Below are 57,415 nucleotides of genomic sequence, written 5' to 3' on the forward strand. Positions count from 1 at the left end.
ATCCCTGTGTGAAAGTAGGTCATCGTCAGGCTCTTATGCTGGAAACCCCCTCTCTGTGAATTCGCAGAGACGGGGTTTGCCTTTTGCCACCAAGCGGCGCTTGTTCACAAGCCCCAGGACGCAAGAGGCCTTGCCCCAGCGGTCTGAAGAAAAAATCTTCAGTCCCCTGGGTCAAGGCGCAGGAAACTGTGTCATAATTGGTTGATTGCGGGATTAGCTCAGTTGGTAGAGCGATACCTTGCCAAGGTATAGGTCGAGAGTTCGAGTCTCTTATCCCGCTCCATATTCAAGAAATGCCCCGATTTATCGGGGCATTTTTGTTTTGAGCGTCAGGATCCTGCCCGTCATGAATCGCACGCCTGTCCCCAGTCAAATCCCTACTCACATTCCCTCGTTCCCTTTGCTTGAAGCGGATGTGTTGATCGTCGGTGGGGGACCTGCTGGCTTGATGGCGGCACAATCGCTGCACGAGGCTGGCCACGCCGTTCACCTGTTCGATGCCATGCCCACGGTGGGTCGAAAATTTCTGCTGGCCGGCATTGGTGGACTCAATCTCACGCATGCCGAGCCATTCGACAATTTTGTCGCCCGCTATGGCGCCCGTTCATTGGCCTGTCGAGGCTGGCTTGAGCGTTTCGGACCGCAGGCGGTGCGTGACTGGGCCCAGGGTCTGGGAATCGAAACCTTTGTCGGTTCATCGCAGCGGGTATTTCCCACCGACATGAAGGCCGCGCCCTTGTTGCGCGCCTGGTTGCATCGTTTGCGTCAGACGGCTGCCGGTCCTGCCGTGATCTTTCACATGCGCCAGCGCTGGACTGGCGATTGTTTTCGTGTCGGGGACCGTTGGCAGCTCACTTTCTTGTCCACCGAGGGACTGAACTCCGTGCGAGCTCGCGCGGTGGTCTTTGCGCTGGGCGGTGGCAGTTGGGCGCGTCTGGGCTCGGACGGTGCCTGGACCAGTTGGTTTGAATCTCTGGGTGGTCGCGTGCAGCCCTTGCAGCCTGCCAACTGTGGCTTCGAAGTGGCAGTCGACGGGCGCAAGGGCTGGAGCGAATTTCTCGCCTTGCGTCATGCGGGCAAGCCGCTCAAGAACCTGGCCCTGTCCTTCACCGACAGCCTGGGCCATTCGTTCTGTCGCAAAGGCGAGTTCGTGCTGACCGAGACCGGGGTCGAGGGCAGTCTGATCTATGCGGTGTCCGCGCTGTTGCGCGACGAAATCGGACGCCGTGGTGCCGCCACCTTCGAGCTCGATCTGCGACCCGATCTGAGCCAGGAAAAATTGTGCGCCGAGTTGTCGCGCCCACGCGGTGGCAAATCGCTGTCTAATTTGCTGAAGGCCCGGCTTGGCCTGTGTCCCACGGCGATCGCCTTGCTGCATGAACTGCTGGGGCGCGACGAGCTGGCCGATCCCACGCGGCTGGCCGAGCGCATCAAGTGCCTGCCCGTGACCGCGATCGCTGCGCGCCCCATCGACGAGGCGATCAGCACGGCAGGTGGGCTGGCCCTGGAATCCCTGACGCCCGGACTGATGCTGCGGGAGCAGCCGGGCCTGTTCTGCGCGGGAGAGATGCTGGACTGGGAGGCGCCCACCGGGGGCTACCTGTTGACTGCCTGCCTGGCGAGCGGCAAGGTGGCTGGGGAAAGCGCCAGTGACTATCTGAAGCAGCCGTGATCCCCGCTTGGGGCCATCGGGATGGAGTTCCCGATGGCGGCCCGCTTCACTTGCCCCAGCTGTCCTTCAGCCCGACGGCGCGGTTGAATACCGGCTGGCCTGGCGCGTGGTCAAGGCGGTCGGCGACGAAGTAGCCGTGGCGCTCGAACTGGAACTTCTGGTCCGGCTTGGCCTGTGCCAGCGAGGGCTCGACAAAGCCGCTCACGACCTTCAGGCTGTTCGGGTTCAGGCTGGCCAGGAAGTCCTTGCCGCCGGCGTCCGGCTGCGCGTCGCTGAACAGGCGGTCGTAGAGCCGGATCTCGGCCGATACGCCGTCCGCCACGCCGACCCAGGTGATGGCGGCCTTGGCCTTGACGCTGTCAGCGCCTGGGGTGCCGCTCTTGGTGTCGGGGATCAGTTGCGCCTGGACCTCGGTCACGCGGCCTTCGGCGTCGCGCAGGCAGCCGGTGCATTCGATCACATAGGCGCCCTTGAGGCGCACCTTGTTGCCTGGGAACAGGCGCTTGTAGCCCTTCGGGGGCACTTCCTCGAAGTCCTCGCGTTCGATCCAGACTTCCCTGCCGATCGAGAACTGGCGCGCGGCCGGTTCGGGCTGGCCTTCAGGCACATGGGGCAGGGCGGGCAGGGTGCAAGGCTCCAGGTGGCCGGCACCCATGACTTCGTCCCAGTTTGTCAGCACCAGCTTGACCGGATCGAGCACGGCCATGCCGCGATATGCCTTGGCTTCGAGGTCCTCGCGCAGGCAGCCTTCGAGCGTGCTGTAGTCGATCCAGCTGTCGCTCTTGGTCACGCCGATGCGCTCGGCGAACAGCTGGATGGAGGCGGGCGTATAGCCGCGCCGGCGCAGGCCGACGATGGTCGGCATGCGCGGGTCATCCCAGCCGCTGACCTTGCCTTCGTTGACCAGTTGCGCGAGCTTGCGCTTGCTGGTGATGACGTAGCTCAGGTTCAGGCGCGCGAACTCGTACTGGTGCGGAGCCGGAGCGGCCAGCAGGCCGGCTTCGATCAGGCGCTCCAGCAGCCAGTCGTAGAAGGGGCGCTGGTCCTCGAACTCGAGCGTGCAGATGCTGTGCGTGATGTTTTCCAGCGCGTCCTCGATCGGGTGTGCGAAGGTGTACATCGGGTAGATGCACCACTTGTCTCCGGTGTTGTGGTGGGTGGCTCGGCGGATGCGGTAGATCGCCGGATCACGCAGGTTGATGTTGGGCGAGTCCATGGCTATCCTGGCGCGCAGCACGGCGGCGCCATCGGCGAGTTCGCCGTCGCGCATCTGGCGGAAACGCGTCAGGTTCTCGGCCGGCGTACGGCTGCGATAGGGGCTGTCGACGCCGGGCCTGGAGAAGTCGCCACGGTTGGCGCGCATCTGCTCGGGCGTCTGCTCATCGACATAGGCATGACCGCGCTCGATCAGCGCCTCGGCGGCGCGGTACATGAAGTCGAAGTAGTCGCTGGCCTGGTAGGGCGCGGCATCGGGCGCGCCGTTCCAGTCGAAGCCCAGCCACTTGACCGCGTCGATGATGCTGTCGACGTACTCGGTGTCTTCCTTCTCGGGGTTGGTGTCGTCGAAGCGCAGGTGGCAGACGCCGCCGTAATCGCGCGCGAGGCCGAAGTTCAGGCAGATCGACTTGGCATGGCCGACATGCAGATAGCCGTTGGGCTCGGGCGGAAAACGCGTGCGGATCCTGGCGGGGTCGTGCGGTGCGCTGGCGTGATGGGCGGCATCGCCTGGGCTGCCAGCCCAGCGACGGCTGGCGTAGCTGCCCTTGGCCAGGTCATGCTCGATGATCTGGCGCAGGAAGTTGCTGGGCTTGGTCGCGCCTTCTTCGGGCGCTGCGGGGGTATGGGACGCGGAACTCATGACTTGGATTTTAGAGGCGACGGGTTTACCATTGCGGGTTTTTTTCTGATTAATAGTGCCTGTCGCCCGTCATGGGTGGTCGGTCGGAGTCGCACAGATGTCGGTCACAGGAGTTTCAAGCGTTGGGCGGATGGCCCTGGTCGATGCCCTGAAGGCGCTGGGGTCGCAGTTCATCGTGCTGCACCACCTCGCTTTCTACGGGCCCATGTCGGACTGGACCCAGGTCTTGTGGCCTGAGCTGATCGATTGGTTGAGCCGGGATGCCCGCATGGCGGTGCAGGTCTTCCTGGTCGTGGGCGGCTTCCTGGCGGCGCGCAGTCTGGCGCCGCGCGGTGTGCTGCTGACGCAGCAGCCGCTGATGCTGCTCAGGAAGCGCTATCTGCGCACGGCCGCGCCCTATCTGGCCGCCTTGCTGCTGAGCCTGTTGTGCACCGAGTTCGCGCGCCACTGGATGGAGCACGACTCGCTGCCTGAACGGGCCGAGCTGGGGCAGTTCCTGGCCCATGCGCTGCTGCTGCATGGCGTGCTGGGTTTCGATTCGATCTCGGCCGGCGTCTGGTATGTGGCGATCGACTTCCAGTTGTTCGCCTTGCTGCTGGGCTTGCTCTGGGTGGCGCGCGCGCTCAATGGGCGGCTGGCCTTGAGCGCCACGCTGCTGCTGCTGGGCGTGATCTTGTCGCTCTATGGTTTCAACCTCGATTCGGACTGGGACAATTGGGCGCTCTATTTCCTGGGCTCCTATGGGCTGGGGGCGCTGGCCTACTGGGCGGCACAGCCGCGCCATGGTCTCAAGGGCCTGGGCTGGCTGTTGCTGTTCACCCTGTTGGTGGTGGGGGCCTTGGCGGTGGAGTTCCGCGAACGGATCGCGCTGGCGCTGGTGGTCGCGCTCTTGCTTGGCGTCGCCCAGCAGGGGCAATGGCTGCATCGGTGGCCGCGGGGGCGCGCCTGGGCCTACTTCGGACAGATCTCCTATTCGGTGTTCCTGCTCAATTTTCCGGTGGCCTTGGTGGTCAACGCGCTCTTTACCCGCTTTGCCCCGGCCGATTCCTGGGTGCAGACCGGTGGCGTGCTGTTGGCCTGGGCGGCCTGCAACCTGGCCGGAGCCGCCTTCTTTCACCTGGTCGAGCAGCCGCTGGGCCGCTGGGGCAGCAGTCCCCGTTTACCCGTTGATACATCTGTCACAAGTCGTGGCAGCTTGTAAGCGGGCTTTGACGCTTTAATCACCCCAAGTGCGTGAGTACGCGCACAAGGAGTGGAATATGAAGCAAGTCGAAACTCGTGCGCAGCTGGAGCGCAGCCCCCGGATCCTCTCGTCCAGCTTCTCCGGTCTGGTGCTGGGCCTGGGGCTGGCACTGGGCGCAGCCGGGGCGCAGGCGGGGGATGTGTACTGGTCGCTCGGGATGCAGAGTCCCGGCGTGGTGATCGGAGCCAGCAATGCCGCTCCGGTCTATGTCGCGCCGGCACCGGTGGTCGTCTATCCGGCACCGCGGGTCATGGCCCCGCCGGTCTATGGCGCGGCCTGGGCTCCGCCCGGTCATTACCAGCGCAAGCATCACAAGCACCACTGGAAACATGACCATCATGGCTGGGAGGGCCGGGGGGGCTGGGATGACGATGGGCGTCGTGGCCATGGACGGTACTGAGCGGGTCACCCGGCGGGATTACACTGGGAGGTTTTAATCAATCTGCCAGTCTGATGGATACTTTGCTGCTACTGAAGGCCGCCCTGATGGGCGTTGTCGAGGGCCTGACCGAATTCCTGCCGATCTCGTCGACCGGCCACCTGATCCTGGCGGGCTCCCTGCTCCAAATGCATGATGACAAGGGCAAGGTGTTCGAGATCGCGATCCAGACCGGTGCCATCTTTGCCGTGATCCTGGTCTACTGGCAGCGCCTGCGCGACACGGTCGTGCAGTTGCCGAGCCAGGTCAAGGCGCAGCGCTTCGCCGCCAATGTCCTGACCGCTTTCTTTCCGGCTGTGCTGCTGGGCCTGCTGTTTGGCAAGACGATCAAGGCGCACCTGTTCACGCCCACGGTGGTGGCGAGCACCTTCATCGTCGGCGGCCTGATCATTCTCTGGGCCGAGCGGCGCCAGGCACGCGCCGAGACCGCGCCGCGCATCCTGTCGGTGGACCAGATGAGTGGCCTGGACGCGCTCAAGGTCGGCCTGGTGCAATGTCTGGCGCTGGTGCCGGGCACCAGCCGCAGCGGCGCCACCATCATTGGCGGCATGTTCCTGGGCCTGTCGCGCCAGGTGGCCACCGAGTTCTCCTTCTACCTCGCGATCCCGACCCTGATCGGCGCCGGCTGCTACAGCCTGTACAAGGAACGCGCGCTGCTGAGCCTGGCCGATCTGCCCCAGTTCGGCGTCGGGCTGCTGTTTGCCTTCATCAGCGCCTGGCTCTGCATCCGCTGGCTGCTGCGTTTCGTCGCCAGCCACAGCTTCACGGGCTTTGCCTGGTATCGCATCGCCTTCGGCCTGCTGATCCTGCTGACCGCCCAGCAGGGCTGGGTGGTCTGGGCTGATTGAGTCGTCCTGGCCAGTCAGATCAGGCGCTCGCCGGCATTGGCGATCTTCCTGAGCGGCTGGTTGCGCTTGCTCGGGTGCAGCAGAGGTACCTCGGTCGCGTGGCCATCCCAGGCCGGGTGCTCGATCGCGTCGAAGACCTCGCGCAGTTTCTCGCCCCAGGTGGTGCGCACCATCTGGAAGTAGGGGTTGTTCTCGTCGATGCAGACGATCTTGTCGCTCTCGAGCCGGTTCACCTCGTAGACCGCCAGGTCCAGCGGCAGTCCGACCGAGAGGTTGGACTTGAGCGTCGAGTCCATCGAGACCAGCACGCATTTGGCGGCCTCGTCGAGCGGGGTGGTCGGCGTGATCACGCGGTCGAGCACGGGCTTGCCGTACTTGGATTCGCCGACCTGGAAGAACGGCGTCTCGGGCGTGGCCTCGATGAAGTTGCCGGCCGAGTAGACCTGGAACAGGCGCATGGCTTCGCCGGCGATCTGGCCGCCGAAGATCATGCTGACGTTGAAATCGACGCCGGCGCGGCGCAGCGCCTCGCCGTCCCGTTCATGCACATGGCGCACGGCCTGGCCCAGCACGCGCGCGGCATCGAACATGCTCCTGGCGTTCCAGATCGTGATCGGCTCGTCGCTGCCGGGGTCCTTGAGGTGCTCGGACTGCAGGATCTCGCGGATCGACTGCGAGATGCTCAGGTTGCCGGCCGACAGCAGGCACATGAAGCGGTCGCCCGGCTTCTCGTAGACGATCATCTTGCGGAAGGTGCTGATCTGGTCCAGCCCGGCGTTGGTGCGGGAGTCGGACAGGAAGACCAGTCCGGCGTTGAGTTTGACGGCGACGCAGTAAGTCATGCTTGGGTTTGGAGTTTCTTGAGCAAATAGAGTTGTTCGAGCGCCTCGCGCGGGCTCAGCAGATCGGGGTCCACGGCGGCCAGGGCCTGCTCGACCCGGCTGGGCTCGGGCGTGGCGGCGGCCGGCGGCGGGGCGAACAGGTCGACCTGGGCCGTGGCGCTGGCGCTGTGTGCTTCGAGCGCCTCCAGCGCGTGGCGAGCCTGTTGCACCACCGCGCCTGGCACCCCGGCCAGACGCGCGACCTGCACGCCATAGCTGCGGCTGGCCGGTCCGGGTTCGATCTGGTGCAGGAAGACGATGTCGCGCCCCTGGCTCTCGGCCGCGCTGACATGCACGTTGAGCGCGGCATAGTGGGTGGCGGGAAATTCAGTCAATTCAAAGTAATGGGTGGCGAACAGGGTGAAGGCCTTGACCTTGTCGTGCAGGTGGGTCGCGATGGCCGAGGCCAGCGCGAGGCCGTCGAAGGTCGAGGTGCCGCGCCCGATCTCGTCCATCAGCACCAGGCTGTGTGGTGTGGCTGTATGCAAGATCTGTGCCGCCTCGGTCATCTCCAGCATGAAGGTCGACTGCGCGTTCGCGAGGTCGTCGGCCGCGCCGATGCGGGTGTGGATGGCGTCCAGCGGCCCCAGGCGGCAGCTCTCGGCTGGCACATAGCTGCCCATGCTCGCGAGCAACGCGATCACCGCCACCTGGCGCATGTAGGTCGATTTGCCGCCCATGTTGGGGCCGGTGATGACCTGCAGGCGGGCCTTTTGACCCAGCACCGTGTCGTTCGGGATGAAGTTGCCGGAGCCGGTTTCGGCCATCCTGGCCTCGACCACCGGATGACGGCCGGCGCGGATCTCGATGCAGGGCTCGAATACGAACTGCGGCTCGCACCAATTCAGTGTGAGCGAGCGCTCGGCCAGCGCGCACAGCGCATCCAGGCTGGCCAGTGCGCGCGTCAGCGCGCCAAGCGCTTGTACATGGGCTTGCAGCTGGTCGAGCAGGCCCTCGTAGAGCCATTTCTCGCGTGCCAGCGCGCGCTCCTGGGCGCTGAGCGCCTTGTCCTCGAAGGCCTTCAGCTCGGGCGTGATGAAGCGTTCGGCGTTCTTGAGCGTCTGGCGCCGGCGGTAGTTGTCGGGCACCCGGTCGAGACCGCTGGCGGTGACCTCGATGTAGAAGCCATGCACCTTGTTGTACTGCACGCGCAGGTTGGCGATGCCGGTGCGTTCGCGCTCGCGCGCTTCCAGCGCCAGCAGGAAGCTGTCGCAGTTGTTCTGGATCGCGCGCAGCTCGTCGAGATCCGGATCGAAGTCATGGTTGATCACGCCGCCGTCGCGCACCAGCGCCGCCGGCTCGGGCAGCAGGGCGCGCTGCAGCAGGCTGGCGCAGTCCTCGGGCGGTTCGAGTTCGCGTGCGAGCTCGGCCAGCAAGGATGCCTGGTCTTGGCCTTGATGTACCGCGGCATCCCGCAGCACCTGCTGCAAGCCCCGCGACACGCTGACCGCCTTCTCCAGCGTGTGGACCAGGCCGACCAGCTCGCGCGGGCGCACCTGGCGCAGCGCGATGCGCGCGGTGATGCGCTCGACGTCCGATGCGCCCTTCAACGCCAGCCGCAGCGGCTCGTGCGGGCCGGCACGCAATTGGCCGATGGCCCGCAGCCGCCTGCGCGCTGGCGCGCGGTCGCGTGTCGGCTCAAGCAGCCAGCGCTTGAGCTGACGGCTGCCCATGCCGGTCTGGCAGCTGTCGAGCAGCGAGAACAGGGTCGGCGCCGCCTCGCCGCGCAGGGTCTGGGTCAGTTCAAGGTTGCGCCGGGTCGTGGCGGGCAGGTCGATCAGTTCCTGTGGCCGTGCCACCTGCAGCTGGCGCAGATGTGCCAGCGCCCGGCCCTGGGTGTGCTCGGCGTAGTCGAGCAGGGCCGAGGCGGCGGCATGTGCCAGCGGCAGCTCCTGCGCGCCCCAGCCGGCCAGGCTGGCCGCCTGCAGCTGGGCGCAGAGCTTGCGCTCGCCCAGGGCGGGGTCGAAGGACCAGGCCGGGCGCAAGGCCAGGCTCAGGCGCGCACCAGCGCCAGCCTGTGCCAGCGCTGGCCATTGGCGCTGCAGCTCCTGCAAGGCCTGCTCGAACGCGGGCGTGACCTCGGCGCTGTGCAGCAGTTCGCTCGGGGCGATGCGCACGATCCAGGCGCGCAATTCGTCGGCCGGGCATTGCGCCAGGTACAGCACGCCCTGGGTCACGCTGAGCCAGGCCAGGCCGCAGCTTGCGCGCGGCCCGGCATGGACCGCGAGCAGCACCGACTCGCTCTTGTCGCTCAGCAACTCGCTGTCGGTCAAGGTGCCGGGCGTGACCACGCGCATCACCTTGCGCTCGACCGGGCCCTTGGAGGTGGCCGGGTCGCCGATCTGCTCGCAGATGGCGACCGACTCGCCAAGCCGGATCAGGCGCGCGAGATAGGTCTCCAGCGAATGGAAGGGCACGCCCGCCATCACCACCGGCTCGCCGGCCGACTGGCCGCGCTTGGTCAGCGTGATGTCGAGCAGGCGCGCGGCCTTCTCGGCGTCGTCCCAGAACAGCTCGTAGAAGTCGCCCATGCGGTAGAACAGCAGGGTGCCTGGGTGGTCGGCCTTCAGGCGCAGGTATTGCGCCATCATCGGGGTGTGCTTGTCGAGATCGGGAACGGCTCGGGTCTGGACTTTTTCTGTAGGCATCATGACGGTGTGGATTGTCGCAGGCCTTGGGAAGTGCACTTTTTCTTTCATCGTCCTATACTGAATCCACAAGGGGGGTTCGGGATATGTTGGCCTTCGACGCTTCTGCGGGATCTTGAGCCATGGCTGAGCCCAGCTGCTCCGACCGCTTGCAGCCTTCGCTGCTCGACCGCCTGACCGATGACAACCCGCAGCATCAGAACGAGCCGGTCGAGGCGCGCGTGCTGAGCAAGGGCCAGTTGCGCGCCGCGGTGCTGCGCGACTTGACTTGGCTGATGAATTCGACCCGGCTGGGTGCTTCCGAGTCGCTCGAAGCCTGGCCCGAGGTCGAGCGCTCGGTGCTGAACTACGGGCTGCCGGCCTTCTCCGGCGAGACGGCATCCACGCTGGACGTGAAGGGGCTTGAGCGCGCGATCCGCGAGGCCATCCTGCGCTTCGAGCCGCGCATACTGGCCGACCGGCTGGAGGTCCAGGCGATCGTGCAGGACAGCGTGCTGGGCTGGCACAATGTGGTCAGCGTCAGGATCAGTGGCCAGATCTGGGCCCAGCCGGTGCCGCTCGAGATGATGCTGCGCACCGAGGTGGACCTGGAGACCGGGCAGGTCTCGCTCTCCGAGCTCAAGGCCTAGGGGGCCGCCGCATGGACCGCCGCCTGCTGGACCACTACAACCGCGAGCTCGGTCACCTGCGTGAGCTCGGCGCCGAGTTCGCTGCCGAATTTCCCAAGATCGCCTCCCGCCTGGGCATGCGCGGCAGCGAGGTCGTGCTCGACCCCTATGTCGAGCGCCTGCTCGAAGGGACGGCCTTCCTCGCGGCGCGGGTGCAGCTCAAGCTCGACGCCGAGTTTCCGCGTTTCACCCAGCATCTGCTGGAGATGCTGTATCCGCATTACCTGGCGCCCACGCCGGCGATGCTGATCGCGCAATGCCAGCCGATACTGGGTGATGCCAATCTGGCGGCTGGCAGCTTGCTGCCGCGTGGCACGGCGATCCGCAACGGGCCGGAGCGGGCCGATGGCGTGGCGTGCGAGTTCCGCACCGGGCGCGACCTGGCGCTGTGGCCGCTGGAGTTGCTGCAGGCGCGCTATTTCAGCTTCGCGTCCGATCTGCCGCTGGGCGAACTGGCCCTGCCGGCCCGCTGCCAGGGCGGGGTCAGGCTCAAGCTGCGCGCGACCGCCGGGCTGCAATTCGCTGGCCTCAAGCTCGATGCGCTGCGCTTTTTCCTGGGCGGCGCACAGGATGTCGCGCACAAGCTGCACGAGCTGATCGGGTCCTCGGCCCTGGGGGTGCTGGTCCGGGGCGGCGCGGGCGGCGATCGTGGCTGGAAGTTCCTGCCGGGCAGCCGCGTCAGCCTGGTCGGTTTCGAGCAGGATGAGGCGCTGCTGCCGACGAGCGCGCGCGGCTTCGACGGCTATCGGCTGCTGCAGGAGTATTTCTCCTTTCCCGCGCGCTTCCTGTTCTTCGAGGTCGACGGGCTGGCGCCGCTGCTGGCAGCTCAGAGCTGTGCCGAGATCGAGCTGGTGTTGCTGTTCGACCGCGGTGACGCCGGGCTGGAGGCGCAGGTCGATGCCTCCAATTTCCTGCTGCATTGCGTGCCGGCCATCAACCTGTTCGAGCGCCGCCTGGACCGGATCCAGGTCCAGCCCGGCGAGCCGGAGTTCCACGTCGTGGCCGACCGGACCCGGCCGACCGACTACGAGATCTATGACCTGCTCGAAGTCTCCGGCCACGGCAGCACCCAGGGCGAGCAGCGCTTTGACGCCTTCTATTCGACTCGGCGCGGGGCTGGGCACAAGCCCGACGGCTACTTCACGTTGCGGCGCGAGCCCAGGCTGCTGAGCGAGAGCCAGCGCCGTGGCCGCCGCCTGACCGGCTATGTCGGCAGCGAGGTCTTTCTGGCGCTGGTCGACCCGAGCGAGGCGCCTTATCCGGCCGCCTTGCGTCAGCTGTCGCTGCGCGCGCGCTGCACCAACCGCGACTTGCCGCTGCTGCTGGCGCTGGGTGCCGGTCGCGGCGATTTCGTGCTCGAGGTGGCGGCGCCGGTGGAAAGCATACGCTGCATCAAGGGGCCTTCGCGGCCCTATTCGGCACTGGCGCAGGATGCCGAGGCCTGGAAGTTCATCAGCCAGCTGTCGCTCAACTACCTGTCGCTGCTCGACAGCAGTGCTGCGGACGAGGGGGCGGCCGCGCTGCGGGAACTGCTCGGGCTGCACGCCCGCACGGCCGATCCCGGCCTGCGCCGCCATGTCGAGGGGCTGCGCTCGGTGCGCTGTGCGCCGGTGGTCGCGCGCCTGCCGATGCCGGGGCCGCTGTGCTTCGGACGCGGCGTCGAGATCACGCTTGAATTCGACGAACTGGCCTTCGAGGGCGGCAGCGCCTTCCTGTTCGGCTGCGTGCTCGAGCGCTTTTTCGCGCGCCATGTCTCGCTCAACGGCTTCACCGAGACGGTGCTGCGCACGCTCACGCGCGGCGAGATCATGCGCTGGGGGGCCCGGTGCGGGACGCGGCCGATACTGTGAGCGGCGGCTTGCCGGTGCAGGGCACCGGCCGTCCGACCCGTCGCGAGGATCTGTTCGCGGCGCTCGCTGCCGAGCCCTGGAAATGGAGCTATTTCCAGGCCCTGCGCCTGCTCGAATGCCTGGCTTCCGACCTGCCGCGCCTGGGCATGGCCAGCCGGCCCGCTGATGAGATCGTGCGCCTGGGCCAGCAGCCTTCGCTGTCCTTCGCGCCGGCCAGCCTGGCCGGACTGACTCCGGGCCACGCGGGTGTGCCGCCCCGGATCGAGGTCAGCTTCCTGGGGCTGTTCGGGCCCAACGGGCCGCTGCCGCTGCACCTGACCGAATACGCCCGCAACCGCCTGTTGCACGCTGGCGATGCGAGTTTCGCGCGCTTCGCCGACCTGATCCACCACCGCTTTCTCAGCTTGTTCTACCGGGCCTGGGCCCAGGCCCAGCCCTGCGTCAGCCTGGACCGGCCCGGGCAGGACCGTTTCGGCCGCTATGTCGGCTCGCTGTGCGGCCTGGGCCTGGACAGTCTGCGCGAGCGCGATGCGATGCCCGATCACGCCAAGCTGCACCATGCCGGCCTGCTGGGACGTCAGGTCCGCAACGCCGAGGGCCTGGCCACCATGCTGTCCGGTTTTCTCGGGCTGCCGGTGGCGGTCGAGCAGTTCGTCGGTCACTGGATGACCTTGCGCGAGCGCGACCGCACCTGGCTGGGCAGTGGCCGCGGCGGCCTGGGACGTGAGGCCGTGCTGGGCGCAAGAGTCTGGGACCGGCAGCACAAGTTCAGGCTGCGGATCGGGCCGCTCTCGCTGCCGGATTACGAGGGCCTGTTACCGGGCGCAGGCGGCATCGAGACGCTGGTCGACGCCGTGCGCAATTACGTCGGTATCGAACAGGAATGGGATGTGCGCCTGATGCTGCGGGCCGATGGCGTGCCGCGCCTGCTGCTGGACGGCGGCGCGCGGCTGGGCTACAGCAGCTGGCTGGGGCGGTGTCGCAGCGACCGGCCGGCCGATGACCTGGTGCTCGATGCGCCACATCGCATCGCACCGCACCGCACCGGGCTGGGGCGCGGGGCAGCGGGTTTCACGAAACCGCCTGGCGATCAGGCCGTTCAGGGAGGCAGCAATGGAGGCATGGTCGGGTGATCGGCGCGTCAGGATCGCCTGCGCGCTTGACGACGCATTCTGGTTCGAGCGGCTCGATGGCAGCGACGGGCTGTCGCGCAACGGCGAATACCAGCTCGTGCTGCTGTGCCGACGCGGCGACCTGTCGGCGGCGGAGCTGCTGGGCAAGCCGTTTTCGGTCGAGGTGGAGCTGCCGTCGGGCGGCGTGCGGCAGTTCAACGGCTTGGCTGCCAGTTTTTCCTTGCTTGGCAGCCGGGGCCGGCTGCACCGTTACCAGGTCGTGCTGCGGCCCTGGACCTGGATGCTGACGCGGCGCAGCGACAGCCGCATCTTCCAGGACCAGACCACGCAGCAGATCCTGCAGGCGGTGTTTGCCGGCCACCCCTATGCGGATTTCCGCTTCGAGCTCGCTGGTGACTACGCCCCCCGGTCCTATTGCGTGCAGTACCGCGAGACCGACTACCAGTTCATGGCCCGGCTGATGGAGCAGGAGGGCATGCATGGCTTCTTCGAGCATGCGGGCGGACGGCATACCCTGGTGCTGGCCGACAGCGGCAGGCCGCATGCGCCAGTGCCAGGCTACGAGTGGGTGGATTTTCTGGAGCCAGAACCCGGAGCTGGCCTGCAGCGCGAAGGCCTGCATGCCTGGACCGGCACGGCCGAGATTCAGCCCACGCGTCAGGTGCTGCGCGATCACGATTTCGAGAAGCCGCGCGCCGACCTGCAGGCCAAGGGCGAGCCGGCGCGGCCCGTCGGGCATGACCACGCGCGCGACCTGGAAAGCTACGACCATCCCGGTGGCTACCGTGAGCGCGCCCAGGGCGAGCGCCTGGCCCGCATCCGGGCCGAGGCGTTCCGCCAGCAGCACGAGCTCTTCCAGGGCGAGGGCAATGCCGCCGGGCTCGCGCCGGGTGCGCTGTTCCGGCTGCAGTCGCATCCCCGGCCAGACCAGAATCGAGACTACCTGGTCACAGCCGCCGAATACCGCCTGCGGGAGAGTGGCCGCGAGGCCGGCGAACTGTCCGATGAAGCGGCCAGCGCGGCGGAGGAACCCTGGTTCAGTGTTCGCCTGGCCGCGATTCCCGCTGAGCAGGAGTATCGCCCGCCGCTGCTGACGCCCAGGCCGGTGGTCCAGGGGCCGCAGACCGCCGTGGTCACGGGGCCGCAAGGCGACGAGATCCACACCGACCGCTATGGCCGCGTCAAGGTCCGGTTCCACTGGGATCGACTCGGTCGCGGCGACCAGGACAGCTCCTGCTGGATCCGGGTCGCCCATCCCTGGGCCGGTCAGAACTGGGGCATGGTCGCGATCCCGCGCATTGGCCAGGAGGTGGTGGTCGAGTTTCTCGAAGGCGACCCGGACCGCCCCATCATCACCGGCAGCGTCTACAACGCCGACCAGATGCCGCCCTACGAACTGCCCCGGCACATGACGCAAAGCGGCATCAAGTCGCGCTCGACTCCCGGCGGCAATGGCTCCCACTACAACGAGATCCGCTTCGAGGACAAGCGCGGCGCAGAGGAGTTGCGCCTGCACGCCGAGCGCGATCAGCTGCTGCACACGCGCCACGACCGGATCGAATCGGTCGATCACGAGAGCCACCTGACCGTGGGCCGGGACCTGCTGGAACGCATCGACGGCGAGCATCACCTGAAGGTTGGCGGCGACCAGAATGTCGAGCTCGGTGGCAGCCATTCGTTCAGCGTCGGCCAGGACTGGCAGGGGCGGGTAGGCCTGCGGATGACCGCCGAGGCGGGCCAGGAGATTCACCTGAAGGCCGGCCTGAAACTGGTGCTGGAGGCGGGGGCCCAGCTCACGCTCAAGGTGGGCGGCAGCTTCATCCAGCTCGGGCCGGACGGGGTCACCCTGGCCGGTGCCTCGGTCAGCATCAATGGCGGCGGCGTCCCCGGCAGCGGATCGGGAGCCAGTCCGGAGCCGCCCAGGCCACCGCGCGCCGCTGTCTCGTCGCAAGGGGGCGGCAAGCGCCCGGTGGCGGCACCGCCTGATTCCGCTTCACCCTCCCGGCAGGCACAGGCGCTCAGGCGCGCGCGCGACGGCGCGAGTGCCTTCGTCGAGCCATGTCCGGATTGAGGAGGCCTGGTGGATCACGCCCATTCCCTGCACAGCCGGCTCTGGCGCGAGCCGGGGCTCAAGCCCTGGGTGGCGCTCGATGGCGCCGGCGTCGCGGACTTGCTGCCGCGTTTGCACCATCCTGCGGCACCGCGCTGGGCCTGCCTGTTCCACGGCCGGCTCGAACCCGGTGTCGCCGCGCTCGCGCCCTATCTGCTGGAGGTCCCGCGTCAGGGGCCTTGGCGCGACTGGCTGCTGTCGGGCTGGGGCAGCCACTGGGGGGTCTATCTGCAGGCCCCCGAGGCCATGGACCTGGCCTCAGTGCGCCGCCACCTGCGCAAGCTGGCCATCGCCTACGGACCGGCCGGCGAATCGCTGCTGTTTCGCTGGTACGACCCGCGCGTGCTGCGGCTGGCGGCGCCTGGGCTGGAAGCCCGTCAGCTGCAGGCCCTGTTCGGGCCGCTGCGCGGCTTCCTGTTCGAGGGCGCCGCACCCGGGCAGGGGCTGGCGCTGGAGTTGGCGGGTGGCGCACTGACCATGAGCCGGTTCTGATTGGCTCAGGGCTGGCGGTCACTGTCGCCCTCGATTTCACGCAGCGTCAGCGCCATGGCGCCATAGTCGACCTTGCAGTCGGACGCTGGCGCGCAGTCAGGCACGCCGGCCAGGGCGGGGCGGCCGAGGTCGGAATCCGCCAGGGTCTGCTCGACCTTGACAGCGCTGGCCGACAGCATGACGCCGTCCGGTGTCAGTCCCAGCGCGGAGAAGTCGCGCCGCGACTCCGATGCCAGCAACAGCAGTTCCCATTCACCCGCTGGAGCGTCGGCTTCGTAGTGCCATCTGGGCCGGGGCAGGCGCAGCGCCTGGCCGGCTTCCAGCCGGTGCTCCCGGTCGACTTCATTCGGGAAGATCAGGCTGATCTGGCCATTGGCCTTGTCCCACAGCAGCAGGTAGAGCCAGCCACCGCGGGCGCTGTTGAGTTCCAGGCCCAGGCTGTCGCGTCCCACCCGGAGCGGGTTCTTGACGCCCGAAACAGTCAGCCTGAAGCCGGGGGACGCCGCCATCAGGGTGGCCTGCCAGGCGGCTTGCAGCTGGGCGTCCGCGGCCTTGGCGGAAGGTGGCGTGGGCGGCGTGTCAGCCACCGCTGGCATGCCGGCGGCCACATCCTGCCGAGGCGGAGTCTGGGCTTGATGTGAGGGCTGTGTTCCGTCGGCATACAACAGCCAGCCTCCCGTGACGGCCGCGATGGCCGCTCCGGTCCAGGCCTTGCGCCGGAGCCAGGTGAAATCGCGCGGCTTCGGTGGGTTGGCGCCGACTCCCGGATTGTCTGGCGCGGCTGCAGCCGTCTGTTGGAGTTGATTTGGCTGCGTGCCGAGCAGCGCGCGCATCTGAGTGACCGACTGGGGTCTGTCCTCGCCTTTCACGGCCAGGCAGCGATCCACTGCCTTGAGCAAGGCGGCCGAATAACGCCCGTTGGCCTGGACTTCGAGTGTCGCGAGCGAGTCCTGCACCAGCCGTCCGATCGCGAGCGGCGGCGTCTGCCCCGTGACCATGAAGCGCACCACGGCGCCCAGCGCGTAGAGATCGGTCCAGGGGCCTTGCCGCACGCTGCCAGGCATTTCGGCGTACTGTTCGATCGGCGCGTAGCCGGGCTTGAGGATCACGGTCAGCGCCTGTGTCACGTCGGCGATCACGAGGCGGGCAGCGCCGAAGTCCAGCAGTACAGGTCTGCCATCGGACTGCAGCAGGATGTTGTCGGGCGAGATGTCGCGGTGCAGGCAGCCCTGGCCGTGGACCAGTTCGAGCGCGTCCAGCAGCGGGTCCAGGATGCGGCGTATCCAAGCCTCGTCGGGCGGACCGGACATGGCCTGCCGCGCGGTCTTGAGCGTCGGCCCCTCATAGTAGGGCATGATCAGATACGCGGTCTCGTTGGCTTCCCAGAAGCGGTGCACCTTGACCAGCGCCGGGTGGTCGAAGCGTGCCAGCAGCCTGGCCTCGTTGATGAAGCTTTGCAGCCCTTTTTCATAGACCTCGGCATGGCGACGCGATCGCAGCGTCACCGCATGCCCGCTGCCGCGCGTGGCGAGCGAGGCCGGCAGGTACTCCTTGAGCGCGACCTGGCGCTGCAGCAGGTGGTCATGGGCCAGGTAGACGACGCCGAAGCCGCCCTCGCCGATCAGTCCGGTGATCTCGAACTCATGGAGTCTGGTGCCGACTGGCAGGAAGTCGGGTGGCGTGCTATCGGGCATCAAGGCGCCAGCGCCACCGCCGATGACCAGGGTCTGCTCGCTGCTGGAAGGAAGGGATGAAGCGCTCATGGCATCTCCTCGGTCTTGCGGGTTGGCTGGCCTTCCAGGGTGGAGAAGAGCAGCAAGGTGAAGTCTCTCAGCGCCTGGGCCTTGCGGCCTGGCGAGAGTTCGTCCGAATTCAGGATCTGGGCCAGCGCGGGTATGCGGTGATCGAAGCCCCGTCCCAGCAGCCAGGCGGTCAGCGCGAAGGTGGCCGCCGATTGCTCGTCCTCCAGACCGTAACTGCGAGCCAGTTCGGTCTCTTCCCACAGCGCCTGTGCCAGTGCCTCGTCGTCCATGGCCTCGGCCGGCCGTGGAAAACGGCTTCGTATCAATGCGACCAGCCGATCCAGATAGCTGCTGCGGCCGAGCGCCTCGTACTGGACTGGGCTGAATCCGAGCACCATGATGTTCATCCTTTCCTTGACTGGAGGAGTCGATGCGCTATGCCGTTGTGGCAGCCTGTTGGCTTGGCCTGCCGCTCAGCATCTCCGCGAACCGGGACGGTGAAGGCAGGCCTGGCTGGACAAAGCCGATGCAGCCTCCGTCCAGGTCGCATTGCCACCAGAAGCCGTTGCCGGCCAGCGCCCGCGGCAGGATGCGCGCGCCCAGCCCGTCGAGAAAACCCGCCGCTGGGCGGTTCGGTCCTGCCGGGTCAGGATCGACCGCTCCCGGACAGGCCGGCAGCTCTTGCAATGCCACCTCCATGCGATCCAGCCCCCGTTCGGCATCCAGTGCGAGCAGGGCGCAGGTCTCCAGGCCGGCGAGCCAGCTGTCGAGTCCGGTGAGCGAAGGGCCCAGTGGCGCGTCTTCCTTCAGGCTGGTGCAAAGCGTCAGCGGAAAATAGCGCCCGACCCGGTCGACCGAGGGCATCAGCACGCCGGCCCAGGCGTCCGGCTCGATGACGCCCGGCAGCAGCACGAAGCGCCAGACCGGGGCACCGAGGTAGTGCTCCAGCCAGGCCTCGCCCAGGGCCGCGCGGCTGGACTGCAGGCCTTGCTGCAGCCAGTCGTCCCATGGTCCGATGAATTCGGACGGCAGGCGCCGGCGTGCGAAATCGCCCAGCTGCGGCAGCTTGCCGTACCAGCCAGGGGCTTGTCCAATTTGCGGCACTCAGAGACCTTGCGGGCAGCGGAATTCGGTCAGCTCGCGCAGGCGCAGCGGATTCTGCACGCTGCCGGCCGTGACCTCGAAGCTGGCGCGTCGGCCACCGGCTTCGAAGCTGGCCCGGAGCTTCTCGGGGGCTGCGAGCGGCTCGGTGCGGGCCCGGTCCATCAGGCGGAACAAGGCCCAGGGGCCTTCTGCGGCGATGGCTTCCGCGTTGCCGAGCTTGAGCTGTGCCGTCAAGCCGCCTTTGGGACCCGGCCACTGGACCGATTGCGGGCAAGCCTGGCCGGGACCGAATTGCAGCAGCTGGCCGTCCACGTCCAGCGTCAACGGCGCGAGTCCGGCGTCGGCCTCCAGCAGCTTGAAGTCGAAGCGCAGCGTACCGGAGCGGAAGAAGACGTCGCGTATCGTCGCCGCCCGCTGGAACTGCGCCAGGTTGCCAGGGCTGCCGAAGGACTGTTCCTGCACCTTCCTGAAGCTCCAGGGTCGGGTGCTGGTATCGACATAAGCGGCCAGGTTTTTCTGGAAGAATTCGTCCATCAGGCCGCCGGGGGCAAACAGGCGGGCGAAGTCCTCGCGCGTCACGTCGCGCTGGCTGGCGCGCGCGAAGGGGTAGCGGCCTTGTGTCGCCAGGCTGCAGAACTGCCCCACCTGGCTGCCGAGTGCCGCTGACAGGTTCTGTCGTGTCGCTGCCAGCGTCTGGCCCGCGCCGGCGGCCGAGAGCTGCTGCAGCATCGAGCGCAGCGGCTCGGGCAGGCGGGCGCTCTCGGCCTTGATGCGGGCCGCCGCATCGCCGGCAGGCGGCGCCAGCTTGTCGCGCACCGCGGTCTCGGTGGCCGAGAGCTGGACGTAGAGATCGTCGAGCAGCTTGAGCACCGCGTTGATCGGTGCCGTCTTGGGGTCGCCCGCCACGAGCTGGTGCAGCGCGGCGAAGCGGTCGTCGACCAGGCGCTCCGGAAAATCGGCGGGCGTCGCGGTCACCCCGGGCCCAGCCTCCTGGCCGAACAGCTTGCCGAGCTGCTGGCGCGCGTCGGCCAGCTTGTCGCCCGCCTTGTCGGTGAGGCTCCTGGCTTCCTGAGGCGGCGCCAGCGTGGTTTCGCGCGCGATGGCCGCCATCAGCCTGGGCAGTGGCGAGTCATTGCCCGACAGGATGCGGGCGGCCTGCACGCTCTGGTTCAGGCTGGTGGAGGGACGCAAGCTCAGGTCGGCCAGCAGCGCTTCCCAGGTCCGGGCGTAGTCTTCCAGATACAGCCGGCGCACCTGTGTCGCGACCTCGCCGGCCTGCGCTGCGGTTGTTGTCGCGCGGGTCCCCAGCACCCAGCCTTCTTCCGCGGCGAGTTGGCGGCTGGCGCGTTCGACCTCGCGCGCGAAGCCCTGCTGGTAGCCGTCGCGCGTGTAGAGACCCGGTAGCGTTTCGCTCAGTGGCTTGCCGCTGCGGCGCGCGAACACCAGTGCCGCCGCCGGCCCGGCGGCACGCTCGACGCTGAAGCCCTGGAACCCGGAACCCACTCCCTCGCGCCGCAGCCGGCTGTAGATGCGCCGGGGCAGGGGATAGCGCAGCAGCATGTCCCGCACGCGCGCGACCAGAGCCTGGTCCTGCGCCAGGGGCGGACTGAGCGGACCGGAGGCGAACAGTTCGTCGAGCTGTCGCTCCAGCGCCCCGCGTCGCGCGGCATCCAGCCCGCCGGCTTGCTGGCGTTCCCAGTCCAGCTGGATCCAGGCCTTGAGCGCGGCGGCATCGAAATGCGCGGGCTCGTGGAGCATCAGGTAGACCTTGAGCGCCTCATAGGCGAATTCGAGGTCGCTGTCGTCGAGCTCGCGCAACTGTTGGGCGATGCGCCGCGTGACCAGCGGCAGCAGCAGCTCGCGCAGCAGCGCGCGATCGGCCTGGCGTGCGGCGGCGTCCAGCTTGTTGCCCTGGAACAGGCCCAGTCCCATGCCGGATGGCTCCTGGCCCAGCGCTCGCTCGGGCGTGGCCGAGATGTTGTAGACGGTTTCGAGCACGGGCAGCAGGCTGGTCAGATGCTGCGCCTGCGCGCTGCCGGCGCGCGCGACCAGGGGCTGGGCCGCCGCGACGGCCTGGTCAACCTGCTCGACGTAGCGGGCGTTGCGCGTGTAGCTGACGGCCCAGCCGGCCAGCAGCGCCAGGCTTGACAGGCCGAGTCCCGCCAGCAGCCCGACATGAATCAGGTCGCGGCGCCTTTCCCAGGCCAGCTGGCTGCCGCCGACGCGCTGCTCGGCGAACACGACCTCCCTGAGCAGCCGGCTCAGGAAGTAGCTCCGGCCGCCGCCGGGCAAGGGGGGCAGCACGCGGCGCTCAAGGCCGAAGGCGCCGCCCAGGCTGGACATCAGCCGGTCGATCGGGCTGCCCTCCTGCGTGCCGCTCGCGAAGTAGCAGCCGCGCACCATCAGCTCATGGTCATAGCCCGATGGTGCCAGCACCTCGCCGAGGAAGCTCTGCAGGATGCGGCTGACCGCGGCGAACTGCTGGTCGAAACCCGCGATGGCGCCGCGCCGGGCCAGGTCGGGCTCCTCCTGCAGCCGGGCCAGCAGTTGGCCCTGCAGTCGCTCGCGCAGCGCGTCCAGCATCGGTGCCAGCGCCTGGGCCGGGTCGGACTCTGGCTGGCCGCCCAGCGGCAGCGTGCAGCCCCAGACCTGGTCGCGCCCGGCCTGGTCCAGGTTGCCGAAGAATTCGTCGAAGCCAGCGATCAGGTCAGACTTGGTCACCAGCACGTAGACCGGCAGTCGCACGCCGAGCTGGCTGTAGAGCTCCTGCAGCCGGGCCCGCAGCGCCTGCGCATGCCGGGTCGCGGCACCGCTGCCGGACTGGCCCAGCAGGTCGGCCACGCTGATCGTCAGGATCACGCCGTTGAGCGGCTGGCGCGGCCGGTGCTTGCGCAGCAGCGCCAGGAAGCCCAGCCAGCTTTCGCGGTCGCTTGCCTGGTCCGAGTCCTGGGTCGTGTAGCGGCCCGCCGTGTCGATCAGCACCGCCTCGTCGGCGAACCACCAGTCGCAGTGGCGCGTACCGCCCACACCCTGGACCTGGTGGCTGCCCAGCTTCTCGGCCAGCGGGAAGCGCAGGCCGGAATGGACCAGCGCCGTGGTCTTGCCCGAGCCCGGCGCGCCGATGAACATGTACCAGGGCAGCTGGTAGAGGTGGCGCTGCTGGCCCAGGCCGAGCAAGCGGGTCAGTCCCTTGCCGCCCTGGGCGAGCTGGCTCTCGCGCAGCAGCTGGACCGCCTGTTCGAGCCGCTGGCGCAGCACTTGGACCTCGGCCGGCTCGGCCTTGGCCGCCGGGTGGCCGAACAGGCCGCGCAAGAAGCTCGCGTCGGCGGCCCTTGCCTTGAGCCGCAGGTAGCCGATGCGCAGCAGGATGGCGGCCAGCAGCAAGCCGATCGCCAGCCTGCGCGCGGTGGCCGATTCGAGCGGCGCATGGCCCGCGATTGTGACCAGCGGACCGACGAACCAGATCAGCAGGGCAAGGGCCAGGAGGCCGAGCACGCCGAGCGTGGCCGGGTGGAGCAAGGCGCTGAAGATTCTTTTCATGCTCAGGGTCCTGTGTGCAGGCGCTGCGGCCTGTGCGTTGTTTCAGTTGGCCCGCGCGGATGGATAGACGACGATCTCGACTCGCCGGTTGCTGGCGCGGCCTTGCGGCGTCTGGTTGCTCGCGACCGGCTCGCTGTCTGCCTGGCCCTCGGTGCGCAGGCGGCTCGGGTCGCCGATGGCTGGCAGCAGCAGGCGGGCGGTGGCCTCGGCGCGTGCCTGTGACAGGTGCCAGTTGGACGGGAAGCGCACCGAGCGGATCGGGCGGTCGTCGGTGTGGCCGCGTACCAGCACGCTGCCGCCGGTCTGGGCCAGCGCCGCCCCGATGCGCGCGAGCAGGCTTTCGAAGCCGGGCGAGACCGTCGCGCTGCCGGGCTCGAACAGCTGGTCGCCACGCGCCACCACGATGCTGCGGTCGGGCAAGTCGCGCACCAGCAGCGCGCCTGATTGGATCTCGGCGGCCAGCAGGTGCGCGAGCCGGTCGGGCGTCTTGGCGGCCGGGGTCGGCTCGGGTGGCGCCTGGGTGCGCAGCGCCAGGATGGCCGAGAAGCTGGGGTCGGACTGGCGGTTGAGCGCAAAGCTCAGGCCGGCGTAGATCAAGGCCAGCAGCAGCGCCATCACCGAGGCGATGACCCACAGCGGCAGCCGCTCGCGCAGGGCGGTCGAGCCGCCGGCGTCGCTGCGCCACTGCGGCGAGAGCTCGCGCTCGAACGTGTCGCGCTCCTTGGCCAGCAGCTGGGCCAGCCGCGCGCGCAAGTCCGTGAGCTGGATGCGGCCGTTCTGCAGCACCCGGTAGCGGCCCTCGAAGCCCAGCGCCAGGATCAGGTAGAACAGTTCAAGCAGCTGGCGGTGCTCGCTCGGGCGCTCGGCCAGTTTGCCCAGCAGCAGGAAGAACTTCTCGCCGCCCCAGGCCTCGTTGTGGAACTGGACCAGCAGGCTGCGCTGGGCCCAGACTTGCTCGCCCCAGGGGGTATTGGCCGCCGCCTCGTCGAGAAAGGTGCAGAGTGCGTAGCGCGCCGCCACCAGCTGATCATGCGGCAGGCCGGTCGCCGCGGCCCTGGATTCGAACTGCGTCACGGCCTGGGCCAGCGTCTCGCGCAGGCCGGTCGGGTCGGGGTGCTGCGCCTGGCGCAGCCGGGGCACTAGACCCAGCAGGGGATTGGCGACCGCCACCAGCGGGTTGATCCCGGTCCGCCAGTCCAGCGCATCGAGTCCCAGTCGTTCCAGCGGCGGGCTCGCGGGCTGTGCCGCGCTCGCCGCGCTCGTCGAAACTGGACCGGGCGGCCGTTTGCCCGGCGAGGGAATCACTATGGTCTGGTCCATGCCAGCGGCGGGGTTGGGGTCTTGCTGGGCCATGGTGTCTCGCTTCGCTAGGGTCGGCTGGGAGGGCGGTTCAGGACCTGATGGCCCACAGCGCGAGCTCCAGCCCGGGGTAGTCGCCCGTGACATAGAGGCCCAGTCCGCCCGAATGTTCGAGCTGCTGCCAGAGCTCGCCCGATTTGTCGAGCTCGAAGTAGCTGAAGCCGGCGTGGTAGGGCAGCTGGCGCGGCGCCACCGGCAGCGGCGTCAGCCCCACCCCGGGGAGCTGCAGGTTGACGATCTCGCGGATGCGCTCGACCGGCCCGAGCTTGGCCTGGGCCGGGAAGCGGGTCCTCACCGTCTCGCCCGGCAGCTGGGCCTTGACCGCGAGCACGAAGCCGGCCTGGCGCAGCAGGCTGCGGTCGGCGATCAGGCCGACATAGCGGCCTTGCTTGTGGTCCTTGAGCTCGATCTGGATCGCGTTCTGCTCCAGCACGGTCGCCAGCGCGAGCCGGATCTCGCGCAGCAGCGGCGCGAAGCAGGTCTCCAGCGCATCGTGCTGGTAGGCCGGCATGGGCGCCGGTCGGCGCTCGGCCTTGGCGAGGGTGGCGAGCTCGCCGTGGAGCTCAAGCAGCCGGCTGAAAGCCCGCTCGGGATGAAGCTGCGACAGGCTGACCAGGTGATCCAGCACGGGCTGGTGCCGGTTGACCGTCAGCAGGAAGACGAAGTCGGCGATCTCGCCCAGGCCGCCCGCGCCGGGCTGGCCCAGCCGGGCCGCCAGCGCCTGGCCGCGCTGCGCCAGCAGGCCCTGGACCTCGCGCAGCCAGCTCGCCAGCACGGGCGAGGCGTTGCAGGACAGCGAGGGCGCAATGTAGTTGCGGTCCAGCACCAGGCTGTTGTCGGGCCGGCGCTCGACGATGCGCGCCACCCCCAGGCGCACGAAGGCGTCGCCCGCCTGTTCGGCCAGCGCCAGTCGCAGCCTGGGCTGTCCGATCTCGATCGGCTCCTGCGCGGTTCCGCTGCCGGCCGAGTCCACGATCTCCTCGATGGCACAGCCGTGGCGCGCGAGTTCGCCAGCGGATGTCCCCGGCCGAATCGCCTCGACCGCGTTGGGCCGGCGCAGCGGCAGCGCCAGGTAGACCATCGCGTTGCGCGCGTCGGCCGGGAAGTCCAGCGCTTCGGGCGCGGCGTGCGCCGCGGGGAAGTCGAACGGGGTGCCGTCCGGCAGCACCCCGCGTGCGCTGCCCAGCGCCAGCTTGCCGGTCAGCAGGGCGGCCTCGTCGAGTTCGAGCTGCAGGAAGCCCCAGAAGTGACCACCCAGGCTGCGCGCCCTGGCCTCGACCAGCCACTCGTGGTAGCGGTCCTGCTGCTGGAAATGCTGCGGCCGCAGGAACAGCCCTTCTGACCAGACGACTTTGCTGTACCAGGACATATGCTCGATCTGTTGGTTGATCCGGTCATGTCAGGGCGTTGTCCCCGTCCATCTCCCTCTCGATCTCATTATTCACGCGAACTCTGATAAGTACCAGCAAAAAACCCGCGCTGCAGGTCGCAGGCGCGGGTTTTGGGATGGGAACTGGAAAGCGTCAGAACGGCGCCGCGTCGCCCTTGGAGGTGTCGGTCACCGGGGCATCGGCCCCCGGCTGGATTTCAGCCGGGGCGACTGCTGCCTTGTCGCCCTCCGCGGCGGTCGGCACGCTCAGGGTCTGGCGCACGCCAGCCTTGTCGCCGGCGCTGGCGAACTGGCTGTACTTGCCGAGCAGGCCGACCAGCTGACCGTAGATGCGCGGGTTGGCGGCCAGGCATTCCTTCTGTTCCAGGAAATCGGCTTCGCCGGTGAAGTTGCCGATCAGGCCACCGGCCTCGGTCACGAGCAGCGAGCCGGCGGCGACGTCCCAGGGGCTCAGGCCGGTCTCGAAGAAACCGTCGGAGAAGCCGGCCGCGATATAGGCCAGGTCGAGCGCGGCGGAACCCGGGCGGCGCACGCCCGAAACGCGCGGCATGACCTCGGTCAGCATGGCCATGTAGTTCTTGAAGTTGTCGCCCGGACGGAAGGGGAAACCGGTGCTGATCAGGCAGTCGCGCAGCTGGGTGCGCTTGGCCACGCGCAGGCGGCGGTCGTTGAGGTAGGCGCCGCGGCCCTTGGTGGCGCAGAACAGGTCGTTGCGGCTCGGGTCGTAGACGACGGCCTGCTCGATCTTGCCGTTGTACATCAGCGCGATGCTGACACAGTAGACCGGGAAGCCGTGGATGAAGTTGGTGGTGCCATCGAGCGGGTCGATGATCCACATATGTCGCTTGCCTGCACCCGTGCCTTCGCGGCGACCCGATTCCTCGGCCCAGATGCCGTGGTCGGGATAGGCCTCGAGCAGGGTCTCGATGATGATGTCTTCGGCGGCCTTGTCGACTTCGGTCACGAAGTCGTTGGTTTGCTTGGCGGCGACGCGGACCGACTCGACATCGAGTGCGGCACGGTTGATGATGGCGCCAGCGGCGCGCGCAGCCTTGATGGCCACGTTGAGCATGGGGTGCAGATGAGCAGACATGAATTGTGTGAGGAACGAATAAGGGGCCGTGCGATGACGGCGACAATACCTCGATTCTATCCTTTCGCCATCATTCGCGCCATATGCAGACCCGCTTCATCCTGATCGAGACCAGTCACGCCGGCAATGTCGGCTCCGTCGCGCGCGCCATGAAGGTGATGGGCTTCGACGACCTGGTGCTGGTGCGCCCGCGCTGGCCCGACGTGCTGCAGCGCGAGGAGGCGCTGGCGCTGGCCAGCGGCGCCGACGATGTGCTGGCCAGGGCGCGCATCGTGCCGACGCTCGACGAGGCGCTCGACGGCGTCTCGCATGTCTGCGCCACCGCGATGACGCCGCGCGACTTCGGCCCGCCCACCGTGGCGCCGCGCGCGCACCTGGCCGCGCTGGCCGCGCAGTCCGCGCCCGAGCACGGTGCCGCCGCCCCGACCGGGGTGGCCTTCCTGTTCGGCTCCGAGCGCCATGGCATGAAGAACGAGGATGTCTACCGCTGCCACGCCTGCCTGAGCATCCCTACCGCGCCCGACTACGGCTCGCTGAACCTGGCCGCCGCCGTGCAGCTGATCGCCTACGAGTGGCGACAGGCGCTGGGCGGCTTCGCGCTGGTTGCCTCGGGTACGCCGCAGCCGCGCCTGGCCGATGCGCGGGCGGTCGCGGGCCTGCTGGCGCATTGGGAGCAGGCGCTGGTCGCCGTCGGTTTCCTCGATCCGGCAGCGCCCAGGAAGCTGATGCCGCGCCTGAACCAGCTCTTCAACCGCGCCGTGCCGACCGAGGAGGAAGTCCATATCCTGCGCGGGGTGGCGCGCGCCATGCTGCAGACCGCCGCCCAGGCCAGGCGCTAGACTGTAGGACTGATAGGACCCGAGCATGTTTTCCCGCCTCAAGACCGATATCGACTGCATCCTGGAACGCGACCCGGCCGCGCGCTCGCGCTGGGAGGTCCTGACCTGTTACCCGGGCCTGCACGCGGTCTTGCTGCACCGGCTGGCGCATGGTTGCTGGACGCGCGGCTACCGCTGGCTGGGGCGCTTCATTTCGCACCTGGCCCGCTTCCTGACCGGCATCGAGATCCACCCGGGCGCCCGGCTCGGCGCGCGCGTCTTCATTGATCACGGCATGGGCGTGGTGATCGGCGAGACGGCCGAGATCGGCGACGGCTGCACCATCTACCACGGCGTCACGCTGGGGGGCACCTCGCTCTACAAGGGGGCCAAGCGGCACCCGACGCTGGGGCGCGACGTGGTGGTCGGCGCCGGGGCCAAGGTGCTGGGCGGCTTCACGGTGGGCGACGGCGCCAAGGTTGGCAGCAACGCGGTGGTGACCAAGCCGGTGCCGGCCGGCGCGACGGCGGTCGGCAACCCGGCGCGCATCATCCAGGCCGAGGCCGACGCCAAGCGCGAGGAGGCGGCGTCCAAGATGGGCTTCTCGGCCTATGGCGTGACGCAGAACGACGACCCGCTGAGCCAGGCCATGCGCGGCCTGATCGACAACGCGGCCGGCCACGAGCACCAGATCGCGCTGCTGTGGCAGGCGATCGAGCAGCTGGCCTGCGCCCGCGCGCCCGGCCTGCCGGCCGACGCGGCCAAGGTCGAGCATTTCCCGGCCGACAAGTTCAACGAGATGGTCGGCAAGTAGGCCGCGGGCTTCAGCCGCGCGGCGGCCGGAGCGCGCTCCTGGGCCGGAAAGCCTGGCAGACCTCGTCGTGGGTTTCGAGGTAGGGGCCGCCGATCAGGTCGATGCAGTAGGGCACGGCGGCGAAGATGCCGTTGACCTGTTGCTTGTCGTCGGCGTCCTTCAGGCCGGCCAGGGTTTCGGCGATGGCCTTGGGCTGGCCTGGCAGGTTGATGATCAGGCTCTGGTCCCGGATCACCGCGACCTGGCGCGACAGGATGGCGGTCGGCACGAAGGTCAGGCTGATCTGGCGCATCTGTTCGCCAAAACCCGGCATCTCCTTGTGCGCCACCGCCAGCGTGGCCTCGGGCGTGACATCGCGCAACGCCGGGCCGGTGCCGCCGGTGGTCAGCACCAGCGAGCAGCCAGCCTCGACCAGCTCGATCAGGGTCTGGCTGATGCGGGCCTGCTCGTCGGGGATCAGGCGCGGCTCGAACTGGATCGGGTTCTTCAGGGCCCGGCTCAGCCAGTCCTGCAGCGCGGGCAGGCCCTGGTCCTGGTAGACGCCCGAGGAAGCGCGGTCGCTGATCGAGACGATGCCGATCCTGACCGGCTCCGGGCCGGCGTTCAGCGCTTGGCTCATGCGTCGTCCTCGTCTTCAGCGGCGTCCTCGGCGGCCTGGGCCGCTGCGGCATCGCCGTCGAGCTTGGCGCGCACGAGCTGGAAGATCTCGCGGAAGGATTTGCCGTGGCGTGGTGCCTCGCCCTCTTGCGCCGGCACGGCGTCCTTGCGCGCCTGGCGCACCAGCGTGCGCAAGCGCTGCAGGTCGGCGTCCGGGTCGAGCCGCAGCCAGGCCTCCAGCGCCTCGTCCTCGGCGATCAGGCGGTCGCGCCATTGCTCGGCCTGGTGCAGGCGCAGCGTGTCCTTGGCGCTGCCCTGGTGCTGGACCTTGAGGGATTCCTCGATCGCGGCCACGGTGGCCTCGTCGAGCTTGCGCATCAGCTTGCCGATGAACTGCATCTGGCGCCGCTTGCCCTCGAAGTTGGTGATGCGCTTGGCTTCGACCATCGCGTCGAGCAGGCGGTCGGGCAGGGCGAGCTTGTCCAGCAGGCCGCGGCGCAGCGTGAGCAGCTGCTCGCCGAGCAACTGCAGGTGGTCGCTGTGTTTCTTGAGATCGGTCCGGCTGAGGTCGACGTCGCCGCGCAGTTCGCGCTTGAGTTCGAGGTCGAGTTCGCTGCCAAGGGCAACGAAGTGGCCCTTGACGTAATAGCCTTTGGTGGGTTTGCGTGACATGCCAAGTATCATAGCCGCCGACATGAAGAAGACCAGCGCCGCCTCCACCCCTTCGCCCCAGTCCCAGCCCGAGACTGGCTTCCAGTTCAGCCGGACCCAGTTCGAGGAATTGTCCGATCTTGCCCTCTCGCACGCCCGTTCGCTGGGCGCGCAGGACGGGGGCATCGACGTCTCCGAGGGCGCCGGCCTGAGCGTCTCGGTGCGCAAGGGCGAGCTCGAGAACGTCGAGCGCAACCGCGACAAGTCGCTCGGCATCACGCTCTACCTCGGACAGCGGCGCGGCAACGCCTCGACCTCGGACTTCAGTCCGGCCGCGATCCGGCGCACGGTGCAGGCGGCCTACGACATCGCGCGCTTCACGGCCGAGGACCCGGTGGCCGGCCTGCCCGACGAGCAGGACATCGCCAACGACTATCCCGACCTCGACCTGTTCCACCCCTGGGCCGTCACGCCCGAGGAGGCGCTGCAGATCGCGCTGCGCTGCGAGGCCGCCGCCTTCGCGACCAGCAAGAAGATCACCAACAGCGAGGGCGCGGGCGTCTCGGCCCAGCAGTCGCATTTCTTCACCGAGCACATGCGCGGCGGCGAGCGCGGACGTATCGGCATCTTCCGTGGCGGCTACGCGAGCTCGCGCCACAGCTTCTCGGTCGCGCCGATCGCGGGCCGGGGCGCCAACATGCAGCGCGACGCCTGGTACAGCTCGATGCGCTCGCCGGCCGAGCTGGCCAGCCCGGAAGCGGTCGGGCGCTACGCGGCCGAGCGCGCGCTGGCGCGCCTGAAGCCGCGCCAGGTCGCGACCACCGAATGCCCGGTGCTGTTCGAGGCGCCGCTGGCCGCCGGCCTGCTCGGCGGCTTCGTGCAGGCGGTCAGCGGCGGCGCGCTCTACCGCAAGACCAGCTTCCTGCTCGACAGCCTGGGCACCCAGGTGTTTCCGGACCACATCGACATCCTGGAAGACCCGCATCTGCGCGGCGGCAAGGGGAGCGCGCCGTTCGACGACGAGGGCGTGCGCACCGCGCGCCGCCAGGTGGTCGAGGCGGGCCGGGTGCAGGGCTATTTCCTCAGCACCTATTCGGCGCGCAAGCTCGGCATGCGCACCACCGGCAACGCCGGCGGCTCGCACAACCTGACGCTGAGCAGCCGCCTCACGCAGGCGGGCGACGACCTCGACGCGATGCTGCGCAAGCTCGGCACCGGCCTGTTCGTGACCGAGCTGATGGGGCAGGGGGTCAACTACGTGACCGGCGACTATTCGCGCGGCGCCTCGGGTTTCTGGGTCGAGAATGGCCGGATCGCCTTCCCGGTGCAGGAAATCACGATCGCCGGCAACCTGCGCGAGATGCTGCGGGAGATCGTCGCGGTCGGCGCCGATGTCTACAACTACGGTGCCAAGAGCGTGGGCTCGGTGCTGATCAAGCGCATGAAGCTGGCGGGCAGCTGACCGACCTCGACCGGCGCGTCCCAGAGCGTGCCGATCACGGGGGCGATGCGCCGCGGGTCGGCGCTGGTCCAGAAGCGCACCTCGCCCGGCGGGTCGGAGTCGTGCCGCAGGCCCAGCGCATCGAGCCGGCGCCCGAGCTCGCGCGCCACGGCGGGTGCCGGGTCCAGCACCTGCACGGCGGCGCCCGCCAGCTGACGGATCAGCGGCAGCAGGAAGGGGTAATGGGTGCAGCCCAGCACCAGGGTGTCGGCGCCCTGGTCGAGCAGGGGCTGCACGTATTGCGCCACCGCTGCCAGGGTGGCGGCGCCGGTCAGCTCGCCACGCTCGACCCGCTCGACCCAGCCAGGGCAGGCTTGCAGCAGCAAGTGCTTGCCGCAGCCGTGAGTCCGCACCAGCCGTTCCAGCCCGGGGCTGGCGACGGTCTGGCGCGTCGCCAGCACGCCGACCACGCCGCTGCGCGTGGATTGTGCGGCCGGCTTGACGGCCGGCTCGATCGCCACGATCGGCAGCTGGGGGAAGGTCTGGCGCAGATGTTCGATCGCCAGGCCGGTCACGGTGTTGCAGGCCACCACCACCGCCTTGGCGCCTTGCTGCTGCAGGAAGCGGATGATCTGGCGCGAGCGCGCCTCGATGTAGTCGGCGCTCTTGTCGCCGTAGGGCGCATGGGCCGAGTCGGCCACGTAGCACAGCGCCTCGGCTGGCAGCGCGCGGCGAATCTCGCGCAGCACCGACAGGCCGCCAACGCCGGAATCGAACACGCCGATCGGGCGGTTGCGGTTCGGGTCGGGGGCGGCGCTCATCGCAACCGGGCGGGGTCTGGACAGGCTCAGCCGGCCAGCGCGGCCTTGACGGCGGCGGAGACCTGCGCCATCTCGGCCTTGCCAGCCAGGGCAGCCTTGGCGGCGGCCATCAGCTTGCCCATGTCGGCGGCGGCCGGCGCGCGGCCGAGTTCGGCGGTTACGCCCGCCACCACGGCCTGCACCGCGGCCGTGACCTCCTCGGCGCTCAGGCGCGCGGGCAGGTAGGCTTGCAGCACGGTGGCCTCGGACTTTTCCTTGGCGGCCAGGTCGTCGCGGCCGGCCTGCTCGAAGGCGGTGATCGAGTCCTTGCGCTGCTTGAGCATCTTGTCGACCACGGCGACCACCTGGGCATCGTCGAGCTGGAGCTGCTCGTCGACTTCCTTTTGCTTGATCGCGGCCAGCAGCAGGCGGATGGTGCCGAGGCGCTCCGTGTCCTTGGCGCGCATCGCGGTCTTCATGTCTTCGGTGATCTGTTCTTTGAGTGCCATGGTCTGATCCTGGATAAAGGCCGATCTTAGCGCCTGCGCACCGCCGGCCGGGGGCCGGAAACGACAAAGCCCGCCTGAGCGTCCTCCAGCGGGCTTGTGGCGCGGCCATGGGAGCCGCGGCGCTTGCGGGTACCGATCAGTACAGGCGCTTGGGCAGCTGCATCGAGCGCACGCGCTTGTAGTGACGCTTGACGGCGGCGGCCTTCTTGCGCTTGCGCTCGGCGGTGGGCTTCTCGTAGAACTCGCGGGCGCGCAGGTCGGTCAGCAAGCCGAGCTTTTCGATGGTGCGCTTGAAGCGGCGCAGGGCGATGTCGTAGGGTTCGTTGTCTTTAACGCGGATCGTGGTCATTAGCTAATGTCAAATTTGCGCCGCCGTCGATATCCAGGGAAGATCGGGCCTTGGATTCGTGCTTGCGGCAGTTGTTCCCCGTCTATCGTGATCTGGCCGACGGGGTTTGCCGGCAAAGAGGAAGATTATAGCTGCTCAAAAAGCGCCATGCTACGCTTGCCGTCATCAGAAAACGAGGTGTTCATGTTCGAGTCGGCAGAAATCGGTCATCGCATCGACAAGAAGGTGTGGAAGGAGAAGGAGCCCCAGCTGCGCGCGGAGTTGCTCGAGATGCAGTTCCGGCTGCTGCGCGAGGCCCGCTTCGCGGTCGTGATCCTGGTCAACGGCGTCGATCTGGCCGGGCGCGGCGAGACGGTCAACGTGCTCAACGAGTGGATGGACCCGCGCCATATCCGCACCGAGGCCTTCGGCCCGCTGAGCGATCCCGAGCGCCATCACCCCGAGATGTTCCGCTTCTGGCAGGTGCTGCCGCCCAAGGGGCATATCGGCATCCTGTTTGGCAACTGGTACACCGACCCCATCGTCGCGCATGCGCTGGGCGAGGAGAAGCACGACCATTTCGTGCACCGGCTCGAACGCATCCGCCAGTTCGAGCGCATGCTGGCGGCCGAGGGCGTGCTGCTGTTGAAGTTCTGGTTCCACCTGTCCAAGAAGGCGGCCAAGGCGCGCATGAAGGAATTGCAGGCTTCGCCCCAGACCGCCTGGCGCGTGACCCCACAGGAGGAGCGCCACCTCAAGTCCTATGACGAGTTCGTCAGCGTCAGCGACGAGGCGCTGCGCAAGACCAGCCTGGGCGAGGCGCCCTGGCTGGTGATCGAGGGCAGCGATCCCTATTACCGCTGCCTGACGGCGGGCCAGTTGTTGCTCGATGCCGTCACCCGACGGCTGGACCAGCCGCAGGAGCGGCACAAGCCCGCTCAGCTCGCGCCGATGACGCGCCCGCTCGATGACCGCAACCTGCTGTCGGCGCAGGACTACGCGCGCAGTGTCGAGCGCAAGCATTACGAGAGTCGGCTGGAGACGCTGCAGGGACGCCTCAACGGCTTGAGCCGCGACCCGCGCATGCAGCGGCAGTCGCTGGTGGTGGTGTTCGAGGGCATGGACGCGGCCGGCAAGGGCAGCACGATCCGGCGCATCACGCAGGCGCTCGATGCGCGCTTCTACCGCGTGATCCCGGTGGCGGCGCCCAACGAGAACGAGCGCGCCCAGCCCTACCTCTGGCGCTTCTGGCGCTACATCCCCAAGCATGGCCGCTCGACCCTGTTCGATCGCAGCTGGTACGGCCGGGTGCTGGTCGAGCGGGTGGAGAACTACTGCACCGAGGCCGACTGGATGCGCGCCTACGGCGAGATCAACGAGTTCGAGGAGGAGCTCAGCGAGGCGGGGGTGCTGATCGTCAAGTTCTGGCTCGCGATCACGCCCGACGAGCAGCTGCGCCGCTTCAAGCTGCGCAGCGAGACGCCGCACAAGAACTTCAAGATCACCGAGGACGACTGGCGCAACCGCGAGCAATGGCCGCTGTACGAGCAGGCGGTCGGCGACATGATCGACCGCACCTCGACCCAGGTCGCGCCCTGGCATGTGGTCGCCTCGGACGACAAGCACTGGTCGCGGCTGGAGGTGCTCGAAGTGCTGTGCGACCGGATCGAGCGCGCGCTGGAGGCGCGGGGCTGAGCCTTGGGGGATGTGGGAGCTGCTGCGAGTAGCCGCCCCATGTTGACAGTGCGAGCTGGGAGGAATACTGTTTTCATCCCTGCGGCCAGGCATTTGCAGAAGCCGCAGGCCATGTCACAGTGAGGTCAACCATGAAGCACTTGATTCTGGCACTCGGTCTTGTCGCGCTCGCGCCAGCGGCCTTTGCTTACCACTGCCCCCAGGAGATGGCCGCGATCGACGCGAAGCTGGCGGCCCACCCCAAGCTCTCCGATGCCGACATGGCCAAGGTCAAGCAGTTGCGCGCCGACGGTGAAGCCGCGCACAAGGCCGGCAAGCATGACGAGTCCCTGAGACTTCTGGGCGAAGCGCAGAGGCTGCTGGGAATCTGAAAGAGCCAAGCCGCCCGAGCCCTCAGTCCTGCCCGGCCTGCTGGCGATCGGCGGCCAGCGCCTGCGCGCAGGCATGCCCGCTGGCCCAGGCCCACTGAAAGTTGTAGCCGCCGAGCCAGCCCGTGATGTCGGCCACCTCGCCGATGAAGTGCAGGCCGGGCTGTTTCGATTCCATGGTCTGCGATGACAGCTCGCGCGTGTCGATGCCGCCGAGCGTGACCTCGGCCTTGCGGTAGCCCTCGCTGCCGGTGGGGGTGAGCTCCCAGCGCGCGAGCCGTTCGGCCAGCAGATGGAGCGCCTTGTCGGAGGCCTCGGCGATCGGGCGCTGCCAGTCCGGGTTCTGGCGGGTCCAGGCATCGGCCAGGCGCGCGGGCAGCAGGGTGGCGAGCTCGTTGGCGATCAGCTTGCGCGAGCGGCCCTTGGCTTCGAGCAGCCGCTGCGCCAGGTCGAGCTCGGGCGCGAGGTTGACGCGGATCGGCTGGCCTTCGCGCCAGTAGCTCGAAATCTGCAGCACGGCCGGCCCGCTCAGGCCCCGGTGCGTGAACAGCAGGTCCTCGTGGAAGCTGATCCGGGTCTTCTTGGCACCGGTCTCGATCTCGACTGGCAGCGCCAGGCCGGCGAGGTCGGCGTAGGGCGCCCAGGCCGCGCCGTCGAAGGTCAGCGGCACCAGACCCGGCAGGCGCTCGACCAGGCGCAGGCCGAACTGCTGCGCGACCCGGTAGCCGAAGTCGCTGGCGCCGATCTTCGGAATCGACAGGCCGCCGGTCGCGATCACCAGCGAGCGGCAGCCGACCGCGCCGCGATCGGTCGCCAGCTGGTAGCGCGTGGCCGGGTCGGCATCGGAAAAGACAATCTCGCGCACGCCGCAGGGCTGCCAGCGCTGCACGCCGCCGGCCTCGCATTCCTTCAGCAGCACCTCGATCACGTCCTCGGCCGAGCGGCTGCAGAACAGCTGGCCCTTGTGCTTTTCCTCGAACGGCACGCCGTGGCGCTGCAGCAGCCCGATGAAGTCGGCCGGCTGGTAGCGCGACAGCGCCGAGCGGCAGAACTGCGGGTTGGCGCCGACGTAATGCTGCTGCGGCTGGCGCGGGTTGAGCTCGCGGTTGGTGAAGTTGCAGCGGCCGCCGCCCGAGATGCGGATCTTCTCGGCCACCTTGGGTGAATGGTCGAGCAGCAGCACGCGCAGACCGAGCTGGCCGGCCACGCCGGCGCAGAACAGGCCGGCGGCACCCGCGCCGACGATGACGACATCGAATTTTTCTGGCTGCACGTCAGACATGGTTTCCGATTTCTGGCAACTTCGGCATGAAGTCGTCGATAGTAAGTTCGCCGATCGGCTCTGTGTGCAGCCCACTGGCCGAATGATGCGCGATCACGTCGTCGACCTTCGAGGGCTCGGCCTTGACCACGTCCCAGCACCAGGTGCCGAAGCCGCCGCGCTCGTTGACGGCACGTACCCAGGTGTCGAGAGCCATGCGCTTGTTGCGGTTCTGGTCCGAATCCTCGCCCTTGATCTCCAGCACGAGGTGCTTGCCATTGGCGAGGCGGATCAGGAAGTCCGGCACGAACTTGCGCTTGCTGCCGCGCCAGAGGTAGTAGATCTGGAAACCCAGATGGTCATTCTTGGCATAGGCCGAGACGTCAGACCGCTTCTCCAGTAGGGTGGCCGTGTAATGCTCCCAGGTACTGTCGACCACCGCATGGCTGAGCTGCGACTTCGACGTTTCCAGATAGGGCTTGGTGGAATACCAGGTCCGCATCAGGCGGGTCGATCCGATCGGGAATTCGGGATCGAACACCGGTTCCAGCCTGTCATGGTTCTGCTGCTGGATCTGCGTTACCACGTGCTGCACCAAAGTGTCGATCGACAGCGCGACCAGGATGCGCTTGCGCAGCGGGTCCTGATGGAACAGCGAAGGAATCTCGAGCTGCTTCGAGTTGAAGAACTGCTCGACGAGACGCACCAGCTGCTGGATCAGCCACTCGCGCCCACCGACGTAGCCGTGTTCGACAGTCGAGAGCGCCTTGCGCGCAGCCAGGAACAGCAGTCGTTGCAGACGGAACTCCTCGGGCAAAGCCTCGAGGTCGATCGATACGGCCTTGGACAGATCGGCGGCACCGCCCAGCGCCGGCGCCAGATCAGCCGTCACATGAATCTGGGCCGGATCAATCTTCAGCGGTGGCATTTTTGACCAGTCCACCGTGAGCTCAGGCCGCACCACCACATCCACCCGCAGCACATTGGGCCAGCTGATCTCCAGTTCGGCTCGATCCGCGATGGATTCGATCTGCGTACTGGACTTGGGCGGGGGCGGCGGATCACCGTCACCGTCGGATTCCTGGAAGATCGACAGCGGCACGCCAAAGACGTTGACGAACTCGGGCCGGAACAGTTCGCGCGTCACGCCATCGGGGCACAGCACCGGCTCGGTGTCATAGGACACGCGCCGCAGGCCGCGACCAATCACCTGCTCGCACAGCAGCTGGCTGGTGAAGGCTCGCAGTCCCATGATGTGGGTCACGTTCTTGGCGTCCCAGCCCTCCGAGAGCATCGCGACCGAAATCACCTTCTGCAGGTCCTGGCCTGCGCTACCGCGCTTGCCTACGTTGTCGATGATGGCTCGCAGCAAGCTCTCCTTGTCCAGTGCCAACATCTCTTTTTGGCGAGCCGAAGGGATTCGTGCAGCTTTCACGATTTCCTGCAAGCGCTGCATGTAATCGGTACCTTCGCCCAAATAACCACGCACGCTTTGTGACAAAGGCGCGCGGTCGATCAAGGCTTGGAGTTGCGCGTCTGAAGACAGTTGGGACAATTTTTGGATTTCGACATCGGACATACCCATATGCTTGGCTAGCGACCCCAGCTTGTCCGCATCCTTCTTCTTTTTTTCCAGTTCAGTGCTCACGCCATCAGGCAATTTCAACGCCTTAATCAACACGCCAAGACGTACTTTGAAAGCACTTTCTGAGCTAGATTTCTCCCCAATCTCAGCACTGTTGAGCACCTTGGAGTCGACGCGCAGCGTGCGCTCGGGTGCCTTGAGCTCGGGCCAGTAGGCATCGCCCTGGCGGAAATAGTGTTCGACCCGCGCCGCTGTCTCGGTCTTGTTGCAGACGGTCAGCATCACGGGCGGCGACAGATGCCCGGCCGCTTTCCAGGCCACCATGGTCTCGCGCCAGTCGGCACCCAGCAGCGTGTAGGCCTCCTGCACGATCTGCGGCAAGGCCTCGTGGGGCTCGGCACCGCGACGGTTCAGGTCTTCCGCGACCTCGGGTTCGCGGTAGAGGTGGTACAGCTTGCTGCGGTAGGTCTGCGCATTGGGCAAGGCGTTGTCGCGGATCACCACCCGCGGCGTCTTGACCAGGCCCGCCTCGATCGCATCGTTGAGGCCGAAATCCGACACCACCCATTCGAACAGCGACTGCTCGGTGCTGGTCCTGCCGGTCGGCGCAAAAGGCGTGGCCGAGAGATCGAAGCAGCGCGTGATGCGGCGCATCTTGTGGATGCGGTCCAGGCCCTCGATCCAGCGCGTCGCCTCTTCGAGGTCTATGCCCAGCTCCTCGGCGTCCTTCTTGCTGACCTTGGCCTCGGCCGGCTTACGGTAGGCGTGGTGCGCCTCGTCGTTGATGATGACCAGATCCTTGTACGCGGCCAGTTTGCCGAGCACGCGGCGCACATAGGCCTCGTCGCTCTCGGCGCCCTTCCTGACCACGGACTTGGCCTGTTCCTTGAGCGGCATCAGGCTGTGCCAGTTGTCGATCAGCAGTTCGACCTGGTTGAGCTTCTGGCGCAAGGCCTCGTTGGGACAGACCGAGAACAGGTCGTAGTAGTTCTCCGGGTGACCTGGCTGCAGCACCTGCAGGCGCTCCTTCACCGTCAGGCCAGGGGCGACGATGAAGATCGCGCGGGAGAAATCCTTGTTGCGCTTCGGGTAGGTCAGCGCGTTGAGCACCTGCCAGGTGATGATCATCGCCATCACCGTGGTCTTGCCGCTGCCGGTCGCCATCTTGCTGCACAGGCGCTCCCAGGCACCGCCGTCGCCCGGAATCGCCACGCCCTGTTTGAACTCGGACGGCGCCTCCACCTGCCAGATCAACGTCTCGATGGCTTCGAGCTGGCAGAAATAGAAGGCGTACAGGCGCCTGGCTCCCCCATCGCGCCAATGCTCAAGCAGCTGCCGGGTGATGGCGGTCACACCGGGGTAGTCGGCTGCACGCCATTCATCAACGCGCGCGCGGATGCGGTTGACCAGTTCCAGCTCGACGCCACGGACGGTGTTATTGCGGGTGTCGAAGATCTCGTAACCGGCGGGTCTGCGGCCCTCGACCAGTTCGAGCCGGCTGTCGCTGGCGCGCTTCCAGTGGTGGGTCGGTCGCTCGAACGGTGAGCTGATGATGAGTGACTTCATGCGGCCTCGGCCAGCTTCTTGATTAGATCCTGCACCGAAGCGCGCGGATGATTCTGCAACACGAAAACGGGATAATCGCCAAACGGCGAGCGCTCGGGCATGGGCAGCTCGGCTCCGCGACGAGTCGTACCCTTGCGCTCCTGCTTGCGCGGCTTCAGACTGACGACCCCGCAGAAGCTGGCTGGGCTTCCCACATGTCCATGAAACCGCAGCAGCCGCTCCATCCATTCAAACAGGCAGCGCCCGGACTCGATCTGCCTGAGCGCCTTGGACTTGTCATTGGGGGTGGTCTTCATTTCCACTGCAATGACATAGGGCTGTCCGACCACCTCCGCCACCACGATGGCATCAGTGACCTGTCGCATGCCGGTTTGAGCCGAAGACGAAAAAAAGGGAAAACAGTCTGCCCCCTTCTTGTCCAGCGAGAAGGCCAGGGACTGCCCACCGCCGATTTCGAACAGGGAGTGCCCGGAATCCGGCTCCTGAATCTGCCAGAAGTTGCCAGTCCGAGGCAGCTTCCAGTCGGATGCGATCAGTTTGTCAAATTGCGCCACCAGGCTCATTCCGTATCCTCTGGCGCCGTCGCGTTCTGGTAGCCATAGTAGATGCCATCGCTGGTGTCGTTCAGATCGTGGATCTGTTCATCGAAGGTCTTGGCGTCTATGCCCTCGACAGCATCGATGTCCATGGCGGAAATGCGGCGCTCGCCAAACAGCCAGGCCGACACCTGGTCGGGCTGCATGACTTCCTCACTGCTGTAGCCGAACCGATCCATCAGATCCTGCTGCACAGGCGCGGGACGAGACAGCATGATCAGGGAGTTCATCTCGCGCACCAGATAGTCGCTGTGGGTGCTGACCACCACGCGCAGGTCGCTTTTGACCAGGCGAGCCAGCAGACGGGCCAGCTTGCGCTGGTTGCTGGGGTGCAGGTTCAGTTCCGGCTCGTCAATCATCAGCACATCGCCGGGTTGCGCGTCGAACTCCAGGTAGGCCCAGAGTCCGAACAGGCTCTTGACCGTCGAAGAGGTCAGATGCAGCCCCATTCTGGGTGGTGCTTCCTGGTCGCCTCGCCTGAGTTTGTAAGGGGTGAAGGTGATGTCACCCTCGGCATCGACCTCGTAGCGGCCACCGATGATCTGCTTGACCCCCTCCGCCAAGGCATGGAACGGTCCCTTCTTCTTCTTTCGAATGTCAGGCAAGTCATTGAGCCAGTCGATGTAATCAGCAATCGGCTGCGCGTAGCGCGAGCGGATGAAGTCCTGGATCAGCTCGCCGATATGGATATCCTTGTCTTTCTTGGCTGCATGGTGCAGCAGAGCCGCCCGACGGTTGGACAGTTCGCGGTAGAAAAGGTGCAAGCCATTGCGCTCGGCGGGCATCAGGAATACGTTGCGGCGCGGCGGATTACCAATCAGATGGCGAGCAATCGCATCAGAGAGGAAATATTCGGTATCGGGGAACTGCTCCGACAGAAGCACGAGCTGAGCCTTGCTCACGCCAGCCGGCTTGCTGATTCGCAACACCTCATTTTTTTCCCGGCCCAGCTTCAGCTTGAAATCCAGTGGCCGCGCAATGGCCTGCGAAAAGAGCCGGGATAGATCGACATCCCAGTCAAACCGGCTGTCCTTGAAGAACTCCGGATTGCTGTTGAACGTCTGGGACAGACTGCGCTTGGTCGCCTGGTTGATCGCTTGCAACACCTTCTTGCCATGTTCACCGGCCCATTGCGCCAGATCCCAGCTGACCTGCCCCTCGCGCACTAACTCCTTGGCCAACGCCTCCATCCCCGGCAACCTGACCGGCATCGCATGGGTCAGAAAGGCATAGAGCGCATACATGACCCAGGTCTTGCCGGTGTTGTTCTGGCCGCAGACCAGGGTCAGAGGCTTGAATTCGACGTGGCCTGCCTCGGGCAGCAGGCAACCCAGCTTGCCCGGCTTGAAGCGCCAGCTGGGTAGATCCAGTCGAGCTGTTTTTTCCGCTTCTTGAGTCATGTGTTCACTCCATTCGACAGCGCTACCACTTTAAGCGATTCGATGCCCCGGTCATCAACGATCTTGACCGCGATCTTGCGGTTGTCGCCGGCGTCGAACGGCAGGCTGACCGTGCCGTGGAACTGGTGCAGCCTGGACTCGTCGAGTTCGGCGCGGATATTCTTCTTGAGCTTGTCCCAGCCCTCGCCCTTGCCGGCCATCGGGAAGAAGACCTGGCGCGGGAACAGGCTGCGCTCGTCGTAGTCGGTGTCGAGCGCCCACATCGCGATTTTGCTCTTGCCGCCCGACACTAGCTCGCCCTTGACGGTATCGAAATAGTCGAAGCCGTGGACCTCGACCTCGTACTGGCCGTCCTGGCGCCGGCGCAACTCGACCTCGGGCTGGCCCATGAGCCAGAAGCTCTGGTTGCTGGCGCGCGCCTTCTTCAGGTCCTCGGTCAGCAGGTCGGTGTTCATCTGCGCCTTCAGCGCAGTGATGCCCTTGAGCGCATCGATGTCCTTGGCCGCTTCCGGGTCGAAGGTGAAGGCACAGAACACGATCATCTTGGGCAGCGGGAACAGGTTGCCGGCCTCGTTGAGGGCATTCACGACCTGGCGCTGCTCCAGCGCGGCATGCTCAGGACCGAAGCTCACCACCACGCGCTCGCCGGAATCGAGGTGGCCGCTGGCATGCAGGCTGGCGCAGTCGGCCAGCGTTTCGAGATCGGCGAACTTGAGCATCTGGCCGCCCTTGCCGCGGATGCCGGTCTTGAGCAGTTCGTCGCGCCACTGGTGCTGGCGGCCGCTCTCGCCGGTGCGGGCGATGCTGGCGTCGGCTTCCTGCGGGCCGGCGGCCTCGTCGAATGACTGCACGCTCGGGAACGGAACGGCCTCGACCGTGAACGGGCCGGTGATGCGCAACTTGTTCCTGGCGATGGCGGGCTGGTCGTACAGCGTTTCCTGGTCGGCATGGGCGGCGATGGACGCATCCATCTGGCGCTGCATGGCCTGGCGCGCGACGTGGAAGGCATCGAAGGCCGGGCGGACGGCCTCGGGCCAGTCGGCGGAAAAGTCGAACGGGACTTCCCACTCCAGCAGATCCTGGCCGGCCAGACCGAGCACGAGCTTCTGGCCCTTGCGGGTACCTTCGGTGACTGCGAAGGGTTCGGATGGAGGATCGGACTTGAGCGCGGCGTTCAGCGCCGCCAGCGCGGAGTCGATGGCCGGGTGCAGGCGCTCGTAGATAGCATCGATCTCGGGGTTGTTGGCGATCGACTTCAGCGTGACATGGGGCACGGTCTTGTAGATGAAGCCGCCCTTGAGACCTTCGTGCGGGTACTTGAGTTCGAAATAGTCGAAGCTCGCCGTCATCAGCCGCTGCTTGGCCAGCGTGATCGCTACGCGCGAGGTGTCACAGGTGATCCAGCGCCGGCCCCATTTCTCGGCCACGTAGGCCGTCGTGCCCGAGCCGCAGGTCGGGTCCAGCACGAGATCGCCGGGGTCGGTGGTCATGAGAATGCAGCGTTCTACAACTTTGACACTCGTCTCGACGACATACCTTTTGTCAGACGCAAAACCAGCAATACTAGTGTCATCCCAACTGTTCGATATTGGAAATGCCGGGAAATCATCAATAAATCTGACATAGTAAAGGTTATCCGCACTAGCGGCCACCCTGCGACTTTTTAACAGCCGAGGCATCAAAGACTGCTCGGTTTTCCAATAACCTTTAGGGTAAACAGTTCGACCATCTAACTTAACATCGTATCGAGTTCCTGGACTTTGACTGGTTAGATTATCGAACCGAAAAACCCGACCATCTACGAATCCTCCATACCGTTCTTCAGACCTCAGTGCCCGACGCTCCCCGGAAGATAACTGCACCTTCCCATACGCCCCACCACCTTCACCGCCCAACTCTTTTGTCAAATACATTTGATGGTATTTTAGCTGGGGTAGCGATTTTGAATACCAAACCAAATAATCAGAAACCCCGGCCAACAAATTTGACGTTGAGCTAGTAGTTTTTTTAAAGGCAATCAAACTAACGAAATTTTCAAATCCAAAAATTTCATCGCATAGCTCCCGCACATGGTGCAGGTTCTCATCCGAAATCTGCACGAACACGCTGCCCGTCTCGTTCAGCAGCTCGCGCGCCAGCAGCAGCCGGTCGCGCAGATAGGTCAGGTAGGAGTGGATGCCGAGCTCCCAGGTGTCGCGGAACGCCTTGATCATCTCGGGTTCCTGCGTCAGGTCGGCGTCGTTGCGGTCCTTGACGTCGCGCTTGCCCACGAAGGGCTGGAAATTGCTGCCGTACTTGATGCCGTAGGGCGGATCGATATAGATCATCTGCAGCCGGCCAGCCATGCTTTCCTTGTGCAGCAGGCTATTCATCACCAGCAGGCTGTCGCCGGCGACCAGGCGGTTGGCCCAGCCCTTCTCGTGGCGGTAGAAGTCGATCGCGTCGCGCAGCGGCAGGTTCTCGAACGGCGCATCGAACAGGCCCGGCTGCACCGCCTTCTCGGCGCCCTTGCCACCCGACTTGGCCTCGCCCTTCATCGCCTTGCGCACGGCAGATAGGATGCTCGCCGGGTCGACACGCTCGTGCACATGCAGGCTGACGGTATCGATCTCGAAGCTGGTGCGCTCGGCCTTGCCGGCCCAGTTCAGGTAGGGCGACTGCAGGCGCTTGAGTTCTTCCAGCGCGGCGCGCATCCGGTCGGCGTCGCCGGATTCCAGCGCGCCGTCGATCAGCGCCTCGATGCCGGCGCGCTGCGGGTCGAAGGCCAGCACAGGGTCGAGGTGCGGGTCGAAAGCCCAGCGGGTCTTGCCGGCTTCGGGGTCGGTGGCCGGCGTGACCATGCCGACTTCCGGGTTGTTGACCCGCTTGTCGGGGTGGCGGTAGGCAATGATCTGCGCCGCTTCGCCCGCTGGCGTCCGGCGCGCTGGAGTCTTGCTGGCTGCAGCAGGCGTCTTCACCGGCGCGGCCTTTGGTTCCAGTTCCAGCGGCGCCGGAGCCTGCTCGGCCTGGAGGGCAAAACCTTCGCCGCTGTCAGCGATCTCACTGGCCGGCGTGGCAGTGATGGCAGACGTAGCGCGACGCACCGAGCCGCCGCGCCCCTGCCCTTTCACCAGCCGACCCTGCGCGATCAGGTCGGCGTGGACCTTCCAGTAATCGTCCTCGGTGCTGCTCAGGCCCTCGGCCTTCAGCCGGGATTCGATCTCGCGCCGCAGTGCGGTGTTGCCCATGGTGGAGCCGTCCGGGGGGACTAGTGACAGCAGGGTTTCAGCGATCAGTGCGTGCAGGTCTTGTTGGGAAGCCACAGGCTCCTCCTGTTATTGTTCGGTGTCATCGGCGGGCGCTACGCGAGCAATCACCAGCGGCATGCCGGCGATGCACAAGTCAGTAGGGAGATCCGATCTGATTGGATGCCTGATCAGTGATCAAGGGGACAGCTGATGCGAAGCGATCGATGTTGATGGAGCAGTTGCCGCTTCCACCGTCCGAGCTCTTGTGCTGTCGCCAGCAACGCCTTTGCCAGTCTAGCAGAGGGTCATTTATGGCGACGTGACGGGCGACGCTAAGGCCGACTTCGAGATCGGACGGACCGGCGTCATGCCGGCCTCGCTGACGGCGGCGAATTTCGTGTTGTGAGTTTTGGCCGGACCGGCTGCGGGCAGTCTTGCATGGCATGACATTTGCCTGCGGCATACTGCCCATTCTTCAGCTCAAGCTCTCCAAGATGAACCTGCCCGCACACCAACTCAGCATGACGGTGCTGATGTCGCCCGACATGGCCAACTTCTCCGGCAATGTCCACGGCGGCGCCATTCTCAAGCTGCTCGACCAGGTGGCCTACGCCTGTGCCAGCCGCTATGCCTCGCACTATGTCGTGACGTTGAGCGTCGACCAGGTGATGTTCCTGCAGCCGATCCATGTCGGCGAGCTGGTGACCTTCCTGGCCAGCGTCAACCTCACCGGCAACTCCTCGATGGAGATCGGCATCAAGGTCGTGGCCGAGGACATCCGCAGCCAGGTGGTGCGGCATGTCAACAGCTGCTTCTTCACCATGGTGGCGGTCGACGACGATGGCAAGCCGGCCAAGGTGGCGCCGCTGCGCCCCTTCAGTCCCGAGGAAAAGCGGCGCTGGGACGCGGCCCTGGTGCGCAAGCAGGTGCGCAAGGAGCTGGCCCAGCGCTACCAGCAGGTCCGACTGCCCGCGTAGGTCGAGGCCCGGGATGCGTAAAACCCCTACCCATGGCGAGAGCCAGATCGTGCTGCCGGAGTCCTTCGTCGCGCTGTTCGTGCCGCCCGGCAAGATCAAGCCGACCGAGCCCTACGAGGTCCTCGCGCAGCGCCACGAGCTGTGCGAGGACATGGCGCAGCTGCTGACCGAGCAGGCCGCCCAGCTGCAGTTCAAGCTCGGCGTGCACGAGACCGACGTGCTCGAACGCATGCATGCCGGCCTGAGCGGTGGCGAGGTTGGCCTGTCGGCCGCCGAGGCGGGCTGGGTCGTCAAGCGCCTGGCCGAGCTGCTGGAGTGGTCCTGGCCGAGCTGGCTCGACACCCAGACCTGAAGGCCTGAGGATTGTTGGCGGCCCGGCTTCAGGCGGCCTGGCGTGCCGCGCCGTCCTGCTGCAGCTGCGCCAGACCCGCGATCACGTCGCCGATCACCAGGATGGAGGGGCTGCCCAGCTGTTCGGTCTTTAACGTCTCGACCAGATTGGCGAGGGTGCAGACCGCGTGACGCTGCTGCGGCAGGCTGGCGCGCTGCGCGATCGCGGTCGGCGTCGAGGCCGGCAGGCCTTGCAGCAAGCCGGCCTGGATGGCTGCCGCGCTGGAGACGCCCATGTAGATCACCAGCGTCAGCTTGGCGTCACGCGCGCAACGGGCCAGCGCGGCCCAGTCGGTGCCGCTGTCGCCGGGTTTGGCGTGGCCGGTCACGAACACCACGCCATGGGCGTGTTTTCGGTGCGTCAGCGGCACGCTCAGCGAGCTGACCGCCGCCAGCCCGGCGGTGATGCCGTTGACCACCGAGACCGGGATGCCGGCGGCCTGCAGCGCTTCGACCTCCTCGCCGCCACGGCCGAAGATGAAGGGGTCGCCGCCCTTGAGCCGCACCACGACCTCGCCCTCCTGGGCGGCCTGGATCATCAGCTTCTCGATGAAGGACTGCGGCGTGCTCCTGCAGCCGCCGCGCTTGCCGACATGGACGATGCGGGCCCGGGGCGAGGCGTGTGTCAGCACCGCGTCGTTGACCAGGTCATCGACCAGCAGCACCGTCGCTTCGGCGATGGCCCGGGCGGCCTTGAGCGTGAGCAGTTCCGGGTCGCCCGGGCCGGCACCGACCAGGGTGACCTGGCCAGCGGCGGTCAGGGGCAGGGCGGAGCTTGGAAGTCGGAAATGGGGCGTCATGATGCCTGTACCGCTTGCAAGATATGTTCCACCTGACGCGCGATCGGCGCCGGCACGGCGCGGCGCCCCGCGAGCACCTCGGCGATCCAGGCAGCCGTGCTGGCGGCGTCGATCGCGGGCAGATCGGGCAGCTTGGCCAGCGAGCCGCCTTGCGCTTCCTGCACGCAGCGGCGCTGGCCTTGCCAGAAGACATCCATCTGCGGCAGGCGGCGCGGGTCGGCCACCGGTTCGCCCTCGGTGCCGCGCAGCAGCATGGCGCGCTGGCCGGTCAGCTCGAAGGTCGCACCCATGGACAGCAGGTATTCGGGGTGGGTGTAGCTGCCGACCACCAGCGCGTCGCCGTCGCAGGGGTTCATGAGCTTGACCAGGCTGTGCGCCGAGTTGCGCAGACCGATGACCTGGCGCACCTCAAGCAGGCGCTGCAGGCCGGGGCAGAGCAAGCCGGTCGGCATGAAGCGGACCCGGCCGGGCTGCAGCGGCTGGACCGAGTGGTCGGCGGCCACGCCCAGCAGCGCCAGCACATCGACCGAGCTGATGCGCCGGCCCTCGGTCGCCGCGCCATGCACCAGCACCGGCAGGCCCTCGCGCGCCAGCAGCAAGGCCAGCAGCGGCGTGAGCACCGGCAGCTTGCGCGCGCCGTTGTAGCTTGGCAGCACCACGGCGGTGCGTCCGTGGGTCGGCACCTTGGCGGTGCGCGCGGCGGTGGCGTCGAGGAAGCCCGCCATTTCCTCGGGTGTCTCGCCCTTGATGCGCATCGCGAGGCAGAAGGCGCCGAGTTCGAGCTCGGTCACGCTGCCGTCGAGCAGCTGGCCGAACAGGTCGGTTGCCTGCGCGCGGTTTAGCGAGCGGGCGCCGTCCTTGCCGCGCCCGATTTCCTTGAGGTAGTGACTGATGGCCATGGGGCGATTTTCCGCGATGGTTGATGACTTCGGGTTATGAAGCAAAAAATCCCCGCCGACTGAGTTGTCGACGAGGGGTGGCGATCGGCGCTCAGCAGCTCAGGGCTGCGCCGGCCGGAACGACCGCGATCAGGCGCTTGAGCGTCGGCACGCAGGAGCCGCAACGGGTGCCGCAGCCCAGGCCGTCCTGCAGCTGGAGCAGGCGCTGGGTGCCATCGCCCGTGCAGTCGGGCAGCGCGTGGCGGATCGCGTCCTCTCTGACGTCGAGGCAGGTGCAGACCTGGGGGCTGCGCGCGGCCAGCGCGACCGGCGCCTGTGCGTCGGGCCTGAGCAGCAGGCGGCCGTAGTCCTGCGCCGGCAGCTCGTCCTGCAGCAGCGTCTTGAGCCAGGCCTCGGCACGGCTGTCGCCCGCCAGCAGCAGGGCCTCGATCCGGCTTTCCTCGCCGCTGCGGTGTTGTCGGATGGCACGGCTGTGATGGCGCCTGCGGTCTTCGTAGCGCAGCACCTCGGCGCCATCGAGGCCGAGCAGCGCCTCGATGCGCCGGACCAGTTCGATGGGCGGTGCCTCGGCACAGGCGGCGCGCAGCAGCAAGCCGCTGCGCTCGCGCCCGAACGGCACGCAGCTCGCGAAGTCGAACTCGGGCAGCAGCGCGCGCAGTGCGCGCTGGACCTCGATCGCGCGCTCCTGCGGCAGCCAGGCCAGGCCGAGCAGGGTCCAGGGCAATGCCGCCTTCTCGATCCGGACCGCGCAGTGCTTGAGCTCGGGTTGCTTGGACAATGGGCAGCTGGCCGGGGTGGTCAGCGCGTTGACGCCCGCCAGCGGGTGGCCAGCGCTGTCGCGTCCGCTCAGCACCTCCGAGCCCCAGTGCATCGGGATGAAGGCCTGTTGCCGGCCCAGCTCGGGCGCCGCTTGCACCGGCAGCACGATGGCGCCGCGCACGCTGCCGACCCGCACCAGCTCGCCGGCTTGCAGGCCGAGCGCGATCAGGTCGTCGGGATGGAGTCCGACCGCCGGCTCGGGAGTGTGGCCGAACAGCCGGCCCAGCGTGCCGGTGCGCGTCATGCCATGCCACTGGTCGCGCAGCCGCCCGGTCGAGAGCGAAAACGGGTAGCGCGGCGAGCGCGGTTCGGCCACCGGGCGCCAGGCATCGGCCGCGAAGCGCGCCTTGCCGTCGGGGGTGGCGAAGACACCGTAGGAATACAGCCGAGCCTGGCCCTGCTCCGCGTCCGTGGGCATCGGCCACTGCTGCGGGCCGATCTGGTCGAGCAGGTCGTAGCTCAGGCCCGTGATGTCGAGGTCACGCCCGCGCGTGCTCTCGCGGTGCTCGAGCCAGGCCTGCTCGGGCGTCTCGAAGCCGAACAGGCTGGGTTGTCCGGGGCGCAGCCGCGCTTCGAGCCGGCGCGCGACATCGCGCGCGATGGCCCAGTCGGGCCGGGCCTGGCCGGCCGGCGGGATGGCCGCGCGCACGCGCGAGATGCGGCGCTCGCTGTTGGTGACCGTGCCTTCCTTCTCGCCCCAGCTGGCCGCCGGCAGCAGCAAGTCGGCATGGTCGCAGCTCGCGGCGCTGGCGAACGCCTCCTGCACGATCACGAATTCGGCCCGTTCCAGCGCGCGCCGCACCAGGGCCTGGTCGGGCATCGATTGCGCCGGGTTGGTGCAGGCGATCCACAGCGCCTTGATCTGGCCGTCGGCGGCGGCCTGGAACAGCTCGATCGCGGTCAGGCCGGGGCGAGCGGGCAACTGATCGACGCCCCAGAGACGGGCGATCTCGGCGCGGTGCGTGGCGTCGGTCGGGTCGCGGTGGCCGGGCAGCAGCGTGGCCATGGCGCCGACTTCGCGCCCGCCCATGGCGTTGGGCTGGCCCGTCAGCGAGAACGGGCCGGCGCCGGGCTTGCCGATCTGGCCGGTCGCCAGGTGCAGGTTGATCAGCGCGGCGTTGTTGGCGCTGCCGCTGCTGCTCTGGTTCAGTCCCATGCAGTACAGGCTCAGCGTGGCGGCCGACTGCGCGAACCAGCGCGCGGCGGTGTGCAGGTCCTCGACGCTGACGCCGCAGCCGCGCGCCACGCGCTCGGGCGTGGCCTGGCGCACCAGACTTTTCAGCGCCTCGAAGCCGCTGGTGTGGCGCGCGATGTAGTCGGGCCGGGTCCAGCCTTCCCACAGCATGATGTGCAGCAGGCCGTGGCAGAGCAGCACATCGGTGCCGGGCTGGATCTGCAGGTGCAGGTCGGCCTGCTCGGCGGTCTCGGTGCGGCGCGGGTCGACCACGATGATCTTCATGCCGGCGCGCGCGTCCTCGATCCGGCGGAACAGGATTGGATGCGCCCAGGCCGTGTTGCTGCCGCTGATGAACAGGCAGTCGGTCTGCGCGAGGTCGTCGTAGCAGGTCGGCGGCGCGTCCGAGCCCAGCGTGCGCTTGTAGCCGACCACCGCGCTGCTCATGCACAGGCGCGAGTTGCTGTCGATCTGGTTGGTGCCGACCAGGCCGCGCGCGAGCTTGTTGAAGACATGGTAGTCCTCGGTCAGCAGCTGGCCCGAGAGGTAGAAACCGACCGCGTCGGGGCCGTGTTGCTTGATGATGTCGCCGAGCCGGTCCGCCGCCAGCCCGATGGCGGCGTCCCATCCCACAGGCTGCGGTGGGGCGCCGCGCTGCAGGCGCTGCATCGGTTGCAGCAGCCGGGCCTGGCGTGTGACGGCTTCGGTCGCGGTCAGGTGCAGGGTCGAGCCCTTGGTGCAGAGTCGGCCGAAGTTGGCCGGGTGCTCGGGGTCGCCGCGCACGCCGGTGATCCGGTCGCCCTGCGACTCGATGATCACGCCGCAGCCGACGCCGCAGTAGGGGCAGGTGGATCGGGTTTCGGTCATGCGCGCTCCTGGTGGGATTCGGGTCAGTTCAGGGCCAGCAAGACCTGGCCGTCCTCGACCTTGAGCTCGAACTTGGCGCAGGAGCCGCTGTCGGGCGCGACCGCCTGGCCGCTTTCGAGCTCGAAGTTCCAGCCGTGCAGCGGGCAGGTCACGCGCCGGCCGTGCACCAGACCCTGCGACAGCGGGCCGCCCTTGTGCGGGCATTTGTCGTGCAGCGCGAAGACTTCGTCAGCCGCGGTGCGGAAGATCGCGATGTCGCCGCCGCTGGGGCGTTGCACGATGCGCGAGCCCAGCGGCGGGATGTCGTCGAGCGGGCAGATGAGGTTCCAGGTCGTCATGTCTTTTGTCCTTGGCTGGCGATTCAGGCTTCGAGCTTGATCGGGATGAACTGCTTGATCGGCTGGGTCTCGCGCGAGGTCTGCCAGGGGTCCTTGGCGTCCTTGAGCGAGTCGAGCAGGCGGGCGTGAAGCGTCTTGCGCCCGGCCTCGTCCTCGACCACCTGGCGCTTGACCGAGTCCAGCCCGACCCGTTCCAGCCAGTGGCAGGTGCGCTCCAGGTACCAGCCTTGCTCGCGATACAGCTGCAGGAAGGCGCCCGAGTACTCCATCACTTCCTCGTCGGTCTTGACCTTGCACAGGAATTGCGCGACCTCGGTCTTGATGCCGCCGTTGCCGCCGACATAGAGCTCGTAGCCCGAGTCGACGCCGATCACGCCGACATCCTTGATGCCGGCCTCGGCGCAGTTGCGCGGGCAGCCCGACACCGCCAGCTTGACCTTGTGCGGCGCGTACATGTCGAACAGCATCTTTTCGAGCTTGATGCCCATGTCCATCGCGAGCTGGGTGCCGAAGCGGCAATGCTCGGCGCCGACGCAGGTCTTGACGGTGCGGATCGACTTGCCGTAGGCGTGGCCCGACACCATGCCGGCGGCGTTGAGGTCGGCCCAGATGGCGGGCAGATCGGCCTTCCTGATGCCGAGCAGGTCGATGCGCTGGCCGCCGGTGACCTTGACCGTCGGCACCTGGTACTTCTCGGCCGCGTCCGCGATCGCGCGCAGCTCGGCCGGCGTGGTCAGGCCGCCCCACATGCGCGGCACCACCGAGTAGGTGCCGTCCTTCTGGATGTTGGCGTGCGCGCGCTCGTTGATCAGGCGGCTCTGCGGGTCGTCGCGGGCGTCGTGCGGCCAGCTCGAGATCAGGTAGTAGTTGACCGCCGGACGGCATTTGTCGCAGCCGTTGGGCGTCTTCCATTCGAGGAAGTCGAACACCGCCTCCTTGCTGGTCAGGCGCTGGGTGACTATGGCCTGGCGCAGCTGCTGGTGCGAATGCTCGGTGCAGCCACAGACCGGCTTGCTGTCGAGCTTGCCCGGGGTGTAGGCGCCGCCCAGGGTCGAGGCCAGGATCTGCTCGACCAGTCCGGCGCAGGAACCGCAGGACGAGGCCGCCTTGGTGTGCTTCTTGACCTCGTCGAGGCTGAACAGGCCCTTTTCCTTGATCGCCTGGCAGATCCTGCCCTTGCTGACGCCGTTGCAGCCGCAGACCTCGGCGCTGTCGGGCATCTCGGCGGCCTTGCTGTTGCCGGCGTGGCCGACGTCGCCGACCTGCGACTGGCCGAAGATCAGGCTGTCGCGCAGGTCGTGGATGTCGCGCCCGTCCTTGAGCAGCTGGAAGTACCAGGGGCCGTCGGCGGTGTCGCCGTACAGCACGCCGCCGACCAGCTTGTTGTCGCGGATCACCAGTTTCTTGTAGACGCCGCCGTGCGGGTCGTTGAGCGTGATCTCCTCGGTGTCGGCCTGTCCGCCCTGGAAATCGCCGGCCGAGAACAGGTCGATGCCGGTGACCTTGAGCTTGGTGGAGGTGACCGAGCCGGTGTAGCGGCCGATGCCGTGGCTGGCCAGGTGATTCGCCGCGACCTTGGCCTGCTCGAACAGTGGCGCGACCAGGCCGTAGGCGATGCCGCGGTGGCTCACGCATTCGCCAACCGCGTAGACGCGCGGGTCGTAGGTCTGCATCGTGTCGCTGACCACGATGCCGCGCTGGCAGTGGATGCCGGCGGCCTCGGCCAGCGCGTAGTTGGGACGGATGCCGGCCGCCATCACGACCAGGTCGGCCGGGATCTGCATGCCGTCCTTGAAGCGCACCGCGCCGACCCGGCCCTCGGTGCCGCCGTCGGGCGCCTGCAGCAGCGCCTCGGTCTGCTTTTGCAGCAGGAACTTCAGGCCCTTGTCCTCCAGCGACTGCTGCAGCATGCGCCCGGCCACCTCGTCGAGCTGGCGTTCGAGCAGCCAGGGTCCGATGTGCACCACGGTCACGTCCATGCCGCGCAATTTCAGGCCGTTGGCCGCTTCCAGCCCCAGCAGGCCGCCGCCGATCACGACCGCGTGCCGGTACTGGCTGGCCGCCGCGATCATCTCGTCGGTGTCCTGGATGTCGCGGTAGCCGATCACGCCCGGCAGCTGGTTGCCCGGGATCGGCAGCATGAAGGGGGTCGAGCCGGTCGCGATCAGCAGCCGGTCATAGGACTCCTCGGTGCCGTCGTCGGCCATCACCAGGCGCCGGGCGCGGTCGATCCGGGTGACGGTCTTGCCGGTATGCAGCCGGATGCCGTGCTCGGCGTACCAGTCGAGTTCGTTCAGGATGATGTCCCGGACCTGCATCTCGCCGGCCAGTACCGGCGACAGCAGGATGCGGTTGTAGTTCGGGTGCGGCTCGGCACCGAATACCGTGATCTCATACTGATCGGGCGCGATCTTGAGCAGTTCCTCCAGCGTGCGCACGCCGGCCATGCCGTTGCCGATCAGGACGAGTTTTTGCTTGGTCACAGGCATCTCCAGAAAAAGGGGTTGTCACGGAACATGCAAAGGCCATGCCAGATATTTCTGTCGGCCGCGCATCATTCTTGCTTGGTGGCTCGCATGGCATTTGAAATCGACATCGGCTTCGTCTCGCTCGCGGGCCGCAAGGACATCAACGAGGACTTCGTGGCCGCCATGCTGCCCGAGCCAGCCCAGGCGGGCATGGGGGCGATCGCGGCGATCGCCGACGGCGTCAGCCAGGGCGGCATGGGCCGGGAGGCGGCGCAGACCACGGTGACCAGCCTGGTGCGCGACTACTACGGCACCCCCGAGACCTGGGATACCACCGTGGCGCTGGACCGCATCATTACGGCGCAGAACGCCTGGCTCGCGGGCGTCAACCGGCGTCGTGCACCAGCCTTGGGCATGACCACGCTGACCGCGCTGGTGCTGCGTGGCCAGGGCTATGCCCTGGCCCATGTCGGCGACAGCCGCGCCTACCTGCTGCGTGGCGGCGAGCTGACCCAGTTGACGCAGGACCATGCGGTGCAGCATCCGGACTTCTCGCACCAGCTGCTGCGCACCGTCGGCGCCGAGGAACGTGTCGTGGTCGATTACCGCCAGGGCGAGGTCCAGCTCGGCGACCTCTTCGTGCTGCTGACCGACGGGGTCCACAATCTGCTGGACGAGCGCCGCCTGCGCCAGCTGCTCGGCCAGGCCGGTGACTCGCAGCGGCTGAGCCAGGCGCTGGTCGATCGCGCCATCGAGCAGGGCAGTGGGGACAATGCCTCGGCCTTGGTGCTGCGCGTGCTGGGGCTGGACGAGGCGGGCCTGCACGATGCCGAGCGCAAGTCCGAGCAGCTGCCCGTACTGCCTCGACTGGAGGTGGGCCAATCGGTCGATGGTTTCGAGGTGACGGAACTGGTGGCCGACAATGGCATCAACCTGATCTATCAGGTGCGTCAGCCGCAGACGCGGGCGCTTTACGCGCTCAAGACCTTGCACCCGGCGCGTGCGCACGACCGCGAGGAGCGCGCCATGCTCGCGCACGAGGCCTGGCTGGCGCAGCGCCTGCCGTCGGGGCCGGGCGGTGAGCATCTGGTCGCGCTGCGCGAGGGCCGCGGCCCGTGGCCGGCTGGCAGCGCGCAGGCCGCGGTCGAGCCCGCCGGTTTCTACCTGCTTTACGACTGGCACGCCGGTCAGACGCTGGAGCAGCAGCTCGCGCGCCAGCAGCGGCTCGGACTGCCGCAGGTGCTGCTGGTCGCGGTGCAGGCCGCGCGCGCGCTCGGACTGCTGCACCGCCAGGGCGTGATTCACCGCGACGTCAAGCCGGCCAACCTGCACCTGGGCGACGACGGCTTGCTGCGCCTGCTCGACCTCGGTGTCGCGCTCAGCGGCCGCGAGCCCGAGTCCGCGCGCCTGCTGCACGCCGGCACGCCGAGCTATATCAACCCCGAGCAATGGGGCTACGCGCTCAATGGCGGCTATGTGCCGCCGCAGCCGCCCGACGCGCGCAGTGACCTGTTCGCGCTCGGCGTCACGCTCTACCAGTTGCTGACCGGCAAGCTGCCTTATGGCGAGGTGCTGCCCTATCAGAAGGGCCGTTACCATCGCGACCCGCTGCCGCCCAGCCGCCACCGGCCCGAGGTGCCGATCTGGCTCGACCATGTGCTGCTCAAGGCCGTCGCGCGCGACCGGGCGCGGCGCTTCGAGACCGCCGAGGAATTGCTGCTGGCGCTCGAGCGCGGTGCCAGCCGGCCGCTGACCGCGCTGCCGCCCACGCCGCTGCTGCAACGCGATCCTGCCGTGGCCTGGCAGCTTGCGCTCGGCGTCAGCCTGCTGCTCAATTTGCTGCTGATTTACTGGCTGATATTCCTGCCGAGCTAGTCTTTTTGACAGCTTAGTGCTAGCTTTGCTCTATCGGATGATTCTTGTGATAGCTTTTATCTCACGATAACTTAACCCTCGACAGGCGAAAGTCAGAAAAAAGTCCGAAAATTCGGGGTTACGGATTTTTGACCGCAGGCAGCGGATCGGTCCGGCAAAGCACACACGAAAGATGACAGTGAAACGTTTGGACGATTTCCGCTTGCGCCTGGGTGGCGACGAGCTGGTGCCGATCATGATCGGCGGCATGGGCGTGGACATTTCCTCCTCCGACCTGGCGCTCGAAGCCGCGCGTCTGGGTGGCGTGGGCCACATCTCGGACGCGATGATCAAGACGGTGACCGACCGTCGCTACAAGACCAAGTACGTCAAGGCCAAGCAGGCGCAGTACAAGTACAACGTCGACAACGCCGACAAGTCGGACGTCAAGTTCGACCTCGGTCACCTGGCCGAGGCGACCAGGCTGCATGTCGAGCACAGCATGACGCGCAAGCAGGGCAGTGGCCAGATCTTCATCAACTGCATGGAGAAGCTGACCATGAACGCGCCCCGGGAGACCCTCCGGGTCCGCCTGTCGGCCGCGCTCGACGCCGGCATCGACGGCATCACGCTGGCCGCCGGTCTGCACCTGGGCAGCTTCGCGCTGATCGAGGACCACCCGCGCTTTCGTCACGCCAAGCTCGGCATCATCGTCTCCTCGCTGCGCGCGCTGCAGCTCTTCCTCAAGAAGAACGCGCGCCTGAACCGCCTGCCCGACTACGTCGTGGTCGAGGGTCCGCTGGCCGGCGGCCACCTGGGCTTCGGCATGGACTGGGCCCAGTACGACCTCGCGACCATCACGGCCGAGATCGCCGCCTGGCTCAAGGCCGAGCAGCTCGACCTCCCACTGATTCCGGCTGGCGGCATCTTCACCGGCAGCGACGCGGTGCGCTTCATGGAGATGGGCGCGGCCGCCGTGCAGGTCGCGACCCGCTTCACCGTGACGCGCGAATGCGGCCTGCCCGACGACGTCAAGCAGGAGTACTTCAAGGCCGACGAGGACGACATCGAGGTCAACCAGATCTCGCCCACCGGCTACCCGATGCGCATGATCAAGTCCAGCCCCGCCATTGGCGACGGCATCCGCCCGAACTGCGAGGCCTACGGCTACCTGCTCGACGCCAACGGCAAATGCGCCTACATCGACGCCTACAACCGCGTGGTGCTGGCGCATCCGGGCGAACGCAAGGTCCAGGTCTGGGACAAGACCTGCCTGTGCACCCACATGCGCAATTTCGAGGTCTGGACCTGCGGCCAGCTCACCGGCCGCCTCAAGGACACCACGCTGCGCCATGACGACGGCAGCTACCAGCTGCTGAGCGCCCAGCATGTGTTCGAGGACTACCAGTTCAGCACCGACGACAAGATCGCGCTGCCGGAGTCCGAGTTCGACGTCGACTGATCCCGCATCGGCCCGAAAAAAACCGCCCTGGCGCAAGCCGCGGCGGTTTTTTCATGTCGGTGCCGAAGCCGGCGTCAGGCCGGGTCCATGCCGTTGCGACGCTTGGCTTCGGCCGTGGCCGGCGAGGCCAGGAAGGCGATCAGCGCGCGCGCGGCATCGGGCTGGGTCGAGGCCGACGCGATGCCGGCCGAGAAGGTGGTGGTGATCTGGACCTCGGGCGGCAGCGGGCCGAGCAGGGCTATGCCCTCGAGGTTCATCAGCTCGCTGAGCTGCTGGAAGCCGAGTTCGACCGCGCCCTGGGCCACCAGAGCGCCGACCGGCACGCCGGGCGGCGCGGTCACGATCTGCTCGGCGATCTGCTCGGCGATGCCCCAGTGCTCGAACAGCCTGGCCAGCTGCACGCCGCTCGGGCCGGTCGAGTAGCCCAGGGTGCGCGCGGCCAGCACCGCGGCCTTGAGCGCTTCTTCACTCGAAATGTCTGGCTGTCGAGCGCCAGCCTGCACGGCCACCGCCACCCCGGAGTGCACCAGGTCGACCCGGCTGCCGGCGAGCACATGGCTTTCGGCGATCAGCTTGTCGACGGCGTTGGACGCCAGCGCCACGATGTCGAAGGCCTCGCCGGCCTGCACCCGCTTGGCCGCGTCGACGCCGCCGACCGAGATCAGTTCGACCTCCTGATCGGGGGAATGCTGCCGGTACTGGGCGATCAGGTCGCCGAGCAGCTGCCTGGTGGCCATGGAAGAGATGATGCGGATCGGGTTCGCCATGCGGGCAGCTCCATTCATGTGGGATTTCTGATGTTGGCAGCAATGCTAGCGGATATCGGCGGCCCGATCGCTGTCTCAGCGACCCGTGGCCGATTGAACCGTGCCCAGTGGGTGGCTGGCCGGCGGTTGCGCCGCCGCGACAGGGCGCGCGCGCCCGCCCTTCTCGGCCCAGGTCCGGGTCCAGCGGACCTGCATCAGGCGCAGCATGAACAGCATGCCGATCGACAGGGCCGCAAAGGCGGCGAAGCCCCAGAAGTAGCTGCCCAGATACTGTTTGGACAGGCCCATGGCGTTGGGAATGAAGCCACCGCCCAGGGCGCCGATCTCGCCGATCATCGAGCCGGCGACGGCCGTGCTCAGCGGCCAGCGCAGCGGCACGAGCTGGAACAGCGCGCCGTTGCCCGCGCCCAGCGCCGCGAAGCAGAGCATGAACAGCAGCGTGGTCGTGGTCAGCGAGCTGCCGGCCAGGCCGCACAGCAGCAGGCTGATCGCGGTCAGCACCAGCACGCCGCTCAGGCTGTTGATGCCGCCGACGCGGTCCGAGATGTAGCCGCCGACCACGCGCACGGCGGAGCCCATCAGGGTGGCCAGCATGGTCAGCTGGCCGGCCTCGATCTTGGTGACGCCGAACTGGTCGTGGAAATAGGTCGGCAGGAAGCTGGCCAGACCGATGAAGCCGCCGAAGGTCACGACATAGATCAGGCTGAAGGCCCAGCCGTCCTTCTCGAACAGGCAGGAGATATGCTCGCGCAGGGTCTGGTGCTCGCTGTCGGGCGGCTCCTTGGCGAAGATCACCATCACCGCGAAGGGCAGCAGCATGCACAGGCCGGCCAGGCCGTAGACGGTCTGCCAGCCGTAGGCCTGCGCCAGCGGC

At 67.4% G+C, this 57,415-nt stretch carries 45 protein-coding genes and 1 tRNA gene (1 of these 46 cut by a window edge); 19 read left to right on the forward strand and 27 right to left on the reverse strand.

What is annotated here, in order from left to right:
* Positions 1–207: 207 nt before the first annotated feature.
* Together PHR85_RS06490 and PHR85_RS06495 are read left to right on the forward strand one after the other, a co-directional pair.
* Positions 208–283 (forward strand) — tRNA-Gly (locus PHR85_RS06490).
* A 63-nt stretch (positions 284–346) separates the two neighbouring features.
* Entirely contained in the window at positions 347–1,672 is a 1,326-nt protein-coding gene (locus PHR85_RS06495; protein WP_300051997.1) for a TIGR03862 family flavoprotein, read from the forward strand.
* A gap of 46 nt (positions 1,673–1,718) precedes the next feature.
* Here the strand turns inward: PHR85_RS06495 and PHR85_RS06500 are convergent, their stop codons facing one another.
* Positions 1,719–3,530, reverse strand: coding sequence for a glutamine--tRNA ligase/YqeY domain fusion protein (locus PHR85_RS06500; RefSeq protein WP_300052000.1), 1,812 nt, complete (start codon positions 3,528–3,530; stop codon positions 1,719–1,721).
* A 130-nt stretch (positions 3,531–3,660) separates the two neighbouring features.
* On the opposite strand from PHR85_RS06500, the gene PHR85_RS06505 reads away from it, so the two are divergent.
* From PHR85_RS06505 to PHR85_RS06515, 3 genes are read left to right on the forward strand one after another with little or no spacing between them, the layout of a single operon-like run.
* Entirely contained in the window at positions 3,661–4,731 is a 1,071-nt protein-coding gene (locus PHR85_RS06505) for an acyltransferase family protein (RefSeq protein WP_300052003.1), read from the forward strand.
* A gap of 58 nt (positions 4,732–4,789) precedes the next feature.
* Positions 4,790–5,173, forward strand: coding sequence for a hypothetical protein (locus tag PHR85_RS06510; protein ID WP_300052006.1), 384 nt, complete (start codon positions 4,790–4,792; stop codon positions 5,171–5,173).
* Between the two features lie 53 nt (positions 5,174–5,226).
* A complete protein-coding gene (locus PHR85_RS06515; RefSeq protein ID WP_300052008.1) occupies positions 5,227–6,060 on the forward strand; it encodes an undecaprenyl-diphosphate phosphatase in 834 nt (277 codons plus the stop codon).
* Between the two features lie 14 nt (positions 6,061–6,074).
* Here PHR85_RS06515 and PHR85_RS06520 read toward each other — a convergent pair whose 3' ends face one another.
* A complete protein-coding gene (locus PHR85_RS06520) occupies positions 6,075–6,902 on the reverse strand; it encodes a proteasome-type protease (RefSeq protein ID WP_300052011.1) in 828 nt (275 codons plus the stop codon).
* Positions 6,899–9,592, reverse strand: a complete 2,694-nt coding sequence (gene mutS, locus PHR85_RS06525) for a DNA mismatch repair protein MutS (protein ID WP_300052013.1) — start codon at positions 9,590–9,592, stop codon at positions 6,899–6,901. Before mutS ends, PHR85_RS06520 begins: the two co-directional genes overlap by 4 nt.
* Before the next feature lie 119 nt (positions 9,593–9,711).
* On the opposite strand from mutS, the gene tssE reads away from it, so the two are divergent.
* Genes tssE through PHR85_RS06550 form a run of 5 tightly spaced genes read left to right on the forward strand, consistent with a single transcriptional unit; the run spans position 9,712 to position 15,842 of the window.
* Positions 9,712–10,218, forward strand: coding sequence for a type VI secretion system baseplate subunit TssE (gene tssE, locus PHR85_RS06530; protein ID WP_300052016.1), 507 nt, complete (start codon positions 9,712–9,714; stop codon positions 10,216–10,218).
* An 11-nt stretch (positions 10,219–10,229) separates the two neighbouring features.
* Entirely contained in the window at positions 10,230–12,107 is a 1,878-nt protein-coding gene (gene tssF, locus PHR85_RS06535; RefSeq protein WP_300052019.1) for a type VI secretion system baseplate subunit TssF, read from the forward strand.
* On the forward strand, positions 12,104–13,240 hold the full coding sequence (gene tssG, locus PHR85_RS06540) for a type VI secretion system baseplate subunit TssG (RefSeq protein WP_300052021.1): 1,137 nt from the start codon (positions 12,104–12,106) through the stop codon (positions 13,238–13,240). Before tssF ends, tssG begins: the two co-directional genes overlap by 4 nt.
* Positions 13,221–15,311, forward strand: a complete 2,091-nt coding sequence (locus tag PHR85_RS06545; RefSeq protein WP_300052023.1) for a type VI secretion system Vgr family protein — start codon at positions 13,221–13,223, stop codon at positions 15,309–15,311. Before tssG ends, PHR85_RS06545 begins: the two co-directional genes overlap by 20 nt.
* 9 nt (positions 15,312–15,320) lie before the next feature.
* Complete coding sequence (locus PHR85_RS06550; protein ID WP_300052025.1) at positions 15,321–15,842, forward strand: DUF4123 domain-containing protein; 522 nt, start codon at positions 15,321–15,323, stop codon at positions 15,840–15,842.
* 5 nt (positions 15,843–15,847) lie between these two features.
* Here the strand turns inward: PHR85_RS06550 and PHR85_RS06555 are convergent, their stop codons facing one another.
* The 7 genes from PHR85_RS06555 to PHR85_RS06585 all read right to left on the reverse strand — a co-directional run bounded on the left by PHR85_RS06555 (position 15,848) and on the right by PHR85_RS06585 (position 26,070).
* A complete protein-coding gene (locus PHR85_RS06555) occupies positions 15,848–17,605 on the reverse strand; it encodes a serine/threonine-protein kinase (RefSeq protein ID WP_300052027.1) in 1,758 nt (585 codons plus the stop codon).
* Positions 17,602–17,982, reverse strand: coding sequence for a hypothetical protein (locus tag PHR85_RS06560; protein ID WP_300052030.1), 381 nt, complete (start codon positions 17,980–17,982; stop codon positions 17,602–17,604). Before PHR85_RS06560 ends, PHR85_RS06555 begins: the two co-directional genes overlap by 4 nt.
* Before the next feature lie 37 nt (positions 17,983–18,019).
* Positions 18,020–18,688 carry a type VI secretion system-associated protein TagF gene (gene tagF / locus PHR85_RS06565; RefSeq protein ID WP_300052033.1) on the reverse strand — a complete coding sequence of 223 codons (669 nt, stop codon included), beginning with the start codon at positions 18,686–18,688 and terminating at the stop codon, positions 18,020–18,022.
* A complete protein-coding gene (gene tssM, locus PHR85_RS06570; protein ID WP_300052036.1) occupies positions 18,689–22,228 on the reverse strand; it encodes a type VI secretion system membrane subunit TssM in 3,540 nt (1,179 codons plus the stop codon). It abuts the gene before it with no gap.
* A gap of 42 nt (positions 22,229–22,270) precedes the next feature.
* Complete coding sequence (gene tssL, locus PHR85_RS06575) at positions 22,271–23,581, reverse strand: type VI secretion system protein TssL, long form (RefSeq protein ID WP_300052039.1); 1,311 nt, start codon at positions 23,579–23,581, stop codon at positions 22,271–22,273.
* 37 nt (positions 23,582–23,618) lie between these two features.
* A complete protein-coding gene (gene tssK / locus PHR85_RS06580) occupies positions 23,619–24,956 on the reverse strand; it encodes a type VI secretion system baseplate subunit TssK (protein WP_300052042.1) in 1,338 nt (445 codons plus the stop codon).
* Positions 24,957–25,110: 154 nt separating this feature from the next.
* Entirely contained in the window at positions 25,111–26,070 is a 960-nt protein-coding gene (locus PHR85_RS06585; protein ID WP_300052045.1) for an inositol monophosphatase family protein, read from the reverse strand.
* An 83-nt stretch (positions 26,071–26,153) separates the two neighbouring features.
* Between PHR85_RS06585 and PHR85_RS06590 the strand changes: the two genes are divergently transcribed.
* Together PHR85_RS06590 and cysE are read left to right on the forward strand one after the other, a co-directional pair.
* The gene (locus tag PHR85_RS06590) at positions 26,154–26,909 is read left to right on the forward strand and encodes an RNA methyltransferase (protein ID WP_300052048.1); all 756 of its coding nucleotides are present in this window, start codon (positions 26,154–26,156) and stop codon (positions 26,907–26,909) included.
* 25 nt (positions 26,910–26,934) lie between these two features.
* Positions 26,935–27,702, forward strand: a complete 768-nt coding sequence (gene cysE, locus PHR85_RS06595) for a serine O-acetyltransferase (protein ID WP_300052051.1) — start codon at positions 26,935–26,937, stop codon at positions 27,700–27,702.
* Positions 27,703–27,712: 10 nt separating this feature from the next.
* Here cysE and mog read toward each other — a convergent pair whose 3' ends face one another.
* Together mog and yjgA are read right to left on the reverse strand one after the other, a co-directional pair.
* The gene (mog, locus tag PHR85_RS06600; RefSeq protein ID WP_300052054.1) at positions 27,713–28,321 is read right to left on the reverse strand and encodes a molybdopterin adenylyltransferase; all 609 of its coding nucleotides are present in this window, start codon (positions 28,319–28,321) and stop codon (positions 27,713–27,715) included.
* Positions 28,318–28,971: a ribosome biogenesis factor YjgA gene (gene yjgA, locus PHR85_RS06605; protein ID WP_300052057.1), complete on the reverse strand. Its 654-nt coding sequence runs from the start codon at positions 28,969–28,971 to the stop codon at positions 28,318–28,320. The genes mog and yjgA overlap by 4 nt, the downstream gene beginning before the upstream one ends.
* A gap of 22 nt (positions 28,972–28,993) precedes the next feature.
* On the opposite strand from yjgA, the gene pmbA reads away from it, so the two are divergent.
* Entirely contained in the window at positions 28,994–30,412 is a 1,419-nt protein-coding gene (pmbA, locus tag PHR85_RS06610; protein ID WP_300052242.1) for a metalloprotease PmbA, read from the forward strand.
* On the opposite strand, the gene murI is transcribed toward pmbA, so the two are convergent.
* The 3 genes from murI to rpsU all read right to left on the reverse strand — a co-directional run bounded on the left by murI (position 30,352) and on the right by rpsU (position 32,049).
* Positions 30,352–31,212: a glutamate racemase gene (murI, locus tag PHR85_RS06615; protein WP_300052060.1), complete on the reverse strand. Its 861-nt coding sequence runs from the start codon at positions 31,210–31,212 to the stop codon at positions 30,352–30,354. The genes pmbA and murI overlap by 61 nt on opposite strands.
* A 26-nt stretch (positions 31,213–31,238) precedes the next feature.
* Positions 31,239–31,700, reverse strand: a complete 462-nt coding sequence (locus PHR85_RS06620; RefSeq protein WP_300052062.1) for a GatB/YqeY domain-containing protein — start codon at positions 31,698–31,700, stop codon at positions 31,239–31,241.
* 136 nt (positions 31,701–31,836) lie between these two features.
* Positions 31,837–32,049, reverse strand: coding sequence for a 30S ribosomal protein S21 (rpsU, locus tag PHR85_RS06625; RefSeq protein WP_105748012.1), 213 nt, complete (start codon positions 32,047–32,049; stop codon positions 31,837–31,839).
* 156 nt (positions 32,050–32,205) lie between these two features.
* Here rpsU and pap point away from each other — a divergent pair, with 156 nt between their 5' ends.
* Positions 32,206–33,723, forward strand: a complete 1,518-nt coding sequence (gene pap, locus PHR85_RS06630; RefSeq protein ID WP_300052067.1) for a polyphosphate:AMP phosphotransferase — start codon at positions 32,206–32,208, stop codon at positions 33,721–33,723.
* Positions 33,724–33,854: 131 nt separating this feature from the next.
* Positions 33,855–34,094 (forward strand): hypothetical protein, encoded by a 240-nt coding sequence (locus tag PHR85_RS06635; RefSeq protein ID WP_300052070.1) that lies wholly within the window; start codon positions 33,855–33,857, stop codon positions 34,092–34,094.
* Between the two features lie 22 nt (positions 34,095–34,116).
* Here PHR85_RS06635 and PHR85_RS06640 read toward each other — a convergent pair whose 3' ends face one another.
* Genes PHR85_RS06640 through PHR85_RS06660 form a run of 5 tightly spaced genes read right to left on the reverse strand, consistent with a single transcriptional unit; the run spans position 34,117 to position 43,801 of the window.
* The gene (locus PHR85_RS06640; RefSeq protein ID WP_300052073.1) at positions 34,117–35,373 is read right to left on the reverse strand and encodes an NAD(P)/FAD-dependent oxidoreductase; all 1,257 of its coding nucleotides are present in this window, start codon (positions 35,371–35,373) and stop codon (positions 34,117–34,119) included.
* Positions 35,366–38,503, reverse strand: coding sequence for a DEAD/DEAH box helicase family protein (locus tag PHR85_RS06645; RefSeq protein ID WP_300052075.1), 3,138 nt, complete (start codon positions 38,501–38,503; stop codon positions 35,366–35,368). Before PHR85_RS06645 ends, PHR85_RS06640 begins: the two co-directional genes overlap by 8 nt.
* Positions 38,500–39,066 carry a hypothetical protein gene (locus PHR85_RS06650; protein ID WP_300052078.1) on the reverse strand — a complete coding sequence of 189 codons (567 nt, stop codon included), beginning with the start codon at positions 39,064–39,066 and terminating at the stop codon, positions 38,500–38,502. The genes PHR85_RS06645 and PHR85_RS06650 overlap by 4 nt, the downstream gene beginning before the upstream one ends.
* Positions 39,063–40,499, reverse strand: a complete 1,437-nt coding sequence (locus tag PHR85_RS06655) for an AAA family ATPase (RefSeq protein WP_300052081.1) — start codon at positions 40,497–40,499, stop codon at positions 39,063–39,065. Before PHR85_RS06655 ends, PHR85_RS06650 begins: the two co-directional genes overlap by 4 nt.
* The gene (locus PHR85_RS06660) at positions 40,496–43,801 is read right to left on the reverse strand and encodes a site-specific DNA-methyltransferase (RefSeq protein ID WP_300052084.1); all 3,306 of its coding nucleotides are present in this window, start codon (positions 43,799–43,801) and stop codon (positions 40,496–40,498) included. Before PHR85_RS06660 ends, PHR85_RS06655 begins: the two co-directional genes overlap by 4 nt.
* A 419-nt stretch (positions 43,802–44,220) precedes the next feature.
* On the opposite strand from PHR85_RS06660, the gene PHR85_RS06665 reads away from it, so the two are divergent.
* Both PHR85_RS06665 and PHR85_RS06670 read left to right on the forward strand, forming a co-directional pair.
* The gene (locus PHR85_RS06665; protein WP_300052245.1) at positions 44,221–44,703 is read left to right on the forward strand and encodes an acyl-CoA thioesterase; all 483 of its coding nucleotides are present in this window, start codon (positions 44,221–44,223) and stop codon (positions 44,701–44,703) included.
* 13 nt (positions 44,704–44,716) lie between these two features.
* Positions 44,717–45,055, forward strand: coding sequence for an ATPase with chaperone activity (locus PHR85_RS06670; RefSeq protein ID WP_300052086.1), 339 nt, complete (start codon positions 44,717–44,719; stop codon positions 45,053–45,055).
* 28 nt (positions 45,056–45,083) lie between these two features.
* Here the strand turns inward: PHR85_RS06670 and cobA are convergent, their stop codons facing one another.
* The 5 genes from cobA to nirB all read right to left on the reverse strand — a co-directional run bounded on the left by cobA (position 45,084) and on the right by nirB (position 52,473).
* Positions 45,084–45,893: a uroporphyrinogen-III C-methyltransferase gene (gene cobA, locus PHR85_RS06675; protein ID WP_300052089.1), complete on the reverse strand. Its 810-nt coding sequence runs from the start codon at positions 45,891–45,893 to the stop codon at positions 45,084–45,086.
* Positions 45,890–46,792 carry a DNA-binding protein YbiB gene (gene ybiB / locus PHR85_RS06680; protein ID WP_300052092.1) on the reverse strand — a complete coding sequence of 301 codons (903 nt, stop codon included), beginning with the start codon at positions 46,790–46,792 and terminating at the stop codon, positions 45,890–45,892. Before ybiB ends, cobA begins: the two co-directional genes overlap by 4 nt.
* Positions 46,793–46,883: 91 nt before the next feature.
* Positions 46,884–49,652: a nitrate reductase gene (locus PHR85_RS06685; protein WP_300052095.1), complete on the reverse strand. Its 2,769-nt coding sequence runs from the start codon at positions 49,650–49,652 to the stop codon at positions 46,884–46,886.
* Positions 49,653–49,675: 23 nt separating this feature from the next.
* Positions 49,676–49,990, reverse strand: coding sequence for a nitrite reductase small subunit NirD (nirD, locus tag PHR85_RS06690; RefSeq protein WP_300052099.1), 315 nt, complete (start codon positions 49,988–49,990; stop codon positions 49,676–49,678).
* Between the two features lie 23 nt (positions 49,991–50,013).
* Complete coding sequence (nirB, locus tag PHR85_RS06695) at positions 50,014–52,473, reverse strand: nitrite reductase large subunit NirB (RefSeq protein WP_300052102.1); 2,460 nt, start codon at positions 52,471–52,473, stop codon at positions 50,014–50,016.
* A 93-nt stretch (positions 52,474–52,566) separates the two neighbouring features.
* Here nirB and PHR85_RS06700 point away from each other — a divergent pair, with 93 nt between their 5' ends.
* Together PHR85_RS06700 and PHR85_RS06705 are read left to right on the forward strand one after the other, a co-directional pair.
* Complete coding sequence (locus PHR85_RS06700) at positions 52,567–54,333, forward strand: bifunctional protein-serine/threonine kinase/phosphatase (protein WP_300052104.1); 1,767 nt, start codon at positions 52,567–52,569, stop codon at positions 54,331–54,333.
* 178 nt (positions 54,334–54,511) lie between these two features.
* Entirely contained in the window at positions 54,512–55,774 is a 1,263-nt protein-coding gene (locus tag PHR85_RS06705) for a nitronate monooxygenase (protein ID WP_300052108.1), read from the forward strand.
* Positions 55,775–55,848: 74 nt separating this feature from the next.
* Here the strand turns inward: PHR85_RS06705 and PHR85_RS06710 are convergent, their stop codons facing one another.
* Both PHR85_RS06710 and PHR85_RS06715 read right to left on the reverse strand, forming a co-directional pair.
* Positions 55,849–56,541: a substrate-binding domain-containing protein gene (locus tag PHR85_RS06710; RefSeq protein ID WP_300052111.1), complete on the reverse strand. Its 693-nt coding sequence runs from the start codon at positions 56,539–56,541 to the stop codon at positions 55,849–55,851.
* A 75-nt stretch (positions 56,542–56,616) separates the two neighbouring features.
* Positions 56,617–57,415, reverse strand: the 3' portion of a protein-coding gene (locus PHR85_RS06715) for a nitrate/nitrite transporter (RefSeq protein ID WP_300052113.1). It continues 473 nt past the right edge of the window; the window shows 799 of its 1,272 coding nt (coding positions 474–1,272); its start codon lies beyond the right edge, outside the window; it ends in the stop codon at positions 56,617–56,619.

This window comes from Malikia sp. (assembly GCF_028687635.1).
Taxonomy (GTDB): Bacteria; Pseudomonadota; Gammaproteobacteria; order Burkholderiales; family Burkholderiaceae_C; genus Malikia.

Bases quoted from the DNA above. Each gene is read 5' to 3' on its own strand.
- PHR85_RS06635 (WP_300052070.1), top strand. From the start codon at position 33,855: ATGAAGCACTTGATTCTGGCACTCGGTCTTGTCGCGCTCGCGCCAGCG.
- PHR85_RS06500 (WP_300052000.1), bottom strand. From the start codon at position 3,530: ATGAGTTCCGCGTCCCATACCCCCGCAGCGCCCGAAGAAGGCGCGACC.
- PHR85_RS06685 (WP_300052095.1), bottom strand. From the start codon at position 49,652: ATGACCGAAACCCGATCCACCTGCCCCTACTGCGGCGTCGGCTGCGGC.
- PHR85_RS06520 (WP_300052011.1), bottom strand. From the start codon at position 6,902: ATGACTTACTGCGTCGCCGTCAAACTCAACGCCGGACTGGTCTTCCTG.
- PHR85_RS06650 (WP_300052078.1), bottom strand. From the start codon at position 39,066: ATGAGCCTGGTGGCGCAATTTGACAAACTGATCGCATCCGACTGGAAG.
- yjgA (WP_300052057.1), bottom strand. From the start codon at position 28,971: ATGTCACGCAAACCCACCAAAGGCTATTACGTCAAGGGCCACTTCGTT.
- PHR85_RS06700 (WP_300052104.1), top strand. From the start codon at position 52,567: ATGGCATTTGAAATCGACATCGGCTTCGTCTCGCTCGCGGGCCGCAAG.
- PHR85_RS06655 (WP_300052081.1), bottom strand. From the start codon at position 40,499: ATGACTCAAGAAGCGGAAAAAACAGCTCGACTGGATCTACCCAGCTGG.
- tssF (WP_300052019.1), top strand. From the start codon at position 10,230: ATGGACCGCCGCCTGCTGGACCACTACAACCGCGAGCTCGGTCACCTG.
- cysE (WP_300052051.1), top strand. From the start codon at position 26,935: ATGTTTTCCCGCCTCAAGACCGATATCGACTGCATCCTGGAACGCGAC.
- PHR85_RS06560 (WP_300052030.1), bottom strand. From the start codon at position 17,982: ATGGTGCTCGGATTCAGCCCAGTCCAGTACGAGGCGCTCGGCCGCAGC.
- cobA (WP_300052089.1), bottom strand. From the start codon at position 45,893: ATGACGCCCCATTTCCGACTTCCAAGCTCCGCCCTGCCCCTGACCGCC.
- murI (WP_300052060.1), bottom strand. From the start codon at position 31,212: ATGAGCGCCGCCCCCGACCCGAACCGCAACCGCCCGATCGGCGTGTTC.
- nirD (WP_300052099.1), bottom strand. From the start codon at position 49,990: ATGACGACCTGGAACCTCATCTGCCCGCTCGACGACATCCCGCCGCTG.
- PHR85_RS06710 (WP_300052111.1), bottom strand. From the start codon at position 56,541: ATGGCGAACCCGATCCGCATCATCTCTTCCATGGCCACCAGGCAGCTG.
- mog (WP_300052054.1), bottom strand. From the start codon at position 28,321: ATGAGCCAAGCGCTGAACGCCGGCCCGGAGCCGGTCAGGATCGGCATC.
- tssE (WP_300052016.1), top strand. From the start codon at position 9,712: ATGGCTGAGCCCAGCTGCTCCGACCGCTTGCAGCCTTCGCTGCTCGAC.
- mutS (WP_300052013.1), bottom strand. From the start codon at position 9,592: ATGATGCCTACAGAAAAAGTCCAGACCCGAGCCGTTCCCGATCTCGAC.
- PHR85_RS06585 (WP_300052045.1), bottom strand. From the start codon at position 26,070: ATGTCTGCTCATCTGCACCCCATGCTCAACGTGGCCATCAAGGCTGCG.
- ybiB (WP_300052092.1), bottom strand. From the start codon at position 46,792: ATGGCCATCAGTCACTACCTCAAGGAAATCGGGCGCGGCAAGGACGGC.
- PHR85_RS06670 (WP_300052086.1), top strand. From the start codon at position 44,717: ATGCGTAAAACCCCTACCCATGGCGAGAGCCAGATCGTGCTGCCGGAG.
- PHR85_RS06515 (WP_300052008.1), top strand. From the start codon at position 5,227: ATGGATACTTTGCTGCTACTGAAGGCCGCCCTGATGGGCGTTGTCGAG.
- rpsU (WP_105748012.1), bottom strand. From the start codon at position 32,049: ATGACCACGATCCGCGTTAAAGACAACGAACCCTACGACATCGCCCTG.
- PHR85_RS06555 (WP_300052027.1), bottom strand. From the start codon at position 17,605: ATGAGCGCTTCATCCCTTCCTTCCAGCAGCGAGCAGACCCTGGTCATC.
- tssK (WP_300052042.1), bottom strand. From the start codon at position 24,956: ATGTCCTGGTACAGCAAAGTCGTCTGGTCAGAAGGGCTGTTCCTGCGG.
- PHR85_RS06590 (WP_300052048.1), top strand. From the start codon at position 26,154: ATGCAGACCCGCTTCATCCTGATCGAGACCAGTCACGCCGGCAATGTC.
- tssM (WP_300052036.1), bottom strand. From the start codon at position 22,228: ATGAAAAGAATCTTCAGCGCCTTGCTCCACCCGGCCACGCTCGGCGTG.
- PHR85_RS06665 (WP_300052245.1), top strand. From the start codon at position 44,221: ATGAACCTGCCCGCACACCAACTCAGCATGACGGTGCTGATGTCGCCC.
- tssL (WP_300052039.1), bottom strand. From the start codon at position 23,581: ATGGCCCAGCAAGACCCCAACCCCGCCGCTGGCATGGACCAGACCATA.
- PHR85_RS06620 (WP_300052062.1), bottom strand. From the start codon at position 31,700: ATGGCACTCAAAGAACAGATCACCGAAGACATGAAGACCGCGATGCGC.
- PHR85_RS06545 (WP_300052023.1), top strand. From the start codon at position 13,221: ATGGAGGCATGGTCGGGTGATCGGCGCGTCAGGATCGCCTGCGCGCTT.
- PHR85_RS06495 (WP_300051997.1), top strand. From the start codon at position 347: ATGAATCGCACGCCTGTCCCCAGTCAAATCCCTACTCACATTCCCTCG.
- PHR85_RS06640 (WP_300052073.1), bottom strand. From the start codon at position 35,373: ATGTCTGACGTGCAGCCAGAAAAATTCGATGTCGTCATCGTCGGCGCG.
- pmbA (WP_300052242.1), top strand. From the start codon at position 28,994: ATGAAGAAGACCAGCGCCGCCTCCACCCCTTCGCCCCAGTCCCAGCCC.
- PHR85_RS06645 (WP_300052075.1), bottom strand. From the start codon at position 38,503: ATGAAGTCACTCATCATCAGCTCACCGTTCGAGCGACCGACCCACCAC.
- PHR85_RS06505 (WP_300052003.1), top strand. From the start codon at position 3,661: ATGGCCCTGGTCGATGCCCTGAAGGCGCTGGGGTCGCAGTTCATCGTG.
- PHR85_RS06510 (WP_300052006.1), top strand. From the start codon at position 4,790: ATGAAGCAAGTCGAAACTCGTGCGCAGCTGGAGCGCAGCCCCCGGATC.